The sequence below is a fragment of the Mesoplasma grammopterae ATCC 49580 genome, from assembly GCF_000701525.1.
In the GTDB taxonomy this organism is placed as follows: Bacteria; Bacillota_I; Bacilli_A; order Mycoplasmatales; family Mycoplasmataceae; genus Mesoplasma; species Mesoplasma grammopterae.
Genome location: NZ_KL370789.1, coordinates 180,482 through 236,299 on the forward strand (window position 1 = coordinate 180,482; position 55,818 = coordinate 236,299).

The 55,818-nt window shown below is 25.5% G+C and carries 51 protein-coding genes, 5 tRNA genes, 1 rRNA gene and 1 other annotated feature; of the genes, 4 read left to right on the forward strand and 53 right to left on the reverse strand.

Annotated features, from left to right (window positions below; all coding sequences use genetic code 4):
• Window positions 1-270: 270 nt before the first annotated feature.
• The 7 genes from T314_RS0103490 to T314_RS0103520 form a co-directional block, all read right to left on the reverse strand.
• Window positions 271-2,784, reverse strand: a complete 2,514-nt coding sequence (locus T314_RS0103490; RefSeq protein ID WP_029512214.1) for a hypothetical protein — start codon at window positions 2,782-2,784, stop codon at window positions 271-273.
• Window positions 2,785-2,869: 85 nt separating this feature from the next.
• Window positions 2,870-5,491: a valine--tRNA ligase gene (locus T314_RS0103495; protein ID WP_029512215.1), complete on the reverse strand. Its 2,622-nt coding sequence runs from the start codon at window positions 5,489-5,491 to the stop codon at window positions 2,870-2,872.
• A gap of 106 nt (window positions 5,492-5,597) precedes the next feature.
• Window positions 5,598-8,504: a cation-translocating P-type ATPase gene (locus tag T314_RS0103500; RefSeq protein WP_029512216.1), complete on the reverse strand. Its 2,907-nt coding sequence runs from the start codon at window positions 8,502-8,504 to the stop codon at window positions 5,598-5,600.
• Window positions 8,497-9,093, reverse strand: coding sequence for a ribosome biogenesis GTP-binding protein YihA/YsxC (gene yihA, locus T314_RS0103505; RefSeq protein WP_029512217.1), 597 nt, complete (start codon window positions 9,091-9,093; stop codon window positions 8,497-8,499). Before yihA ends, T314_RS0103500 begins: the two co-directional genes overlap by 8 nt.
• 8 nt (window positions 9,094-9,101) lie before the next feature.
• Complete coding sequence (locus tag T314_RS0103510; protein WP_029512218.1) at window positions 9,102-9,638, reverse strand: hypothetical protein; 537 nt, start codon at window positions 9,636-9,638, stop codon at window positions 9,102-9,104.
• Between the two features lies 1 nt (window position 9,639).
• Window positions 9,640-10,248, reverse strand: a complete 609-nt coding sequence (locus T314_RS0103515) for a hypothetical protein (protein ID WP_029512219.1) — start codon at window positions 10,246-10,248, stop codon at window positions 9,640-9,642.
• A 1-nt stretch (window position 10,249) separates the two neighbouring features.
• A complete protein-coding gene (locus T314_RS0103520) occupies window positions 10,250-10,921 on the reverse strand; it encodes a hypothetical protein (RefSeq protein WP_029512220.1) in 672 nt (223 codons plus the stop codon).
• A 78-nt stretch (window positions 10,922-10,999) separates the two neighbouring features.
• On the opposite strand from T314_RS0103520, the gene T314_RS0103525 reads away from it, so the two are divergent.
• Window positions 11,000-11,710 carry a hypothetical protein gene (locus tag T314_RS0103525; RefSeq protein WP_029512221.1) on the forward strand — a complete coding sequence of 237 codons (711 nt, stop codon included), beginning with the start codon at window positions 11,000-11,002 and terminating at the stop codon, window positions 11,708-11,710.
• Between the two features lie 34 nt (window positions 11,711-11,744).
• Here the strand turns inward: T314_RS0103525 and T314_RS0103530 are convergent, their stop codons facing one another.
• The 8 genes from T314_RS0103530 to holA form a co-directional block, all read right to left on the reverse strand.
• Window positions 11,745-12,353 (reverse strand): short chain dehydrogenase, encoded by a 609-nt coding sequence (locus T314_RS0103530; RefSeq protein ID WP_029512222.1) that lies wholly within the window; start codon window positions 12,351-12,353, stop codon window positions 11,745-11,747.
• A gap of 125 nt (window positions 12,354-12,478) precedes the next feature.
• Window positions 12,479-12,643 carry a 30S ribosomal protein S21 gene (gene rpsU / locus T314_RS0103535; protein WP_011183260.1) on the reverse strand — a complete coding sequence of 55 codons (165 nt, stop codon included), beginning with the start codon at window positions 12,641-12,643 and terminating at the stop codon, window positions 12,479-12,481.
• Between the two features lie 119 nt (window positions 12,644-12,762).
• Entirely contained in the window at window positions 12,763-13,641 is an 879-nt protein-coding gene (locus T314_RS0103540; protein WP_051612906.1) for an MSC_0882 family membrane protein, read from the reverse strand.
• Window positions 13,641-13,889 (reverse strand): TIGR04561 family membrane protein, encoded by a 249-nt coding sequence (locus T314_RS0103545; protein ID WP_029512224.1) that lies wholly within the window; start codon window positions 13,887-13,889, stop codon window positions 13,641-13,643. Before T314_RS0103545 ends, T314_RS0103540 begins: the two co-directional genes overlap by 1 nt.
• Window positions 13,890-13,989: 100 nt before the next feature.
• Window positions 13,990-15,723 (reverse strand): aspartate--tRNA ligase, encoded by a 1,734-nt coding sequence (gene aspS, locus T314_RS0103550; protein ID WP_029512225.1) that lies wholly within the window; start codon window positions 15,721-15,723, stop codon window positions 13,990-13,992.
• Between the two features lie 2 nt (window positions 15,724-15,725).
• The gene (hisS, locus tag T314_RS0103555) at window positions 15,726-16,973 is read right to left on the reverse strand and encodes a histidine--tRNA ligase (protein ID WP_029512226.1); all 1,248 of its coding nucleotides are present in this window, start codon (window positions 16,971-16,973) and stop codon (window positions 15,726-15,728) included.
• Between the two features lie 99 nt (window positions 16,974-17,072).
• The gene (locus T314_RS0103560) at window positions 17,073-18,512 is read right to left on the reverse strand and encodes a hypothetical protein (RefSeq protein WP_029512227.1); all 1,440 of its coding nucleotides are present in this window, start codon (window positions 18,510-18,512) and stop codon (window positions 17,073-17,075) included.
• Window positions 18,505-19,464 (reverse strand): DNA polymerase III subunit delta, encoded by a 960-nt coding sequence (gene holA / locus T314_RS0103565; protein ID WP_029512228.1) that lies wholly within the window; start codon window positions 19,462-19,464, stop codon window positions 18,505-18,507. The genes T314_RS0103560 and holA overlap by 8 nt, the downstream gene beginning before the upstream one ends.
• A gap of 137 nt (window positions 19,465-19,601) precedes the next feature.
• Between holA and rpsT the strand changes: the two genes are divergently transcribed.
• A complete protein-coding gene (gene rpsT, locus T314_RS0103570; protein ID WP_029512229.1) occupies window positions 19,602-19,847 on the forward strand; it encodes a 30S ribosomal protein S20 in 246 nt (81 codons plus the stop codon).
• Between the two features lie 42 nt (window positions 19,848-19,889).
• On the opposite strand, the gene T314_RS0103575 is transcribed toward rpsT, so the two are convergent.
• From T314_RS0103575 to T314_RS0103605, 7 genes are all read right to left on the reverse strand, one after another.
• On the reverse strand, window positions 19,890-21,749 hold the full coding sequence (locus tag T314_RS0103575) for a ComEC/Rec2 family competence protein (RefSeq protein ID WP_167321188.1): 1,860 nt from the start codon (window positions 21,747-21,749) through the stop codon (window positions 19,890-19,892).
• A gap of 136 nt (window positions 21,750-21,885) precedes the next feature.
• Complete coding sequence (locus T314_RS0103580; RefSeq protein ID WP_029512231.1) at window positions 21,886-22,380, reverse strand: hypothetical protein; 495 nt, start codon at window positions 22,378-22,380, stop codon at window positions 21,886-21,888.
• Between the two features lie 54 nt (window positions 22,381-22,434).
• A complete protein-coding gene (rbfA, locus tag T314_RS0103585; RefSeq protein WP_029512232.1) occupies window positions 22,435-22,785 on the reverse strand; it encodes a 30S ribosome-binding factor RbfA in 351 nt (116 codons plus the stop codon).
• 27 nt (window positions 22,786-22,812) lie between these two features.
• Window positions 22,813-23,463 (reverse strand): 5'-methylthioadenosine/S-adenosylhomocysteine nucleosidase, encoded by a 651-nt coding sequence (gene mtnN, locus T314_RS0103590; RefSeq protein ID WP_029512233.1) that lies wholly within the window; start codon window positions 23,461-23,463, stop codon window positions 22,813-22,815.
• On the reverse strand, window positions 23,463-24,572 hold the full coding sequence (locus T314_RS0103595) for a nicotinate-nucleotide adenylyltransferase (RefSeq protein WP_029512234.1): 1,110 nt from the start codon (window positions 24,570-24,572) through the stop codon (window positions 23,463-23,465). Before T314_RS0103595 ends, mtnN begins: the two co-directional genes overlap by 1 nt.
• Window positions 24,562-25,101 carry a tRNA (cytidine(34)-2'-O)-methyltransferase gene (locus T314_RS0103600; RefSeq protein WP_029512235.1) on the reverse strand — a complete coding sequence of 180 codons (540 nt, stop codon included), beginning with the start codon at window positions 25,099-25,101 and terminating at the stop codon, window positions 24,562-24,564. The genes T314_RS0103595 and T314_RS0103600 overlap by 11 nt, the downstream gene beginning before the upstream one ends.
• 1 nt (window position 25,102) lies before the next feature.
• Window positions 25,103-25,699 carry a non-canonical purine NTP pyrophosphatase gene (locus tag T314_RS0103605; protein ID WP_029512236.1) on the reverse strand — a complete coding sequence of 199 codons (597 nt, stop codon included), beginning with the start codon at window positions 25,697-25,699 and terminating at the stop codon, window positions 25,103-25,105.
• A 62-nt stretch (window positions 25,700-25,761) separates the two neighbouring features.
• On the opposite strand from T314_RS0103605, the gene T314_RS0103610 reads away from it, so the two are divergent.
• Window positions 25,762-26,523: a phosphotransferase family protein gene (locus T314_RS0103610; RefSeq protein WP_029512237.1), complete on the forward strand. Its 762-nt coding sequence runs from the start codon at window positions 25,762-25,764 to the stop codon at window positions 26,521-26,523.
• Window positions 26,524-26,534: 11 nt separating this feature from the next.
• Here the strand turns inward: T314_RS0103610 and T314_RS0103615 are convergent, their stop codons facing one another.
• From T314_RS0103615 to rpmG, 5 genes are all read right to left on the reverse strand, one after another.
• A complete protein-coding gene (locus T314_RS0103615) occupies window positions 26,535-27,638 on the reverse strand; it encodes a phosphatase PAP2 family protein (protein WP_029512238.1) in 1,104 nt (367 codons plus the stop codon).
• 97 nt (window positions 27,639-27,735) lie between these two features.
• Window positions 27,736-28,863: an AEC family transporter gene (locus T314_RS0103620; RefSeq protein WP_029512239.1), complete on the reverse strand. Its 1,128-nt coding sequence runs from the start codon at window positions 28,861-28,863 to the stop codon at window positions 27,736-27,738.
• Between the two features lie 36 nt (window positions 28,864-28,899).
• Window positions 28,900-29,421 carry a methylated-DNA--[protein]-cysteine S-methyltransferase gene (locus T314_RS0103625; protein WP_029512240.1) on the reverse strand — a complete coding sequence of 174 codons (522 nt, stop codon included), beginning with the start codon at window positions 29,419-29,421 and terminating at the stop codon, window positions 28,900-28,902.
• Between the two features lie 75 nt (window positions 29,422-29,496).
• On the reverse strand, window positions 29,497-30,570 hold the full coding sequence (locus T314_RS0103630) for an aminopeptidase P family protein (RefSeq protein ID WP_029512241.1): 1,074 nt from the start codon (window positions 30,568-30,570) through the stop codon (window positions 29,497-29,499).
• Between the two features lie 60 nt (window positions 30,571-30,630).
• Window positions 30,631-30,774, reverse strand: a complete 144-nt coding sequence (gene rpmG / locus T314_RS0103635; protein ID WP_011183279.1) for a 50S ribosomal protein L33 — start codon at window positions 30,772-30,774, stop codon at window positions 30,631-30,633.
• Between the two features lie 182 nt (window positions 30,775-30,956).
• On the opposite strand from rpmG, the gene T314_RS04130 reads away from it, so the two are divergent.
• Window positions 30,957-32,018 carry a lipoprotein gene (locus tag T314_RS04130; RefSeq protein ID WP_029512242.1) on the forward strand — a complete coding sequence of 354 codons (1,062 nt, stop codon included), beginning with the start codon at window positions 30,957-30,959 and terminating at the stop codon, window positions 32,016-32,018.
• Window positions 32,019-32,102: 84 nt separating this feature from the next.
• Here the strand turns inward: T314_RS04130 and T314_RS0103645 are convergent.
• The 26 genes from T314_RS0103645 to rrf all read right to left on the reverse strand — a co-directional run.
• A tRNA-Leu gene (locus T314_RS0103645) sits at window positions 32,103-32,191 on the reverse strand.
• 7 nt (window positions 32,192-32,198) lie between these two features.
• A tRNA-Lys gene (locus T314_RS0103650) sits at window positions 32,199-32,274 on the reverse strand.
• Window positions 32,275-32,279: 5 nt separating this feature from the next.
• Window positions 32,280-32,354 (reverse strand) — tRNA-Gln (locus T314_RS0103655).
• A 5-nt stretch (window positions 32,355-32,359) separates the two neighbouring features.
• Window positions 32,360-32,443 (reverse strand) — tRNA-Tyr (locus T314_RS0103660).
• Window positions 32,444-32,450: 7 nt separating this feature from the next.
• Window positions 32,451-32,526: transfer RNA gene (locus T314_RS0103665), tRNA-Thr, on the reverse strand.
• Window positions 32,527-32,641: 115 nt separating this feature from the next.
• A complete protein-coding gene (locus T314_RS0103670) occupies window positions 32,642-33,769 on the reverse strand; it encodes a lysophospholipid acyltransferase family protein (protein ID WP_084322506.1) in 1,128 nt (375 codons plus the stop codon).
• Window position 33,770: 1 nt separating this feature from the next.
• Window positions 33,771-34,256 (reverse strand): dihydrofolate reductase, encoded by a 486-nt coding sequence (locus T314_RS0103675; protein ID WP_029512244.1) that lies wholly within the window; start codon window positions 34,254-34,256, stop codon window positions 33,771-33,773.
• Window positions 34,249-34,584 carry a holo-ACP synthase gene (locus T314_RS0103680; RefSeq protein ID WP_029512245.1) on the reverse strand — a complete coding sequence of 112 codons (336 nt, stop codon included), beginning with the start codon at window positions 34,582-34,584 and terminating at the stop codon, window positions 34,249-34,251. The genes T314_RS0103675 and T314_RS0103680 overlap by 8 nt, the downstream gene beginning before the upstream one ends.
• An 82-nt stretch (window positions 34,585-34,666) precedes the next feature.
• A complete protein-coding gene (locus T314_RS0103685) occupies window positions 34,667-35,140 on the reverse strand; it encodes a deoxycytidylate deaminase (protein ID WP_029512246.1) in 474 nt (157 codons plus the stop codon).
• On the reverse strand, window positions 35,140-36,585 hold the full coding sequence (locus T314_RS0103690; protein WP_029512247.1) for a hypothetical protein: 1,446 nt from the start codon (window positions 36,583-36,585) through the stop codon (window positions 35,140-35,142). The genes T314_RS0103685 and T314_RS0103690 overlap by 1 nt, the downstream gene beginning before the upstream one ends.
• Window positions 36,566-37,501 (reverse strand): RluA family pseudouridine synthase, encoded by a 936-nt coding sequence (locus T314_RS0103695; RefSeq protein ID WP_029512248.1) that lies wholly within the window; start codon window positions 37,499-37,501, stop codon window positions 36,566-36,568. The genes T314_RS0103690 and T314_RS0103695 overlap by 20 nt, the downstream gene beginning before the upstream one ends.
• Window positions 37,485-38,108 carry a signal peptidase II gene (locus T314_RS0103700; RefSeq protein ID WP_029512249.1) on the reverse strand — a complete coding sequence of 208 codons (624 nt, stop codon included), beginning with the start codon at window positions 38,106-38,108 and terminating at the stop codon, window positions 37,485-37,487. The genes T314_RS0103695 and T314_RS0103700 overlap by 17 nt, the downstream gene beginning before the upstream one ends.
• 19 nt (window positions 38,109-38,127) lie before the next feature.
• Window positions 38,128-40,854 (reverse strand): isoleucine--tRNA ligase, encoded by a 2,727-nt coding sequence (ileS, locus tag T314_RS0103705; RefSeq protein ID WP_029512250.1) that lies wholly within the window; start codon window positions 40,852-40,854, stop codon window positions 38,128-38,130.
• Window positions 40,855-40,891: 37 nt separating this feature from the next.
• Window positions 40,892-41,106: a binding site (T-box leader), on the reverse strand.
• 26 nt (window positions 41,107-41,132) lie between these two features.
• Window positions 41,133-42,110: an alpha/beta hydrolase gene (locus T314_RS0103710; RefSeq protein ID WP_167321190.1), complete on the reverse strand. Its 978-nt coding sequence runs from the start codon at window positions 42,108-42,110 to the stop codon at window positions 41,133-41,135.
• 71 nt (window positions 42,111-42,181) lie between these two features.
• Window positions 42,182-42,580: a cell division protein SepF gene (gene sepF, locus T314_RS0103715; RefSeq protein ID WP_051612907.1), complete on the reverse strand. Its 399-nt coding sequence runs from the start codon at window positions 42,578-42,580 to the stop codon at window positions 42,182-42,184.
• Between the two features lie 13 nt (window positions 42,581-42,593).
• Window positions 42,594-43,784: a cell division protein FtsZ gene (ftsZ, locus tag T314_RS0103720; RefSeq protein WP_029512253.1), complete on the reverse strand. Its 1,191-nt coding sequence runs from the start codon at window positions 43,782-43,784 to the stop codon at window positions 42,594-42,596.
• 14 nt (window positions 43,785-43,798) lie between these two features.
• Window positions 43,799-45,106, reverse strand: coding sequence for a hypothetical protein (locus T314_RS0103725; protein ID WP_029512254.1), 1,308 nt, complete (start codon window positions 45,104-45,106; stop codon window positions 43,799-43,801).
• A 21-nt stretch (window positions 45,107-45,127) separates the two neighbouring features.
• Window positions 45,128-46,054, reverse strand: coding sequence for a 16S rRNA (cytosine(1402)-N(4))-methyltransferase RsmH (gene rsmH, locus T314_RS0103730; RefSeq protein ID WP_029512255.1), 927 nt, complete (start codon window positions 46,052-46,054; stop codon window positions 45,128-45,130).
• Window positions 46,054-46,509, reverse strand: a complete 456-nt coding sequence (gene mraZ / locus T314_RS0103735; protein ID WP_051612908.1) for a division/cell wall cluster transcriptional repressor MraZ — start codon at window positions 46,507-46,509, stop codon at window positions 46,054-46,056. Before mraZ ends, rsmH begins: the two co-directional genes overlap by 1 nt.
• 124 nt (window positions 46,510-46,633) lie before the next feature.
• A complete protein-coding gene (rpmF, locus tag T314_RS0103740) occupies window positions 46,634-46,813 on the reverse strand; it encodes a 50S ribosomal protein L32 (protein WP_011183295.1) in 180 nt (59 codons plus the stop codon).
• A gap of 20 nt (window positions 46,814-46,833) precedes the next feature.
• On the reverse strand, window positions 46,834-47,328 hold the full coding sequence (locus T314_RS0103745; RefSeq protein WP_023025822.1) for a YceD family protein: 495 nt from the start codon (window positions 47,326-47,328) through the stop codon (window positions 46,834-46,836).
• Between the two features lie 4 nt (window positions 47,329-47,332).
• Complete coding sequence (gene pheT / locus T314_RS0103750) at window positions 47,333-49,714, reverse strand: phenylalanine--tRNA ligase subunit beta (protein WP_029512257.1); 2,382 nt, start codon at window positions 49,712-49,714, stop codon at window positions 47,333-47,335.
• A 7-nt stretch (window positions 49,715-49,721) separates the two neighbouring features.
• A complete protein-coding gene (gene pheS / locus T314_RS0103755) occupies window positions 49,722-50,774 on the reverse strand; it encodes a phenylalanine--tRNA ligase subunit alpha (RefSeq protein WP_029512258.1) in 1,053 nt (350 codons plus the stop codon).
• 15 nt (window positions 50,775-50,789) lie between these two features.
• Window positions 50,790-51,410: a hypothetical protein gene (locus tag T314_RS0103760; RefSeq protein WP_029512259.1), complete on the reverse strand. Its 621-nt coding sequence runs from the start codon at window positions 51,408-51,410 to the stop codon at window positions 50,790-50,792.
• Between the two features lie 7 nt (window positions 51,411-51,417).
• The gene (locus T314_RS0103765) at window positions 51,418-55,650 is read right to left on the reverse strand and encodes an ABC transporter permease (protein ID WP_029512260.1); all 4,233 of its coding nucleotides are present in this window, start codon (window positions 55,648-55,650) and stop codon (window positions 51,418-51,420) included.
• Window positions 55,651-55,733: 83 nt separating this feature from the next.
• Window positions 55,734-55,818 (reverse strand): 5S ribosomal RNA (gene rrf / locus T314_RS04170); the annotation flags it as partial.

The window sequence follows — 55,818 nt, forward strand, 5'->3', positions numbered from 1 at the left end:
TTTGTTTATCATCACTTTTTAATTTACCTAAATCTTTTTCTAAAATTACGCTAGACAAATCAATTTTCTTATTTCTTACATTTTCACTACTACAAGAAACAGCTAAAATAACACCGTTTGTTGTTAAACTTAAAGCACATAAAAAACCTAATAATACTTTCATTTTTTCCTCGTGATTTCTATTATTTTAATTATTGCAAAAAAAAAAAAAAAACAAGTGAAATGTAAAAGTTCATTTCTCTTGTAATAAGATTTAAAAAATATTGTTTTTTATTTTATTTCAATTATTAATTCAATAGAGCTATCTATATCTCCATTTTCGCTAACTAATACTGTTTCAATTGTTTCACCTAAGTCGTTTGTTTTTTCACTCATGCCAACAACAACATATTGTGTGTTGTTATAATCTATAATTTCTCCAACTTTAGCTATATGATCAAGTTTAATTATATCTATTTGATCAACTTCATCATCAGAATGTCAATTTAAGTTATCAATTGTACCTAATTCATCATCATCCATTGATTTAAATAAGTCCAAATATTTTCCTTCAACATCATCTAGAAATTTTAAAGCATCCATTGTGGAATCGGTTTCGCTTTCTTCTAAAGTTTCATCTTTTAATGATTCATTTAGTATACTTTCATATTTTTCTTCAACATCATCTAAAAATTTTAAAGCATCCATTGTTGAACTTACTTCATTATAATTATCTAAATCAAGAGTTAGTAAACTTTCATATTTTTCTTCAACATCGTCTAAGAATTTTAAAGCATCCATTGTGCTAGTTTCTTGATCAATTCCAGATGATAGTGTAACGTTTTCAAACATTGTATCATCAACATCTAAATCTTCTGGTTCAAATTGGAATAGAGTTCTTTCTTCTTCACTAAAGATTAATTCATCAAGGTCGCTATTAACTTTTTCAGTATAACTTTCAAGATTACTAATTGTTTCTTCAATTTGTGTTAATTCTTTTTCAATTTCATGATCAAAATTTTCATCAATGTCACCATATAGAATTTTTGATTCAGATAAATGAGGCACTTCTTCATTATTAACAGTTTTAATACTTAATTCTTCTACTTCATCATACGAATCAAATTCATCGTCATCGATTATTGACATATTGTTATTTGTATCAAATTCAAAGCTATTTAAACTATCTTCTTCAGTTCCTAAAAGACTTGCTGTTGTCATTTCTTCTAATTCTTCATAATCTTCTGTTTTAATTACATCTTGATCAAAAGTAAAATCAGCTAATTCAGTTTTTTCTTCTGAAACAACATTTTTAAATGGTTTATTAACGCCTTCTTTAATATATGCTTTTTCATGTAAGAAATGAACTTTATCTTCTTCAGAATTAAATCTAATTTCTTTGTTAGGTTCTTCAATTGATAATGTTTCACCATTTAATTCATTATAATCAGCTGTTTGAATAGAACCATCATTTTGTTCGTTTAAATCAGCTGTATTTAAGAATGTATCATCATGTTTTGTATTTTCTGATTCTTCAAATATAGCTAATGTTTCTTCTTCTAATTCTTCATAATCTTCTGTTTTAATTACATCTTGATCAAAAGTAGAATCAACTAATTCAGTTTTTTCTTCTGAAACAACATTTTTAAATGGTTTATTAACGCCTTCTTTAATATATGCTTTTTCATGTAAGAAATGAACTTTATCTTCTTCAGAATTAAATCTAATTTCTTTGTTAGGTTCTTCAAATGATAATGTTTCACCATTTAATTCATTATAATCAGCTGTTTGAATAGAATCATCATTTTGTTCGTTTAAATCAGCTGTATTTAAGAATGTATCATCATGCTCAGTTTTTAAAGAATTATCTAAAACATTTAATTGTTCTTCATCATCTGAATACTCTATTTCACCAAGAATATCTATTGTTGAATAATCATCTATTTTATCATCAAATAATGATAAAGTTTTTTCATCTTCAGGTAATTTATCATAATCTTCAAAAATTAAATCTTCATTATCAGATTCATAAGAAATTGGATGTGTTGAGTCATCTAATAAAATTTGTGTTTTATCTGCTTGTAATGTTGCTGAAATGATTTCACTAATTGTTTTTTCACTATCATGAACTGTTCCACTTGTTTTTAATTCTTCAAAAGTTGATGTTAAATCTATTAATTCATCATCAAAGTTTAATTCTTCTGCTTTATCAAAATTATTACTTATTGTTCTATTAATTGAATCAATTAACGCTGAAGCATCATCAGATTCACTTTCAAAAGTTTTTGATGTGTTATCTTCTGTAATTTCTTCAACAGTTTCTTCTGTAAGTTCATTATCGATTGTTTCACTAACAATATTTGTAATTAAAATTTCACCTTCATCTGATAAAACTTCTTCAAATGCTATTTGTTTTGGTTTTTCTTCTTCTTGTCTTTTTCATAGGTTATTAGATAAAGAATTTAATCTGCTACGTTTTTGTTTATTTTGATTAATTTTGCTAAAAGGATCTTGTAAGTCTCTAATTAATTTTTCTGTTTGTTTTTCATTAACTGCTTTAACATTATTCTTAGCTTCTAAAACTTCAACTCTCGCAACATATTTTTCTCATGCATTAGTTGAATCTTTTTTATTATCATCCAATCATATTAAATACAGTGTGTACTTTTTAATATGTTCTTGAATTTGTTTATCATAATTTGAAATTTCTTTAGTTAAGATTGCTAAAGTTGCATCAGCTGAAAATTTTTGCTTTAAGATGTAATTATTTATTTTATTTATTAATTCTATTGAAACTCTTCTCATATTAACCTCTTTTATTAAATTATACTTTATTTACATATATTTTATTATTTAGAAATAACAAAAAAACGGTGTTTTTACCGTTTTTTTACATTTTATTTAGTTTATCTTGAATTAGTTCTAATTGTTGTTTGTATAATTCATATTTTTCTTTTTCTTCTTCTATTTTTGAAGGAGCTGCTTTTGATATGAAATTTTCATTACTTAACATTCTTTCAGATCTACTTATTTCATTTTCAAGTTCTTTTTTCTTAGTTGCTAATTCTTCTAACATTTTTTCTTTATCAATGAAATCATCGTTAGGAATTTCAATAAAGAAGTCAAGTACAGACAAGCTTGTTGTTTCGCTAACCAAAGATTCATTGATTGATAAATTCGCATTAACAAACTCATTTAAAAAGTTATTTATTTCTAAATTATATTTAGTTATTATTTTTAAATTACCATTAGTTGCATTTCAATTTAAAAACACATTATTCTTAATATTATTTGCTGCTCTAAATTCTCTTATTGAATTAATTAATTCAATAACAACATTAATGTAATCTGTTTCAAATATAAATTCTTTATCAAATCAACTTTCTTCTAAAATAGAGTTTTTCATGTCTAATGATTTATAAATATGTTCAGTTACAAATGGCAAGTATGGGTGCAACATAATCAATATATTTTTTAATAAATAAACAATTGTTTGTTGAGTAGCTTCTTTTGTTTTTGGATTATTTAAATTAACTTTTGCAAATTCAATATATCAACTACAGTATGTATTTCACACAAAGTCATAAAGCATTTTACCAGCAATTGCAAATTCATATTTATCTATTAAGTAATTAACTTGTTTTGAAACTTTGCTAAATTCTGTTAAAACTCATTTATCAGTTTCGTTTAGAGAATTTGAATTTAAAATTGATTGTTCGTCTCAAGGTTTAAAATCTTCTTCCAAATTCATTAAAACATATCTTGATGCATTTCATAATTTATTAATGAAATTTCAACCAGCTTTAACTTTAGAATCACTGTATCTGATATCTTGTCCAGGTGTTGAATTAGTTAATAATGAGAATCTTAATGAATCAGAACCATTGTTAGCAATTACATCCATTGGATCAATCCCATTACCTAATGATTTACTCATTTTTGTTCCATGCTCATCTCTTACTAAACCATGTATTAATACATCGTTAAAAGGTATTTGCCCAGTATATTCAATTGTTTGAAATATCATTCTTGAAACTCAAGAGAAAATAATATCATGCCCTGTTACTAAAACACCATTTGGTAAATATTCTTTAAAATATTTAGATTCAAATCCTTCTCCACGCATTAAAGTGGCAAAAGGTCATAAACCAGATGAGAATCATGTATCAAGCACGTCTTCATCTTGAATTCAATTTTCTGCATCTTTAGGAGCTTCCATACCCACATAAATTTTTGTTTTATCTGCTTTGTTATATCAAGCTGGAATCCTGTGACCTCATCATAATTGTCTTGAAATAGTTCAATCATGAATGTTTTCCATTCATTTTTTTAATACTTGATCAAAACGTTCAGGGAAAAACTTAATTTTTTCATTGCTTTCTTGAAGTTTTAAAATCATGTCAGCAAAACTATCCATTTTAACAAATCATTGATCACTTAAATAAGGTTCTACTATTGCATTACTTCTTTCACTAAATCCAACTTGATGAATCATAGGTTCTGCATTAATAAAAGTTTTTTCTTTTGTTAAATTTTCAATAATTTTATTTCTTGCTTCAAAACGGTCTAAACCTTGGTATTCTTGTCCACCCATTTCATTTATTGTTCCGTCTTCATTCATACATATTGGTTTTTCTAAATTATGACGAACAGCAATTTCAAAATCATTTAAATCATGTGCTGGAGTACATTTCATAACTCCTGTTCCAAAATGTAATTCTACATAATCATCAGCAATAATTGGAATAGCTTGGTTATTAACTGGATTAATCGCATTTTTCCCTATAAATGATGTATATCTTTCGTCTTTAGGGTTAACAACTAAACATTGATCAGCAAACATTGTTTCTGGTCTTGTTGTTGCAACATTTAAAAATTCATTAGTTCCTTGAATCATGTATTTAAAGTGATACATAAATCCTTCAACTTCTTTATAAATAACTTCAACATTTGAAATTGCAGTTTTTTGCATTGGGTCTCAGTTAACTATTCTTTTACCTTTGTATATTAATCCTTTATTATAAAAATCAACAAATATTTCTGTAACTATTTTATTAATATCCTCATCCAATGTAAATTTTTCCATACTGTAATCAAATGCTAAACCTAATTTAGATCATTGTTGTCTAATGATTGCTGCATATTCATGTTTTCATTTTCAAGCTTGTTCTAAGAATTTTTCTCTTCCTAATTCAAAACGACTAATACCTTGTTCTCTAAGTTTTGCTTCTACTTTAACTTGAGTACTGATCCCAGCATGATCCATGCCTGGTAAATAAAGTACATCAAATCCATTTAATTTTTTAAATCTAATAATGGCATCTTGCAAACTTCCATCTCACGCATGTCCAATGTGCAATTTACCTGTAACGTTTGGTGGAGGTAAAACAATTGAAAATTTTGGTTTTTTAGAATCTGGGTTAGCTTTGAAATACTCATTTTGAATTCATCATTCATATCTATTTTCTTCAACTATTTCATAACTATATTTAGCTTCTAATTCTTTTTTCATTTTTATTATCTCCATTTCAATATATTAATTTTATAATATTTACTCTTTAACAAAAAGTGAAAATAAAACATTTATGTTTAAACATAAAAAAAATGAGATAAACTCATTATTTTTTACGTTTTTTATTTTGTTCTTTAACATCTTGGTTAATCATTTCAGCAATTAATATTTGATTTTTTTGTCAATTACCAACTGATAAATGATATGAGTAAAATACAATTGCATCTATCATTAAGATTAATAAGAATGGAACAATTGAAATTGCGAATGCTACAAACATAATTCATATATTATCACTTGTTCATTTTGAAGTAGCTTTTGAATATCCTACTAATCCTAAAATACTATCATTTAATCCAGGAATTGTTATAACTCCAATTGATAAAACTAATGCTATTAATGATGCATATATTAAAGGTTTAGAAATTTGTAATTTAATTTTATTTGAAGCTTTTCAATTTGAAATTTTAATTAAATGTGCAAAGAATAAAGGTGACATAACTATTGTTATAAACATTGCTGTTCTTCCAAACACAATATATTCATCTAAAAGTTTATTTCTTTCAATAGCTGATAAACTACTATTCATAATTGCATGAATTTGATCTAATCAACTATCTGTTGCAACATTAATTATATTTTTATCTAATAATATAGTATTTCACTCACCTGTATTTGTTGCCATCATTCCAATAAAGAAAGAACCAACAGAACATAATGCTGATAATACTCCAATTTTAATTATTGGTAATATTAATCCTTTTAATAAACCATTCTTACCAACCTGTGGTTTAAGTTTCATTAAAGTATCATCTAAAGGACCCATACCAATAGCAATTGCTAAACATGACTCAACAATTAAGTTAATATATAAAATATTTGTTGCTTCTAATGGTGATATTTTAAAAATTAATGAAATTATTAAAATAGATAAAACGTTAGCCAAGTTGAATCCCATTAATAAAGTAATTGCTCGTTTAATTTTTTGATAAACGTTTCTTCCTTCATTAACTCCAGTCATAATAGTTGCAAAGTTATCATCAGTTAAAATAACATCACTGGCTTGTTTTGCCACGTCAGTACCTGTAATACCCATAGCAACCCCAATATCAGCTTTGCTTAAACTTGGTGCATCATTTACTCCATCACCAGTCATTGAGACAATATATCCCTTTTTCTGTAATGTAGCAACAATCTTAACTTTATGTTCTGGGTTAACACGAGCAAACACTCTTATGTTATCAATAACTTCTTCTAATTCTGCATCAGACATAGTATCAAGTTTATCTGATGAAATAACTTGTTTTTCATCATAAGCTAATCCTAAATCTCTAGCAATAGCTAAAGCAGTAATTGCATGATCACCTGTAATCATACAAACCTCAACTCCAGCAGCATGAGCTTCTTCAATTGCTTGAACAGCTTCTTTTCTAACTGGGTCAATCATTGCAACTGCTCCAATAAAAGTAAGACCTTTTTCTTCAAGTTTATTATTTTTAACTTCTTTATAAGCAAAAGCTAAAACTCTTAAAGCATCATCACTTAAATTAATACTTGCACGCATAATTTCATGTTTATGAGATTCAGTTAATTTAATAACTTTGTTTTCAATCATTATATGATCACAAATACTTAATAATTGGTCAATAGCACCTTTTGTAAATGCAATTGTTTTTTTATCAACAGTATTTAAAGTACTCATTAACTTTCTTTCACTATCAAAAGGTATTTCATCAATTCTTTCGAATTTCTTACGATAAACTAATTCATCAACACCCATTAATTCAGCAAAATCTACTAATGCTAATTCTGTTGGATCTCCAATTCTTTCGTTTCCCTCAGTAATACTATCATTTGGTAAAACTAAAGCTTTAAGTAATAATTCTTTTTGAATACTTTCATCTAAATCAAGATATTCATCTGAATCCATAATTCTATTATTATCAATAACTTTTTTAACAGTCATTTTATTTTGAGTTAATGTACCAGTTTTATCTGTACAAATAACATTAACTGAACCTAAAGTTTCAACACTTGCTAATTTTTTAACAATAACATTATTATTTGCCATTCTTTTTGTTGAGAAACTCAATGTAATAGAAATTACAGCAGCCAATGATTCTGGTATAACACCAATTGCTAAAGTAATTGCCACCATTAAATAACTAGCTCATGCTTCAAATCCACCAACTAAAGATAATAATAAGAAAACAAAAATTCCTATTAGACCAGCTACACAACTAATCACATATCCAAATTTACTAATTTTTTTCTCAAGTGGAGTTTCAGTTTCTTCGTTTTTATCAATAGCTTCTGAAATTTTTCCTATTTCTGTGCTTAAACCAGTTCCAATAACAATACCAACAGCTCTACCAGCTGTAGTAAATGTTGACATAAATGCTATATTAGTCTTTTCTGCTAATATAGTTGTCTCTTTTATTGCTTTATGTGTTTTTTCAACAGGAACTGATTCACCAGTTAAAATTGCTTCATCAATCATGAAATCAGCTGATTGAACAATTCTTAATTCAGCAGGAACATATTTACCTGCTTCAAGAATTACAATATCACCAACTACAAGATCAGATGCATCTATTTCCTTCTGATTATGATCTCTTAAAACTACAGCTTTTGGTTTAGAAAGTGATTTAAGTGCGTCAACACTCTTTCTAGCTTTAACTGTTTGAACTGTCTCTAAAACAGCATCAACAATAACAATAAGCATAATAACAACAAAGTCTATAAATTCATGAAAACCTAATTTTTCACCAGGAGATGAAATTAATGGAGCTACAACTGATATAACAGCAGCAAACATTAATATTAATTGTAATGGTTCAACAAACGCGTGCAAGAATGTAACTCACCAAGGAGTAACCTTTGCAGTTGGTAATTCATTTTTACCATTCTCTATAAGTCTTTTTGTTGCTTCTTCTTCTGTTAAACCTGTTTTTATATCAGTTTCTAACTTATTTTCAATTTCTTTTATGTGACTACTCTCTCAACTATCCATTTTCTACCTCTAATAATCTAATTAAAGCATCATAGCTTTCTTTAATATTTATTTTATCTAAATTTGAAACTTTAATTAACACATCATTTTGATCAAACTCTAAAGTTTCTTTTATTAATTTTTCGTTTTTTGCAATTTCATTTCTTTTTAATTTATCTAACTTTGTTCCAATCATTAATACTGGGATATCATTAGCTTTTAAAAAGTCATACATTTGAATATCATCATTTGTTGGTTTATGTCTTAGATCTACTAACATACAAACAAGTTTAAGATTTTCTCTTGTTGTTAGATAATCCTCCATCATAATACCAAACTCAAGTTTCATTGAATTAGAAATTTTAGCATAACCATATCCAGGTGCATCCACAAGTCTAAAACTACTATTATTAATATCAAAGAAATTTAATAATCTTGTTTTACCTGGTGTGTTAGCTACTTTAGCTAATTTTTTGTTATTTGCTAAAGTATTAATAAAACTTGATTTACCAACATTACTTCTTCCTACAAAACAAACTTCTGGAATATTATCTTCGATTCAACCAGACTTATTTGCTGCTGATTTAATAAATACACTTTGTTTAAACATTTTACCTCCTAAATAAATTCTGTTTTCATTTTCAACTCAATTAAAAAGTCTTTTAATTCTCAATGATATGAAACTTTTATTATGTCATATCCTTCTATTTCTTTAACTTTAAAAATTATTTTTTTACGTTTAATATCATTTTTAATTATTTCTATTTCTTCAAGACCAAAAACTTTATCTCATATAACTATTTTATTGTTCTTAACAACTACATATATTGATTTAATTTTATTTTGAATTAATATTATTCAAATAATTAGCATTATCATGTAGATTAAACAGATGATTGATTGTACTAATAACATTACGTTTGTCATTAATACTAAACAAATGATTGTAATAATAACAAATACTAAATTAAATATTATTAATGATATCAAATAACCAAGACATATATATAATAATTTTGAATTCTGAAAATATTTGCTATCTTGTTTAATCAATTTTTGGATTTGTTTGAAATATTTTCAATCTTTTATAGCAATGTAAAATGCATAGGCCATTAAAACTAAACTTATTAATAAAGGAAATACAATTAATTTCATCTTACTCATTCTCCAATCTGAATTTTGAAATGATAGATTTTAGTTTTAAATCATTAGTTACAAAATATATTTCTTCATTTTTTGTTTTCAAGTAAATGGTTTTCAAATACTCACCATTAAAATTTCAAACATAATTTTCAACTAATATAACATTATTAAATTTTATAATTTTAAATTCTATGCCATTGTCTAAAACAATTCTTTTATTGCTTATATAAGTTAGCGTTTTTTCTAATTCGTTTTGTTTTCCTTTTATTTTAAAAAGAGAATAATTTTTTTTAAGATTTTTAATGTATTGATCATATTCATCATCAAATTCTTTTTTCTTATTTTTTTTATTTTCTTTTTCATTAAAAGATACTTCTAATTCATCTACAAAATAAATATTTTCATTTTCAGAAAGCTCAAATTTTGTTTTAATCGGTTTTAATTTTTTAAGTATTTCGTCTTCTACTTTTTTGTATTCAGCAATTTCTTTTAGATATTCATCATTAATTACTTTAAAAGGTTTGTGTTTAACTGAATATACATATGACAGAATTCCAACAATTAAAAGTATTATTGCATATAAGATTATTATGCAAATTGCAATTATAAATTTTGAGTCCATTTTATTCTTCTTCAAAATCCATTTCATATTGTGATCAAATATCAATTAAATTAATTAATGATTCTGCTTTATTTAATATTTCTAAAAATTCATATTTTTTTTCATCATTTATAGCTCTATCAACTTTAAGCAAATTTATCATTAATTTACTTGCTTCTCTTAAATCATTTAAATTAGATTCTTCAAGTGCTATTTTTAAAACTTTAAGAAATTCATTTTCATTCTCATAAACATTTTTAAATTTTGAAAGTGATTCACTATAAACTTCATTAACTTTTTTAATTATTATTTCTTTGAATATTTCTAAAATATTTTCTTGATTTACAATTATTTCATTTGCTTTTGATTTAGCTTCTATTGAATCAGTAAATTTAAATAAAAATTCATTAGTTGCTAAAAATTTACTCATAGCTATAGCTATTTGTAAATCTGAAATAATTTCAAATTCTTCCTTGTGGTTTAAAGATTTAATCTCTTTTAATAAATCTTTTTCTATGTCATTAAGTTTATTTAGTAGCTTAGTTAAATCCTCTAACTCTTCAACTTCATTTAAATTATCTAAAAGACTTGTTAATTCTTTTTTATTTTTTAATTCAGCTTCAACATTTTCTAAACTTGAAATAACAATTGCTAAACCTGGTTCTAAAAAATCAACTTCGATTTCGTTATTCATCTTCTTTCTCCTTTTAAAGTATAATTATATTTAATTATACCTTATAATATAAAAAAGAATAAGAATAGAGGAGTTATAATGATTCAAATATTTAAGTTAAAAGAGTTAAATCAGGTTGAATTATCACATTTGGAAGAATTAAATTCTTGATGAGATAAACCTGTTGATAAAAAAATTGCAAAATGTAAATTATTTATTTCAAAGTTTGGACTGCAGCCAAATGATTACATTACATTTGATAGTTTAAAAGATGTTAATTTTAATGATTATATAAGGGGTGTAAATAATTATTTAAATTTTTATACACCGAAATTAAAAACAATTGTAAGCGAAAGACATGCTTTTAAAAAATTTGATAAGTCAATCATAAATTATATGCAATTAAATGGTTATACAGCATCAATAAGTACTATAGCCTCTTTTTATACAGAAGAAGTAGATCATGATTTAAATAAATTTAATAAAATTGATGCAATTAATTTTGCAAATAAAGTTTTATTAGAAAAATGAAATAAATTCAAAAGAGAAGTTTTATCAACTTTTGGTGGTAATGAAATAATTAAAGATGTTATAAAAGGGATATTTGAAAACGAAGTTATTTATGATGGTGTCTTCTTTGATTCAAGAGTCATTGTAAATACAATTGTAAAATATGCATCAAATCTTTTAAAGAAAACTGAAATTACAGAAAAACAATTTTTAAATATTATGTACTTAGCTTATCTTCAATCTAACTTTATTGAATCTTTTATTTACATCTACAAAGAATTCACAATAAATTTAAAATAAAAAACTATTAGGAATTAAACTAATAGTTTTTTTATTAATAAACTTTTATTTCTTCACCGTTAGTATCATTTTCAATAACGTTAACAAAAGCGATTGCAGCTTTCTCAACAGGAACAGGTTTTACACCTTTGAAATAATCACCATATAATTCAAGAGACTCATCAAAAACTGAAGGACTTATAGAATTTATTCTTATATTCTTTTTAATATCACAAGCAGCAGCTTTTGCAAAAGCCATAACAGCTCCATTAGTTAATGCTAACATTGTTCCTTCTTTTATAGGTTCATCTTTTGCTTTACCAGTGATTAATGTAATGCTTCCGTTTTCATTGACAAAATTCATTCCAATTAATACTATATTCACTTGACCAAGCATTTTATTATTAATTGAGAACATTATGTCTTCTTGAGTTAATTCTTCAATTGGTTTAATTGCAGCTGAACCAGCAGCTACTACAATATGATCAACATTTCCAATTTTTTTAAACATTGCTTCAATACTTTCCTTTGAAGTCATGTCTACCTGAATATCTCCAGATTTTCTTCCAGCTGTTATTATTTCATATTCTTTTTCGCTTTTATTCAATTCTTTTACTATAACAGCCCCTAATGTTCCATGACCACCTAAAATTAATAGTTTCATTTACATCTCCTTTTTAATTAAATTGATTATATAACTATTTTTAAAAACTGATTATTTTTTAGTTGATAAATTAATAAAAAAAAGATGCAAAAAGCATCTTTTTAGCAAATTAAATTGCTCTATTATTATTTGTATTTACGGTTTTGTTTTTGTTTGTAAATTCTTTTTTCTTTTTTACTTAGGTGATATTCACGTTTTCTAGCTTCAGCTTTGTTTGATGATGCTACTTTTTGAAATCGTTTAAGAGCTTTTTCGATTGATTCTCCCTCGTGTACGATAATACTTGCCATTTTTTCAACTCCAATTCAATAAACTATTAATATTTTATCTCAATTACGTTGTAAATTACAATACTTTTAATAAAAATAAAAAAATTTAACCTTTTTTGTTTTGGGTTAAATTTTATTTTCTATAAAAATCACCAAAGTTTTTTGTCAGATTTTTTTCTCATAATAAAGTAAGGTATAAATATTACGAATAAAACAATAGCTAATATTGTGAAGAAAATTAACATACAAAATTTATTAGCTGATTTTTTTAAAGCTATTTGTTCAGGAACTCCAACAATTTCATATCCATAAAATGAATCTATGTTTCCTTTTCTTGAATAATTAAATATTAAAGAAAAAATTTGAATTATTGCAGTTAATGATAAAATCACAATAAAAATCATGATTTCTGAATCTAAACTAACTTTATCTGATTTATTAACTAAGAATAAAATTAATGTTGTTAATCCTCCATATAAATAAATACCAAAACAAGTTCAGTTTAAATATATATGTCTTTTTACTATTTTTTTGTAACTTTTGATTATAAAGAATGGAATTCTTTCTTTTCCCATTAATAAGTCAGATTTATAACCTTTAACATCAATCATGATATGTCTTAAATCAATTAATGCAATTACCATAACAATAGAACTTAAAATTAAAATAGTAATCATGATAGCAGCACTTGGAATTAATTTTGGATCAATTCTTAAGAAGTTTTCTCCATCTTGTAATTTTATGTAATTTAATGCTATAAAAAATGCAGATACAATTGAACATATTATTGAAGTAAACATTAAGAATGCAATCTTATATTTTTCCATTTTAATTTCTTTTGCAATTCTTTTGTTTACTGTTACTGCCTCTAATTCTTTTTTTGAAAATTCAGGTGTAATACCTCTAAACTTATTTTCACCAAATACTGAATCACTAGAATTTACATAATTAGGATTTTTTATTTGATTTTGTTCATTTGGATTAGGCTGTTGAACCCCATTCATAATTTCATTATTCATTATTTGTTTTCCCTTTCTTTAAGTTTTGTTTCTTTTACTATTGAGTTAATTTCTTCATCTATTTTAATTTTTTCAATTTCTAGATTATTACTACTTTTATCTATTTTTACTTTTGTAACAACAAACTTTGTTAGATAAATTAGCAAAGATATCAAAAGAAGTGATGCAAAGAAAATGAAAATAAATAAAAATGGAATTGGTTTCCCAAATATAACTAGAGCATTATTTACGTCAAATATCCCCTTCATGTCATTTCCCCTTTAAATAATTTTATCATTTTTTAGTTTTATTTGTTTTTAGTTTAAATAGTCAGCACAGAATAAAAAACTAAACAATGAATGTTTAGTCTTATTTTATTGTTTTAATACTTAATTCAGTTAATTGTTGGTCTTCAACATAACTAGGTGCATCATTCATCATATCAATCCCTTTTGAATTTTTAGGGAAAGCTATAACGTCTCTAATTGATTCTGAATGAGTAAGTAACATAATTACTCTATCAATTCCAAAAGCAAAACCAGCATGATTTGGTGCTCCATATTTATATGCATTTATAAATCAACCAAAGTTTTTCTCAATAGTTTCATCATCTAATCCTACAGCTTCAAACATTCTTTGTTGAATTTCTGAGTCTGTAATACGAACTCCACCACTTCCAAGTTCAAATCCATTTAAAACTAAATCATATGAATCTGCTATTGCATCTTCTTTATTAGTTTCAAAATCATCAATCGATTTAATGTTTGGCATTGTAAAAGGGTTATGAGCAGCTACATATCTAGATTCCTTATCACTTCATTCGTATAGTGGAAAATCAATAATTCATAATAATTTATAATCATTAGGATCATTTAAGTTTAAAATTTCAGCAACTTTATTTCTAACTGCACCAAGCATATCTGATATCTTGTCGTATTTACCAACGTTTAATAGAATAGTTGCTTTTTCTTTAATATTAAATTGTTTAACTAAAGCTTCTTTTTCACTATCTGATAAACTTGAAGCAATTGAACCACTTCAAGTTCCATTTTCAAATTTAGCAAATGCTAAATTATTAAAACTCTTTTGTTTTGCAGTTTCTGTTAAAATTTCTAATTGTTTTTTGCTCAATAACTCTTCAACACAAATTCCTCTAATTGATAATTTATTTTCTTTAAAACCTTCGAATAATTTGATCTCAGTTTTATCAAATATTTCATTTAAAGTATTAATTTTTAAATCAAATCTAATATCTGGTTTGTCACTACCATATAAATCTATTGCTTCTCTAAAAGGCATTTTGATTAATTTTTCTTTAAAATCAATTCCTTTAACTTCTAAAAAGATTTTCTTAATTACCTTTTCAATTTGGTCTTGAACCTCTGCAGCAGATGCAAATGACATTTCCATATCCAATTGAGTAAATTCAGGTTGACGATCATTTCTTAAATCTTCATCTCTAAAACATCTAACAATTTGATAATATTTATCAAATCCACTAACCATTAATAATTGTTTATATAATTGAGGAGATTGAGGTAATGCATAAAAAGTATTTTTATTTAATCTTGATGGAACTAAAAAATCTCTAGCTCCTTCTGGAGTTGATTTCCCAAAGTATGGAGTTTCAACTTCAACAAAATTATCAGCTTCAAATTCTTTACGAATTATACTGTTAACTTTTGCTCTTAAAAGCATATTATTTTGTATTTTTTGACGTCTTAAATCTAAATATCTATATGACATTCTTGTTTCTTCTGAAACTTCTACATCGTTTTCAATAACAAAGGGAGTTAGTTCACTTTTATTAATTAATTCAATATTTTCAACTTCTATTTCAATTTCACCAGTAGGTATATCTGTATTTTTTGATTTACGTTCAATAACTTTACCTGTTATTGAAATTACATATTCAGGTTTTAAATTATTAATTAATTCTTGTTTGTTTTCATTAACAACAATTTGTGTAATGCCATAAAAATCTCTTAAATCAATAAATGTAATTTGTCCCATTTTACGAATTTTTTTAATTCATCCCTTTAATGTTACTTCTTGATTTACATTTGAAATGTTTAATTGATTACAATTATGTGTTCTTTTCATTTCTATTTTTCCCCTTTTAAGTATTTAACAATATCTTTAAATTTCATTTCTTTAGTTTCACCCGAATTTTGATCTTTTATTGCATAAATATCACTATTAATTGAATTTTCACCAATAATAACGATATTTTTAGATTTCATTCTTTCTGCTGATTTAAATCCAGCTTTTAAATTTTTAATATTTCAATTTGTATCAACTTTTAAGTTTGCTGTTCTAGCTTCTAATAAAAGCTTGTTTGTTAAAAATTGAGCATCATCAGACAATGGTATTATAAACAAGTCTAATTCATCTTCATCAGCAACTTTTATTTCTTGATCACTAAGAAGCATCATTATTCTTTCAATACCTATTGCAAAACCACTAGCAGGTAAATCAGGTCCGCCTAGTTCTTCAACTAAACTGTTGTATGAACCACCAGCGATAATAGCTTGATCTGTTTTAATATTTTTAAATTCAAATACTAAACCTGTGTAATAATCTAATCCTCTTACTAAGTTAAAGTTTATTTTTGCTTCAAACCCTAGTTGTTTTATTTGATCAAGTGTTTTATTCAATCTTTCTTTGTTTTCTTGACTTGCAAATAAAGTCATTTTTGGTGCTTCTGTAAATTTATTACCATCAATTTTACAATCTAATACACGTAAAACGTTTTTCTTAATTCTTATTTCACAATCTGAACATAAATCATTAAATGAATTTAAATATTTTTTAAGTTCTAATTCATATTCTTTTCTTTCATTTCCGCTTATTAAATAGTTCATTTCAACAATTACGTCTTTATTAATTTTTAATTCTCTTAAGAATGACTGACCTAAAGAAATTAATTCAACATCATGACTAATTGAATCTATACCAAATGTTTCTACACCTAATTGATTAAATTGTCTATATCTTCCAGCTTGTGGTCTTTCATATCTAAAAATAGGGCCGATATAAAATGTTTTATATGGTAGATTCTCTTGAATATATAATTTATTTTCAATTAAAGCTCTTACAGTTGGTGCTGTTCCTTCTGGTCTTAAAACATATTCGCGGCCTTTTCTATCAGTGAACTCATACATTTCTTTGCTTACAATATCGCTTGAGTCACCAACACCTCTAACAAACAATTCTTTAGATTCAAACATAGGAGTAATGATTTCACCATAATTAAAAAGATTTAGAACTTTTCTAAATTTTTCTTCTACTGCATTTCATTCTTTAGAATTATTTAAAAATAAATCTTGAGTTCCTCTAGGTTTTTGAATCATAAAATCTCCTTTTGCTTTAAATATTATAACATTTTCATTTATTAACAAATAATAAGGTTTTACAAAATAAAAAAATGATAGAAATCTATCATTTTGATATTAGCTTTGTTCTTGTTCGTCTTCATCAAATAATGAAGGATCTATTTCATAATGTTTTCCTTGCATAGCAGCCATTGTTGCATTTGTTTGTTCAGTTCTTGCTTTCATAATTTTTTGTACATCTTTTTTAGGATTAACAACAACTAACATTAATGCACCCATTAAAGTTAAAATTGAAGATACTAAAGCACAAATTGAAAGACTTGTAATTATAGATATTTGAGAACTGTATGTTGATGATAGTGTTTCTATAAATTTAGAAAAGTCATTATCAATAAATACATCTTTTGAAGGGCTAATTTTTAGATATTGATAAGAATCTCATTTATTCATAATTAAATCTTTTGAAATTGAACCAGAAACCTCAAATAATAAGAAGAAGATAAATATCGCTACTATTAGTAATGTGAATCCACTTACTCTATATTTTAATCTTGATGAATCTTGTTTTTTTCAGAATGTATAACCCATATACCCAAATCAAAGTAAATAGAATATTGCAAATATTATTGAACCAACGTTTGTTGATGATTTTGCAAATATATCTAAATTAGTAGAAATCTTACCATAGTTTTGAGAAACTTTTCCATCAACTACAAATCAGTAGTCAAAACTAGAATTTCATCCATCAAAAGTTGGAAATAAAACTTTAATTAATGAATCATCGTTTTTATAACTTAAATCAACTCTTACAGTTCCTATATAAACAACTAACGCAACATAAAATATTATGGTTGCAAGCATAAGTACTGTAAATAGTTTTTTAATAAGTGGCATATATTTTGGTTTTGTCTTAAAAGGATAGAATTTAGGATTCATAAAGATATTTGGTGGTACATTTCCACCCATATTTCCACCCATATTTCCACCAAAAAAGTTTTGTTGTTGATTAAAGTTTTCCTGATTCATGTTTTCAGTACTTGAATTAGTTTTCTTTTTGTCAGAGTTTGCTTTTTCTTTTTCAGCATTTTCTTTTGCTTCTTTTTCAGCTTTTTCTTTTGCTTCTTCATCTAATTTTTCATCCATTTTTTTAACATAATCTGAAGATAGTTTAGCATTTGATTCAATGTCCTCAATTGTAAATATTTCCTCTTCATTTGTTAATGTTTTTCTCATTACTTTATAATTTTCATTAATAAAAGTAACAACACGTGAATACTCAGCATAAATTTCTTCGCTATTGATATCATCATCTGCTGCTTCAAATCTATTTGAAACTTTAGTTATTTTTACATAAGCCTTTGCAAATTCTGCCGCAACTTTTTTACGGTTATATCTACACTTGAATTTATCGCTTTCTAAAAGCAATAATAAGTCAATTAACTTAATAACTTCTTTTCTAAAAGCTTCTTCTTTTCTTAGAAAATATTTTAATTTATCATTTTTATTAATATTAAACAGTAAATGTGAAATACTAATATAAATTTTTTTATTATCCATTTTTATCCTCCATGTTTTTAATAAATCTATATTCAACTATATTGTCTTTATCCATAGTGTTATTTAAAACACCTTGTTGAATATAATATAATAATTTAATTTTATCATTTAATTCTCTAATGTTAAGTTTATTTGAAATAGCTATCTTAACTCTATAAGGGTGTGCTTTTGTTATTTGAACAATTTCTTCATTTCTAATTCCTTGTTGTTTCATAACATTTACATCTCTAAAGAAAACAACAGTTGAGCTTAATAATGCTATTAATTTCGAAATATCATCATTCATAAGTAAATAATCTTTATAAAGTTTTAAAAATGTTTTTGTTTGATTATTAACAAAAGCATTTGATAATTCGAAGATGTCGTTATCAATATATTTAGATAAATTATTTTTTATATCATCAAGTGTTATAACATCTGATTCTATGTGAGAAAGTTTAGTTAATTCATTTGTTAAAGTTTGCATATCTTTTGGAATAGATTGCAATATAAATGCTGCATCATGATCTGTTATTGATTTTTCATTTCTAGTGAAAAAAGCTTTAATATAATTTAAAACTTCATTTTCTTGCATAGTTTTAACATTAGTTACTTCTAGATTCTCTTCTATATATTTAGCTATTTTTAGTCTTTTAGAAATTCTTTCGTTATTTAATGTAAAAATTACAACATTATCGGTTTTACTTTCAAGAATTTTGTAAAGTGCTTCTTCTGAATAGTTTCTATGCAAACTTATTTTTTCTTCTGTTGCAAATCATGCATCACTTATTATTAAAATTTTAGGTTCTCCAAATAAGGAGAACGTATTTAATGAAGTATACATTTCGGATATATCATTATAAATTAAGGAATAATTTTCAACTTCATATTCTTTTTCAGTCAATAAGTTCTTAACTAATTTATTAACTGTTTTAGTTAGTAAAAAATGATCCTCTGAATAAATAAAATACATACTTACCTCCACAAATGTTATTCTTATTTTATATCAATGTTTAGATAAAAATGTTTAAAGAATAAAAATGTTTAATTTTATCTACTTATTTGTTATAATCTAAATTGTACTAAAAATTATATAAAGGAGTTGAAATTATGCCAAATATTAAATCACAAAAAAAACGTGTTTTAACTAATGAAAAATCAAGAGCTTCAAATAAAGCAATTAAATCAGAAATTAGAACAGCGATTAAAAAAGCTTTAACTGCTAAAAAAGATGAAGCTACTGATGCAACAGATTTAATTAATCACGCAGTTAGTTTAGTTGACAAAGGTGTTAAAAAAGGTATCTTAAAACCTAATAAAGCTGCAAGAGAAAAATCACGTTTAATGCAAGCGTAATTCTCAACTAAAAAGAAATAATGTAAGGCAACAATTGTTGCCTTATTTTTTTATTATCTTATAGCTTTTAAATAAAACAAAGACATTGTCTAAACCATTTGTGATGTAATATTGTATTTTTAATTTTTTGAGTGTGTCAATTGTTTCTTTATGAGGAAACTTTTTATTTCCACCTTCATTTTCACCACTTATTAAAGCAATTTTAGGTTTTATTAAATTAATGAACTCAAAACTTGAACTTGTCTTACTCCCATGGTGACCTATTTGTAAGATATCTACTTTCTTAAGATTTAAGATATAAATAAAATCAATTCTATTCATTAAGTACATTTCTGTTTCTTTTTCAGCATCTCCCATAAATAAACTTCTTATATTTCCAATATCTACTATTAAAACTAAACTCTTATTATTTTCAGAATTAGCATAAGGATTTATAAAAATATTAATAATAATGTTCTTTATTTTTACAGTATTTAATATGTCTTCATTTAAAATAATTTGCTTTATTTTAAAATTTTCTTTTAAACTGAATAAATTATTATAATGGTCTTCATGTGTATGAGAAATAAAAATTAAATCTATTTTATTGATACCTTGATACTTTAAAAAATTACTTACGAGTTCTGGACTTCTTTGCTTTCCAACTCCAGCATCAAAAATTATAGTTATATTATTTCACTTGTTATGATAAACAAAACTATTACCGTTACCTACATTAAGCATTGTCAAATATTCTGAGGGCTTAAATAAAAAATTTAAAAGTAAAAATAAAGTAAATGCAATTATTGAATATATCTTTATTTTTATTGATACTAAATCACAAACAAAGTTTATTATTGTTAAATAACCAAATAATATAAAAATAATATTGAAGTAACCAACATTTAATATAAGACTTATTCTTTTAAGCAAAATAAGTACAGTTAGTAATACATCATATAAATTAATTAATAACTCTTTGTTAATTAAATACATTAATGGCGAAATTCAATAATATACACTTATTATTGGTGATAATAAAAAAGCATAAAACATTGAAGTACCATTTATTTGATAAGTGAAATATACATTCAATAAATTTAATAGCATAAAGAAGAAAATGAAATTAAAAAACTTTTTTTCTTTATTAACTAAAGATCAAAAGAGAATAATTAAAACAATGTATCAAAAACCAGAACTAAAAGCAAAGTTAGGAAAAATTAAAATGATAACGACCATTGAAACAAGATTTTTTAAATATCTATCACTTTTTAAAATTTTAAATATATCTAAAATTTGATTAAACATTATCCTTGTAAACATAATAGGTCAACAAGTTAAATAGCTTCATACAAACAATATAAAAGTTGAAATGTATTTAAATTTTCTAAGAGTTAATTTATTAAATAGTTTAAACATTAAAAACATATTTATAAAATTAAAATTAATTAAATATTTTAAACCCAATTGATTTAATTCAGAAACCATTAAATCACTAGAATCATACTTATTTAAGAAAATCACATTAATTAATAAAGGAGCATTATTTAAATTAAAATGTTTATAGATTAAAACTCTTATATTGAAGTTATTTAATATTTCTAAATTTGATGCTTTAATTTGGTATCTAATATTATCCTTACTAAGATATTCTTTAAAATCAAATTCGTAGTAATTAGAAATGCTATTTATTTGATTTACTTTTCCTTTTATGTTTAGTTTCATACCTACGACATAATTATTTTTGTTAGCTTGTATATAAAATTTTGTATTATTAATTTTAACTATTATGTAATTAGTCTTACATTTTAATATTTTTGCTTTTCCGACTATTTCTTGTTCTTCTTCAAAACTATTTGAATTTCAGTATTGATATATCAATAACATTATTATTGCAATAACTATTCAAGCAATTACAAACAATATTTTTCTTTTGTTTTCTAATCAGGTAAATATTAAAAGTATCAAAAGGCTTATAAACAAATAAATTATTTCTTGTGTATAAAAGAAATGATACATAGATACGAGTGAAATTAAAAAAATAAAATATAAAATAGGCTTAAAATGTAATAAGTTTTGAAAGTCCTTTTTCAAATAAGAATTGTTCATTTTTAGATTCACAAAATGCTTTCACCTCACTTTCAATAACAGAAGAAGGCTTTGCTTGATCAATAATTAAGAATAGCTCAATAGAGTCAGATGAGCTTAAGTTAAATAGCAATATATCACTCATTTTTATATCCAGATAATTTATTTTTTGAATATATTGATCTTTGATGTCTAAAACTATTTTATCTTGTTTTAAATTCACTTTAATTGGCTCAAACCAACTCAAATTACTGTCAACTTTTTGAAATTCATATCAATAATTTTTATAATTATTTTTAGGCAATTTTTTAGGGTATGTAAAATTTTCAATATTTGTTATTAATTCATATCTAATTTGAAAAATAAATTCTTCTTTATTGCTAAAATTATCAATACTAAAAAAACTTGTTACAAAAACAAGAATTAAAATGATAGTAAAGGCTATTAAATATTGAAACTTTTTCATATTAGTTATTAAGGTAAAAAATAAAAAAATCTACCTAAGTAGATTTAATTTTAATTATTTGTTAACTTTATTTAAAATTTCTTCAATTCTATTAGCATTTTCTAAACTAGTATCATATTCAAAGAATAAATCTGGTACTGTTCTTGTATTTAATTTATGTGCTAATTTCATACGAATTGTTTTTTTATTTTCTTCAAGTTCACTTACTATTAATTCTTTTGTTATTTCTTTATTTAACGGTAAGAATGATCAATAAATTTTAGCTATTTCACTATCATTTGTTAATCTTACTTCAGCAATTGAAAGTGCTCTTAAAACATCGTTTTTCATTTCTCTTTCAATAATAATTGTAAGTTCTCTTAAAATTGTAGCTTCTTTTCTACCTTTAATTTTGTGATTTGCCATAAATCCACCTCGAGTTCTATACTATTATTATAATATTTTTTTCAAGATTTCCAAAATTTCTTTTCCAGCTATCTTAATAAAATCGTTAAATTGAACATTGTTTGTGTTTTTTTCTCCAATTACATCACTAACAATTTTTATTACACTAAACTCTTTTTCAAACAAATAGGCTGTTTGAGCATATGCAAAACATTCCATATCTAAAACACTAATATTATCTTCAATTTTATTAATAAAATTTTCAACTTGTTCAGTTGAGTGGATAAATATATCTGATGAAGCAATATTTTTTATTTTTGCTTTACTGATAGTCTTAATAATATCTTTATTACTTGTTTTATAATATTTTGGCATTCTTGGTACTTGACCATAAGCATAACCAAATGCAGTCGCATCAGCAACACTGTTATAGACTTTATCAATAATTAAAATATCACCTTGTTTCAATTCTTTATCACAACTACCGCTTGTTCCAATATTAATTATTGAATCTATATCGTATTTACTTAAAATATATGACAATTGAGCAGCTGCATTAACTAAACCAATTCCAGTTATACAAAACATAATTTCTTCATTTTTATAAATTGTAAATTTTTCATTTTCAACTTTATTTAAATTGTAAAAAGCAATTGAATCTTGCAATTCTTCATGCATAGCTCCTATAATTAATTTCATTATTTTTCTCCTTTTACATAAAAGTTATAAGTTTTTAAAAGTTTATCACCAATAGAATCTATTCCATGAGTTTTAATTGCAACTTCATATTGGTTTATTAGTAATTTAATAAAACCATTTTTTAAATTTTTAAAACATTCTTCTCGATAATATTCAACATTTTCATAATCTCGTTCTGAACTTATTTTATCTGCACAAAAAACAATCATATCTAATGTTGACATATTTTCACAACCAACAGTGTGATTGTAAACTGCATTAATTATTTCTTCATCTCTAATTAATCAATCATATTTTAAATGAAACGCACCTGTATATGAGTGTCAAACAGGTTTTGGTTCAACTATTAATTCTTTTTCATACTTATTAATGTATAAAGTTTGCTTTTCATCTGTTCATCTTTTAGTGATATCATGCAATGTACCAGCAACTTTTGCTTGTTGAGGATCTAAATTATTAATTTCAGCTAGTTTAGCTGCCATTTCTCCAACATTCAAGCAATGTTGATATCTTTCTTCATCCATAAATGGTTTCATTCTTGTTTGAAGATATAACAAGTGATAATTTATATAATGATTTACTTTAGGTGTTAATAAATTCAATTCTTCAAGATTTCTTATTTTTGTTGAACTTAAGAAATTGTTATCAAAATGATAAATAGGTAAACTATATTTTATTGCAACATCTTTTTTATATTCATGACTTCTTTCAAACACAATAAAATTAACTAAATTAATTAGTTCGTCAAAATTATTTCATTCTTCTAATCTATCTAAATTATCTGAACCAATAACAAAAGAAAAATCATATTCTGGATACATTTTTTTGAAATGTGAAACTGTTTCAAAAGTTGTTGTAACTCTTTGATTGTTCATTTCAAATTGATTAATTTTAATATAATTTTCATCTTCAAAAATAAGATTAAGTAAATTTAATCTTTCTTCATTTGAAGTTTTTGTAGAAGATTTAAAAGGATTTAAAAATGTAGGTATTATTCAAACTTCTTCATAACCAAGTTTGTCATGACAAGTTTTTGCCATATTAAAATGATCAGTATGTACAGGGTCAAAACTTCCACCAAAAAGTGCTATTTTTTTATTATTTTTCATCTTTTCATCTTTCACTCATAATATAGTCTTTACCTTTTTGTACTTCTGTTTTACTTAATGTTGGATAATCTCATTGTCTTAATATTTCATAAGCCACTATTCCTACTGTATTAGCAACATTAATGCTTCTAGTTTGAGGTGACATTGGAAGTCTAAAAGTATTTTCGTAGTTATCTTTAATAATTTGTTTTGGTATACCTGTAGATTCTTTACCAAACATTACAAAAACAGGCTTTTGATATGAATTAAAATCAAAATCACTATGTGGTTTTTCACCATATCTTGAAATACAAAATAAATCGATGCTTGGATTTTTTTCACAAAAATCTTCTCAGTCATCATATAGTTGGTATTCAACTAAATCAAAAGTACCAGCACTAGCTCTGTTCATTTCTTCTTTTTTAAATATAAAACCTAGAGGCTCTATAATATGTAACTTAGCATTTGTAGCAACACAAGTTCTAATTATTGCTGCTACGTTTTGAGCTATTTCTGGTTCATATAAAACTATATTAACTTGTCTTTTCATTTTATTTAATTTCCTTTTCAATTATTTTTTTAATATCATTCAATGCATAAGCTCTAGCTGAACAATTAATTTTATCTTCCTCAGTTAAATCAGCACAATAAACATTAAATGGTTCAGGTTTAAAAATATAATCATATCCAAAAGTATGATTTGATACTTTTAATTCCTCGCCCATTAAACCTTTTGTGATTCCTAAAGCTTCAAAACTTTGATTTTCTTCATAATTGCAAATTACAATAGCAGTTTGCATGCTCATGTTTTTATTATCTGAATCTTTAGTTTTTTCCATTATCATTTTACATATCTCTTTAAAATCAGTTACAGGGTATGCTCATCTTCTTGAATAAACACCTGGAAATCCATCTAGTGCATCAAAAAAATATCCAGTGTCATCACCAATGGCTCAACCTTTAATGTATTTTGATAATGCTTCAGCTTTAATCTCTGCATTTTCTAATAATGTTGCGCCATCTTCTTCTGGTTCTACATATTCTGGTAAATCTTTAACACTTTTTATTTCATAATCAGGTAATAATAATTTAAATTCTTTGATTTTACCCTCATTATTGGTAGCTATTCATAATTCTTTTTTATTCATGACTGCCTTTCTGAGATAATTTGATAATATATATTATATATTTTAGAGGTTTAGGTATAAAAATGAAAGCAGTTAGTGGTTTAAGTAATAAAATAATTGTAAAAGAAAAAGTTTTAGTTAAAGAATCTTATTCATATGTTGATAAATACCTTGACAGAGACAATGAAATAAAAATTTATGAGCAATTAAGTCATTTAAAAAATGATTTTATGATAATACCTTTTGAATGAAAAATAAATAAAACACAAATGGTATCTAAAACTGAATTTTTTGATAATGCCATAACTCTTCACGAAACAGATATCTGTGTTAATAAAATGAAATCAATAATTAAAATAATTAGTAAAATACATAATTTAGAATTGATTGATATAAAGGTATTTAATCCTAAAGAATTTTTAAACTTCTTTATTAAAAATACAAAAAAATGTTTATTTGATTTAGACTTTATTAAAGATCAAGTTAATTTAATATTAGTTAATTATTGAAGTGATAATTCTAAACCAGTCTTTTCTCACAACGACTTAGTAAAAGGGAATTTTATTAATTATAAAAAAGGGTGAAAAATAATTGATTTTGAATATGGTATGTATAACCACTATTTATTTGATTATGCTAGCTTTATAAGTGAATCTTTAAATAAAAAAAGATGGAATGTATTTTTAAATTTATTAAATTTATCTCAAGCAGAATTAAACAAAATAACTGATCTGATCTTATATCAAAATTACTTATGGATTTATTGAGCCAGTTATATGTTTGAACAAACTAATGATCAAATTTTTAAAGACATAGCCAAAGAAAAATTTGAAAATATAAAATAAAATCTTAGCTTTTAACTAAGATTTTTTTTGTTTACTATTTTATTAACTATAACTATAGATAAATAAGAACAAATGATAATTCACATTCAAGTAAATGTTGTATCAGTAAGTCAATGACTTCCGTTAATTAAAAATGATATAACTAAAAATAACTGATGTACAAAGAATAAATAAATAGCAGCTATTTTTCCTTTTGATAAATTGTTAGGATTTTTAAAATCAATTATGAAAATGAATGCAAATCCACACATACCCATTTGAGCCATGTGCCCTGATGGAAAAGCATTAGCATCAAATAATTTTTCAATTGATCAGTCTATTTTACCTGGGTTACCAATTAAACCGTTAAATATTCATCATGGTTGAAAGACATCGGGTGATTTAACTCAATTTGGATTAAAAATTATAGCTATTCCATATTTCTCTTTAAACATGTTTACTCTTTCTTTTAAAACAACTTCCATTAAGTTATAGTAATCTCTTCCCATTAATATTTTTAATGTTCCAACTAAACCATATGCTAAAAAGAAGAAAACGATTATTTGTATACATTTAATTCAATATTTATTTTCATAAAAAAATGGTTTTTTAAATCAAACTAATTTTGCATATAATAATATACCCAATAATATTCCAAATTGTAAAACAGTTATAAAAACTAGCAATATTCTAAAATCTTTTGCACTAATAAATTTTTTAATATCAAATTCTAGTATATTTCCATCAATAGTTTCAACTGTTTTGTTAAATTTTCATGAACTATCAACTTTTAAAAACATAAAAATAAATCAAACAATTAGTATCACTGCAAAAAAGATTCAAGATCAAAAATCTTTATCTAACCCCTTTTTCTTATTTAGGTTTATTAAAATATATTCTATTATGATAAACGCTATTAATGCAAAAACAATATATAAATCTGTATACCCTGATTGTAAATAATAAATTGAAAGATATTTTATGAAGTCAATTTTTAATAACTGTGCAAATATTTCCATTATTTCATAATCATAAAATGAAGAAAATATAAAAAAGAATAAGTTTAATAAAAAAATACCTATCAAAGGATAAATTATGAATTTATTTATTTTATTGTTTTCTTTTAAAAATTGCATTCTTTATTTATAACTCCTCAAGACCATCTTAAGTTTTATTGTAGACAAAAAAAAAAAAAAAAACACTTTTTTGTCTAAAAAAAGTGATTTTGAGCTTCTATGAGAATAAACCTGTAGCACCAATAGCTGATGAAACAAGTATTCAAAATGGTATTGTAATAATACTTGTTAAGATTGTTAAAGTACCTACATGAGATGCAATTTTTGGTTCTTTATTATAAATAATTGCATAACCTACAATTGTGTTTGCTGTTGGTGAAGCTATGATTGCAACACATAATACAAATGCTAGTGAAGTTATACCTTTTCCAGTAACCGCTTTAAGTAATAAACTAAATATTATGAATAATACAACACATATTAATGGTGTAATTATATTTTTTACAAATGTAGCTCATCAAACTAATCATGATTGGAAAGATTCTTTAATTTGACTTTTTGCTAAAACAGCTCCCATTGAGAATCATGCAAGTGGACTAGCTAATGGAGCTAATATACCTAGAACTTGACTTAATCCTGGAATAAATTTATCGATTCTACTTATCGAATAATATGTGTTATCTATGTGTATTACTTTAATACCTGGAATTAATTGAAATAATCATAAAAATATCCCAATTAATGTAGCTATAATAACAGGGTTTTTAAACACCTTAAGCATACTTATAAATGAAGTCTTTTGCTTTTCTTGTAATAAACTATTTTGTACTTCATTTTCATTATATCTTTTCTTTTTCATTATATTATCAGCTGCTGAATACATAAAAATTCAAAAACCAATTAAAAATAATGATGAATATAAATCTATTGATTGTTGTTGATCAGGTGTGATTGCTTTGATGATCATTACACCAAAATAAACTGCTGATGAAAAAGCAACACTCATTCCTAAAGTATCTTGTAATGATTTTGTTTTACCTATGAAAAAATATTTAGATCCAAAAGTTAAACTTGTATAAAATATCAAACCTATAACTGCTATGAAAATAGATTCTCAAATATAATCAGTATTTATATCTATTAAAAAGCTTTTAAGCGCTAATGCAGGTAATGCTGCATATAAAATTATCTTAACAACAACTTTTTCTCAATCAGCAAAAATAAGCGTTTTTCTTTGAAATATGAAACCTATAAAAATAATAAACGAGGCAGCTATTAGAATACTTCAAAAATTAAAATTTGATAATACATCTACCATAGCTTTCATTGAACTACTATAAAACATTTTTTTCTCCAAAACTATATTTATATTAATTATAAACTATTTTATTTTTTGATTTTCCAGAGTTAATAATTTTCGCTTTCTTTCAATTCCGCAGTTATAGCCTCCCAAACTGTTATTTGAATTTATTATTCTATGACAAGGAATTAATATAAGCATTAAATTTTTCCCAATTGCATTTGCTACTGCCCTTGATGATTTATGATTGCCTATTCTTATAGCTAATTGTTTATATGAAATTGTTTTTCCATACGGAACTTTTAACAGTTCATTTAACACAAGTTTTTGAAATTCAGTTCCCCTAATTAAAAATGGAGTTTTAAACTTTTCTAATTTACCTTTAAAATACAATTTTATTTCATTATTTAGTTTTTCATAAATTACAGTATTATTTTCTTCAATGTCAGAATCAAACTCTTTTTTTAAATCCAATATTTCTTTTTCTAAATCATTTTTATCAGCAAATTCAAGTAAATACAATTTTTCATTGTCAAAAATAGCAATCATTCTCCCTATTTCAGTATCAATGTATTTTTTAAATAATTTTATCTTTTGTCTCATAACTCTTTTCCTTAAAACAATTATATTATTTATTATTTAAAAATCAAAAAATGAACCCAATTAGGTTCATTTAAATTAAAATTTTAGTTTTACTAATTCTCTTGTTGCTGAAGTTAGCATTCTATAACCATCTTTTAAAACTAAGATATCATCTTCAATTCTAACTCCACCTAAACCTGGGATATAAATACCTGGTTCAATTGTTAAAGTCATGTTTTCTTTTAAAATAGTATTTCCTGCAGCTGATGCATATGGTTCTTCATGAATTTCAACTCCATAACCATGACCTAAACCATGAGTAAAGTATCCACCATATCCTCTTTTTTCAATGAAATCATAAACTTGTTTATGTATTTCACCAGCATTAACACCTTCTGAAACTAAACTTATTCCTAAAGATTGCGCTTCATAAACTGCATTATAAATATCTTCTAATTTTGCATCTATTTCACCAATTGCTATAGTTCTAGTTTGATCTGAGCAATATCCATTGTAATAACATCCCATATCAATAGTTACAAGATCTCCAATTCCAATTTTTTTGTCAGTTGGAACAGCATGAGGCATACTTCCATTAACACCAGATGCAATGATTGTGTCAAATGATATTTTTTCAGCACCTTTTACTAAAAATTCATTATCAACGAATCTTTGTAATTCTTTTTCAGTCATTCCTGGTTTTACATATTCAAGAATAGCTTCAAAAACTTCATTAGTTATATCACAAGCTTTTTGTAGTTGTTCAATTTCTCATTCATCCTTAACAATTCTAATTTCTGAACAATTAATTGGTACTAAAGTTTGTTCTGTAAAAATAGATGCATATTTTTCAAATTCTGCATAATGAACTCAATCAGATTCAAATCCTAATTTTTTAACATTATGTTCTTTTAGTATTTCTTTCATTTGAACAAATAAATTGTTTGAAAATTCTCTTATTTCAATATCTTTTGGAATATTATTAGAATTTCTTGCAGCTGTTATATATCTTCCATCAACTAATAAATAACTTTTTGTTTTTGTTATCAATAAGTAACCTAATGAAGACTTAAATCTTGAAAATCAATATCTATTTTCAGGTGAATAAAATAAAATAGCTTCAGCTGAATTTGATTCTAATAATTTATTTACTATTTCTTGTTTTTTCATACTTACTCCTTGTTTGTTATATATTATTTTGCCACTAAATAAAAAAATAAAATAGTAAAACTATTTTTTTTGTTTATGTAATTCGTGTTTGTTGCAGTTACTGCAGAATTTTTTAACTTCTATTTTTTCTTTTTTCTTATCGTTTTTACCAATGTAATTTTCATTTTTACATTCTGTACAACGTAGAATATATTTTTCACGCATAAACGTCACCTCACTAAACTTTTCTTGTATAGATACAATATCTATTTAATATTATCAACCTTTCCACTTTTTTACAAGTTAGATAGTCAATAAATTTATTATTAAAGATTAATTTGGTTATTTTAGATGATTTATAGTAAAATATTATTAATGATTTTAATCATTCATCTTAAGGAGGAATTATGAAGAAATTGATAGCCCTTTTAGGAGCCGTTACTTTGACTGCTTCATCAGCATCACTTGTAGTAGCTTGTGGAAATACAACTGTACCAGCTTATGATAATTTTGCAAAACTTGCTAATGCAACTAGACCAACATTAAATGAAGATGGTGGGATTGAGCAAAAAGGTTCAACTTTGGTTTACTACATTGGAGCAGAAGATAATCTTTCTTCATTATCATTTGAATATGCATTAAAAAAATCAGTTGGACTTGAAGAAAGTGCTTCATTAGATGATACATTTGATAAATTGAATGAATCCAATAGCTCAACCAATGGTTTTGCAGGAGCATTTAAAGGTATAGGTGATGTTCTTGGTTCTAGTGATACTAATGGGAAAGACGGAAACCAATTAGAAGAAACAAATGTTACATATAATAAGAAAAAAGATTTATGATATTTTGAGAATAAAACAAATTTGATGACTTTTAGTTATGAAGCAACAGGTACTGAAATTGAAATGCATGGAACAACAGTTGATACTGTTGGAGATCTTTGAACAGATAAAGCAACTAAGAAAATATTAAATGATTGAATTAAACCCTCAATCGCTAGAATGGTTTATGCTAATATAGATAAAGATTCATGAGACAAAACAAATGATAAAGATCAAATCAAAAAAGTTAATGAAGAAATAAATTCAAGAACTGAAGCTATTAAAAATTCAAAAGGTCCTTTATTCTTAATTATTAGAAATGGTGAATTCATAGGTTACTTAGAAGGATTTGAAGCTTATAATGAAGTTACGAAAAGTGGAGATAACCCAGATTTAGGAAAAAGCAATTATAATACTAATGATTTAATAGTAAATTTCACAAAAGATATGCAAGATGTTATTGATAATAAAGACATTGTAATGGATACATATATTTCTACAAATACTAATTATAATTTAAACTCTAAAGCAAAAACAAATGGATGAAAATGAAAACATTGAGATAATTGAGTTATCAGAGATTCTAAAACATCATCTGAATCTGAATCAGAAACTGGAAGTTATTCATATAATTTAAATAAATACTAAAATAGGTTTTATCCTATTTTTTATTTTGTTTTTTTAAAATTAGCAAATAAAAAATCAACTCGAAAGTTGATTGTATTTTTTAAATGGTCCCCAAGGCCAGACTTGAACTGGCACGGGAGATAAAGCCCGGTGGATTTTAAGTCCACTGCGTCTACCGATTCCGCCACTTGGGGATGTATATGGTGACTCGCCGGAGGCTCGAACTCCGGACCCACTGGTTAAAAGCCAGTTGCTCTACCGACTGAGCTAGCGAGTCAAAGTTGGTTGGGCTAGCAGGATTCGAACCGGCGCATGAGGGAGTCAAAGTCCCTTGCCTTACCGCTTGGCTATAGCCCAATAAATGGTGGAGGGGGAGGGATTCGAACCCCCGAACCGAAAGGAAGTGGGTTACAGCCACCCGCGTTTGACCGCTTCGCTACCCCTCCATTTAAATGGTGCTGACTAAAGGACTTGAACCTTCGACCTATTGATTACTAGTCAATTGCTCTACCAACTGAGCTAAGTCAGCGATGCCTTTTTTTGCTATCCTCTTTTAACAAGGACATTATTTATTTTATATTATTAATTTTAAATAAACAAGCAAAATTTTAAAAAAAATGCTTTTTTTAAAATAAAAAAAGTTGTTAGTCAACAACTTTAAATATATCTTTAAGTTTTTTCTTTTCTTTAGATTTTTTAGGTTTAGAATTTCCTGTTTTTTGGAAGTCTTCTCTATTTTTTAAATTAATTTTATTTATTGTTTTATGATCTAATAAAATTTCTTTATCAACTCATTTTTCCATGTTTTCAATAATAGCTTTTCTTGTGTTTTTTGTTAGATCTTCTGTTTTTAATGAAATATGTTTTAAAGGCATTATTGGTTTCCCAAAAACAACTTTTATTTCAATATGTTTTGGTCTTTCTTTGCTAAATACTTGGTATGAGTTAATTATTGTAACTGGAACAACAGGGGCATTAGCCATTTGAGCTACTTTTAATGCTGCTGGTTGAAATTCTCCTACTTGTTGTGAATGACTTCTAGTTCCTTCTGGGAATATAGCTAATGAACGTCTAAAGTCTACAACTAATTGTTTTCCTTCTTTGAAAGCTTCTAATGCACTTCTTGGGTTTTTTCTATCAAGTGGGATACAATCCATTAAACGAACAAATCTACCAAATTTTTTATCTTCTCATAATTCTTTTTTAGCAATAAACGCTAAAGGTTGTTGAAGATAAAAATTATTTAATGCTACAAGTGCAACTGGATCAAAGTTTGATTGATGGTTAGGTGCTAATATAACTCCACGGTCTAATCAATTTTCAATTCCTTCACATTTAACAGTTATATCAGAAACATATAAAATTCTTTTCGCTGCTTTTTTAACAAAGTTATAGCAATATTCTTCTGAAAAATATCCTGGACTTTTTAAATTTTTTTTACTTATTTTTTTAGCTTTACGCATCATGTTTCACATTGGGAATCACATGTATGTCATTTTTCAAAAATTAAGTTTTAATTTTTCCTTTTTTTTCTTTTCTGTTTTTGATTTAGTTGTTTTTGCTGAACTAACAGTTGTTATTTCAGTAGTTTCAACAACTTTAACTTCTTCAACTTTAACTTCTTCAACTTTTTTAGCTGGTTGTTTTTTAGTAACTGGTTTTGTTTCAGTTGTATTTTTAGCTGTTGATTTTGGTGCAGCTGGTTTTTTAGTTGCTGATTTTGGTGCAGTTTTTTTAGCTACTGGTTTTTTAACTTCTTTTTCTTTTGTCATTTTATTTTCTCCTATTCATGTATTCAACATAAAAGTGTTCTTTTTCCACTATATTTATTTTATCAAAATTATCATAGTTAAAGTTTTTGATATGTACATTTCCTTCAAAATCATCTTTTATTATGCTTCTAATAATTTCATCACAATCATCAAAGAATAATTCATATATTTGACTTCCACCAATAATGTAAATGTCTTTTGATGTATTCCCTTTAAATTCTTTTAAAATAAAATCTTTATTATTAATAAAATTTATATTTTCTGACATGTATTCTTTGTACTTTTTAGTATCTCTTGTAAGCACATAATTGATACGATTTGGTAAACCTTTAAAGTTCATTGACTCAAAAGTTTTACCACCCATTAAAACATTTTGATTTAACGTTGTTGTTCTAAAATGTTGCATTTCTTCTTTTATAGATCAAGGAAGTGAATTATCTTTACCAATTACTCCTTTGCTTGTTTGTGCTCAAATCATTTTAATCATTTTTCTTCACCGCCATACCAACTGAATATTTTTTTTCATGAGAAATTGAAATCAATATATTAGTTAATTCTTTATTTAAAATAACTGGTGTTTTTTCTAAGTAACCTATATTAATTTTACTCATTGGCAATACTTCATTATTTTTTAAAGTTTTAATAATAGATTCTTTTACAGCTCATCTTCCAGCTACAAACTCAATCTTCGCTTTTTTTGAAGATAGTGTTAATAATTTTTCTAACTCATCTTTAGTTAAAACTTTATTTAAAAAATTTTGTCTTAAATTAACTCTTTTGTTTTCAACAATATCAATTCCAATATTTTCAATCATAATGTATCCTTTTATTTTATTTAATTTTATCAATTAATAGCCTATAAAAAAACCTCACAGTCTAATCTTGTGAGGTTTTTTGTTAATCTATTGATATTTTTACATTAAAATTATTAATTTGCTTATATTCAATCTTAGCTGAGTCTAACATTCTCTTTGAAGCTTTAACTTCATTTGAATCTTTATATTTATCTTCAAGGTAATATACATTTTTAATTCCTGCTTGAATGATGATTTTTGTACATTCGTTGCATGGAAACAAAGTAACATAAACATCTGAGTCAGTTAAGTTTGTTCTCGCACTTACAATAGCGTTTAATTCAGCATGAGCTACATAAGGGTATTTAGTATCGATTCATTCCCCTTCTCTTGTTCAAGGGAATTCATCATCATTAACACCTCTAGGAAATCCATTATAACCTGTTGATATAATTTGGTTTAAATTATTAACAAGAATAGCTCCAACCTGAGTTGATGGGTCTTTACTTCTCATTGCGCAAACTTTAGCAACAGTCATAAAGAATTGTTCCCAGTTTAAAAAATTCTCTCTTTTCATTATAGTTTGATTCCTAACTTAATGTTTGTAATAACATCAGCAGTTGAAGCTAAATTAATTGTTGCTACAGTTGAAGGTTTTGGATATAGATTTTCATTTCATGCTCCATCTTGAAATCTACCTAATCATCCGATTTTTTCAAATACTTGATTATAATGATCAAAATCTCCACCTATTTTATTTTTTGCATAGAATTGTAATGCTGTAATAACACTATAGTTATATGCTGGTGCTTTTTTAAGAGTAACAACAAAAACTATTGCTACAACTATAAATATTAATAAGAATAATATTAAAATGTTTTCTCTTCATGTTCAGTCTTTTAGTGGTTTTTTTACTAAACCTGCAAAAATTGATCCAAAGATAATTCCTGACATCAATACTGAGAATGAACTTAATTGGTCTTGGCTATTGAAAATAGCAAGAATAATTAAAACTATTGGTCAAATAACTTTTACTTTTCCAAATTTTGCTATTGGTGATGTTTCTCCAGAAACATTCATAGCCAATATACCAACCATAATTCCAATAATTGGAAGAGAACCTGAAGTAATAGTGTATGGTAATGTTGCTGAAACAACAAAACCAAGTGTTATATACGCTAAAACAAAAGAAATAGCTAATTTTCATACATTACCGATAATAATTTCAGTAATTTTACTTATTGAGAATAATGAAGTTGTTAATAAGAAAATCATTAAAGCACTAAATACTATCCCATTTCCTGAGTCCATAGCACTAAAACCATAAGTGAAAATTCTTCATCATTGACCACCTGCAATTGTTAATGTTTGGTTTGTACCACCAAATATTATCATTGGTGCTTGTCATGCTCTTGCTGATCATTTAACTATTTGACCAGCATCATTGTATGACATACCTTCTAGAATGCTTAAGTTCATGAATAAACCAATAATAGTAAATGAAACGGGCATTATTATGAAAAAGAATAAAATGATTCATGTAAAACTAATGTTATTATTTTTAATTTTATTTAAAGCTATTTTAAAATTATTAATTTTAATTTCATCATTTAAATCTTCGTCTTGAATTATGTTTTCTTCTTTATTTTGAGTTGTTTGTTTATTATTTTTAAACTTTGAAATTAATGGTAAAAATTTTACTAAATTATTTTGAAGTTCTTCTGGAGTTGTAATAACTAGAATTTCAGTTTCATCTTCTGTTAATTTATTTTCATATTCACTAATAACAATTTTTAATTTCTTAACTTTCTCATTCATAAAGTTTTTTTGAGCAGTCATTTCAATGTTTGATCAATTTTCTGTTGAACCTTCTATTTGAAGTTCTATTATTACATACTGATTAGAATTATTAATAAATATTGCACGTGACTCTTTTATTTTTTTATCAACGTTTTTGTACTTATATTCTTTTTTCAAAAACTTAACCAATGCTTGATAAGTGTTAGATTGTTTTTCAGTCATTTTCAACCCCGCCTTCCTGAAGAATTTTATCAGTAAATTCTTTTGGTAATTCTGCTTTTAATTTTACCATTTCTTTTGTGATTGGGTGTAAAAATTCTAATTTATACGCATGTAGCATTTGACCAAAATCAGTTTGTTTCTCTGCTAACTTACCATATGAAGGGTCATTTACAATTGGATGTTTAATGAAATTGAAGTGAACTCTAATTTGATGTGTTCTTCCAGTTTCAATAGCACACTTAACTAAAGTTGTTTTGTCTAAACGTTTAATAACATCAAAATTAGTTACTGCATATTTAGAATTTTTAGAGGTAACCATCATTTTTTTTCTATCATTTTGGTGTCTACCTATCGGTGCATCGATAATTCCTTTATCTTCTTTTATTTCACCTCAAACTAAAGCTACATATTCTTTGTATATTTCATGGTTCTTCAACATTTCTGTTAATACTTGGTGAGATTTATCATTCTTAGCAACAATTAATAGACCAGTTGTTTGTTTATCTATTCTATGAACAATTCCAGGTCTCTCAATACCACCAATTGTACTTAAGAATTCAGCATCTCTTCCCAATAAAGCATTAACCATTGTTCCTTCTGTGTTTCCAGCTCCAGGGTGAACAACCATGTTATTTGGTTTATTAACAACCAAAATATCATCATCTTCATAAACAATATCTAAATCAATTTTTTCTGGATTTATTGTTGATGCTTTTACTTCAGGAATATTAATTTCTATTTCAATATCTCCAATTAAATTAAAATTTTGTTTTGTTTCAACATTACCATTAATTATTACATTTCCATCTTTGATTAAAGTTTGAATGTAACTTCTTGAATATTCAGTAGATTCAGCTAAAGCATCTACTAAGTATTTGTCTAACCTTACTTTTTCAACATTAGCTTTTAATTTCATTTTTATCTACCTCTTTATTTATTTCTTTTTCTTTTTTTGGTTTAAATATGTTGATCATTTCTATAATGAAACACACTGCTCCAATTCCAATTCCAATATTGACTCACATGTCAGCTAAATTAAATATATAGCCTGAAGAGCCTAAGAAGTCAAAACCTCACACAAACATATCTACTACTCCACCATAAATTTCTTGGCCATCTCTTATAGTAGCTGGAGCTCAAGCTCTTGCTAATAAGTTTGCAAAACCACCAGCCAGTAATATTGAACAAGTGATAATTCATTTTTTATCATTTAAAAATATAAATACAATGATTAGTAATGTAACAAATAATGTGGCTAAAGTTACTGTTTTAGCTAAACCATCTGCATAATCACCACGACCATAAGCAGAACCTAAATTTATTTTGTATTGAAGATTTAAAAATCCATTTATAAATGTTTTTGAGTCATTTTCTTTCATTGTTGCAACAACAACTCATTTAATTATTCAATCTGAAAGTATCAAAAAGCTCATTATAGGGGTTGCTACAATAAGTTTAAATTTTCATTTAAAATCATATGATTTTAATCCAAAAATTAAATTAGATATTTGATTTTTAAACATAACTATCACCCCTTAATGCTTATAATGATTCTACTACTGAATTACATCTTTCACAAATTTCATCATTTATTAGTGTGTCAAATATTCCTCAACATCTTTCACATTTTGCTCCATTTTTAAGTTTTACACCAACAGATGCAATTTTTTGTTCAGATAATCCAGAACAATCATTTGTGAAACTTAAAGAATTAACAATAAAGATTTTTTCTAATTCAGTTGTCGATTCAATATTTTTAAATTCATCTTTTAAGCAAACTTTAACTGTTGCTTCAAAACCCTTATTAATTATTTTTTCTTCTCTTGCTATTTCTAAAGCTTTGTTTACATCATCTCTTAAAATCATAATGTTATTTCATTTTGTTACGAATTCATTTGATTCAATAAAGTCTTGTTTCTTATTATCTAATAAGTGAATTGAATCAGTTTTATTTAAATTAACCATTGCTTGGTAAACTTCTTCGATTGTATGAATTAATATTGGTCTTAATAAATCTATTAGCATTCAAAGTTGTTCATATAAAACTGTTTGAACTTGTCTTCTTCTAATTGAGTCTTTTTTCTCAATATATAAAATGTCTTTAATAAAGTCTAAGTAAAATGAAGATAAATCTTTAGTTACATAATTAACAACCAAATTATAAACTTGGTTATATGATAAATTATCATAAGCTTCACTAGCTTTATTTTTAACAACACTTAAATTATTAAGTGCATATCTATCTACTTCAGTTAAATTTATTTGATAATCCTTACTTGGATCAAAATCAAATAAATTAGCTAAAATAAATCTCATAGTATTTCTTATTTTTCTATAAGATTCTCCAATTTGTTTAATAATTTCAGGTCCAATTTTTTGATCATCAGTATAATCTGTTGAAGCAACTCATAATCTTAAAATATCTGCACCTTGTGTATTAGCAAACTCAATAGGATCGATTCCATTGCCTAATGATTTAGACATTTTATTTCCTTTTTCATCAACAGTCATTCCGTGAGAAATTAGTTTTTTATAAGGTGACTTACCTGAGTAGATAGTTGAGTTAATCATTGATGCATTAAATCATCCACGATACTGATCATTTCCTTCTAAATATAAATCATATGGTAATGGTAAATTTTTAAATCTTTCGCTTAGTGCAATTGCACTTGAACCTGAATCAAATCAAACATCTAAAATATCTTTTTCTTTTCTTAGGTTTTTATTTCTATAAGCTTCTGGTAAGAATGTATCTGCTGGTTTATCGAATCAAGCATTAGTTCCTAATTCAGCTATCTTATCAATCGCAAATGCTAATATTTCATTATTAAGAACTAACTTATCATTTTGATCGTAAAATGCAACGATTGGTACTCCTCATAGTCTTTGACGTGAAATAGTTCAATCTGTTCTATCTTCTAATACTTGATATAGACGTTTTTTTGCTCATTCAGGTTTTGTTGTTATTTCATCAACATTTGCTAAAATTTGATTTTTAGCTCTTTCTAAACCAATGAATCATTGTGATGTACAACGGTAAATAACAGGTTTTTTAGTTCTTCAGTCATGTGGATATGAGTGAGAAACAAATTTTAATTTTAATAATCTTTGTTTTGCTTCTAAATCCATACCAACAAGTTTATTAGCATCTTCGTAGAATACTCCAACAAGTTTTTCATCAAATTCAGCAATTTCATTTGTGAATTTACCTTGATCATCAATTGGAGCAAATGGTTCTATACCATGTTGTTTAACAATTATGTAGTCATCTTCCCCAAATCCACCAGCGGTATGAACAATACCAGTTCCAGCTTCATCAGTAACATGATGTCCAATTACAACTTGATTAATTTTTTGTTCATATAATGGGTGAGCATATTTAACACCAACAATTTCAGGTCCTTTTAAAGTATCTAAAATTTCAAATGTTTCTCAACCAATTTGTTCTGCAACTTTATTAACTAATGAAGATGCTAAAATAAATTTTCTATCATTAGCTTTAACAATGTTATATTCAATGTTTTCTCCAACAGCAGCCATTTGGTTTGAAGGAATAGTTCAAGGTGTTGTTGTTCAAATAACAATTTCAGTATCAGTATCAATTTTTGCATTACCTTCAACAATTTTCATAGCTACAAAAATAGTTGGTGATTTAACATCTTTATATTCAATTTCAGATTCAGCTAAAGCAGATTCACTTGAAGGAGATCAGTAAATTGGTTTTAATGCTTTGTAAACCATTTCTTTTTCATACATTTTTTGGAATAGTCTTAATTCACTAACTTCAAAATCATGAGTTAATGTAACATATTTAACATCGCTATTAGAAAAAATACCTAAACGTTTAAATTGATTAGCTTGATTTGCAACTTGTTTTAAAGCGTAGTCTTTACACATGTCTCTAAACTCAACTGCTGGAGTTTGTTTACGATCAATCCCCATTTTTGTTACAGCTGTTTCAATAGGCAAACCATGAGTATCTCAACCCATAATGAAAGGAGCTAAATAACCATTAGCATTTTTTCATCTAATTATCATATCTTTCAAGGTTTTATTTAAGGCATGACCAATGTGTAAATCACCATTTGCATATGGTGGACCATCATGTAACATAAATAAAGGTTTTCCTTCATTTAGTTTTTGTTTTTGATCATAAATTTTCTTAGCATCTCACATTTCTTGAATAACAGGTTCTTTATCTTTTAAACCTGCTCTCATATCAAAATCTGTTTGACCAATTAATAATGTATCTTTATAAATGTTTTTCATTTTCTAATCTCCTTTAAAAATAAAAATCGCCCCTTGTATAAGGAGCGATTAACCGCGGTACCATCCTAATTAATAAATTAAAGCTTAATTTATCATCTTCAAGGTTTTAACGGTGCCACCGCAGAATTCTACTCAATTTAATTTTTCTTTTCTGTTGAAAAAAGGTGATATCTTTTAAATATTATTACTAGTTTACACCAACCACTAGCTCTCTTTGAATAATTAATTTAAAAAACTTGTCCTTTAGTTTTTATAATAATATTTTATATTATTTTTAATTAAATTTGATGTTTTTTAACAAAATCTGTTGTTCTTAAAATGTAATCTTCAGTAAACTTAATAATTGATTTAGTATGATTAATTCCTGTATCATAAATAATTAATTCATTCACTTTAGATTCTTCTATATTGTTTTTAACATCTTGCATTTTAAAACTATCTAAAAAGTTTGTTACTCTATCAAATCTGTTATGAATATACATAATAGGTATATACTTATGTTTTGTCTCAATTAAATTAATAAAATCAAGTTCAACTAGATTAACTCCATATTCATTTTTATATATTTTTAACATGTCTTCTAAAACCAAGTTAACATAATTCTCAAATATTTTTGGAGCATTATTTGCAACCATTCTTCTTAGAAGTTTTGAAACTGACATATAAGCTGAATCTGATATTGCTCATTTGATATTATTTTCCGTAACAAATTTTTCTTCTGTTAAAGCTAGGTAGTTAACTGTAAATCCACCCATGCTTGTTCCAACAAGACCAATTTCTTCTGGTTTATAATTTTGTGTTACTCATGAAATAATTGTCATTAAGTCTCACTTTTCTTTATAACCTCAAGTTACAACATCAGTATCACTTGATCCATGATTTCTAAAATCAAAAGTTATTATGTTGTACCCTAATGAACGATAGTGTCAAGTTAAATATAAAACATTGAATCTTCCTGAATTGAATCCATGAACACCGATTACTCATTTATTGCTTGGCTTTGGGTTTAATCATACACTAGCAACAATTTTTACGCCATCTTTTGAAAGCGTCGTGAAGTTAGCTGTTGGGCTTTTATATTCTTTTATTTTTAATTTTTTATTTGAATTTCTATTAGTTGAATTAAAGTTATTAATTGTTTTAACAAAATTAATTTTTAAACTAGCTGCTTCTTCACGTTGTTTAATTGTTTTGGAAAAACTTGAATTTCACATTTGAATCATTTTATGAGCTAAAGTTGAATATTCTGACATAATAACCTCTTTTCTATTATTTATATTTTACTATAAACATACAAATAAAAATGAAATAAAAAAATAAGCATTGCTTATTTTCTAATTAATATTTTGTAAATGTTACCTTCAATTTTTTTGTAGATACCATCATTAATGTAAATAACACCTGATATGAAATCTATAATTCTTCTTTTTTCTGCTTTTTCTAATCCTGAAAGATCAACTAAAACAATTTTATTAATTTTTAATTCATCTGCAATTTTAGCTGCATCAGAAAATGAAGTAGGTTTAATAATTTCAGTTCTTTTAGAAGGAATATCTTGATTGATTGTGTTTAATTCACTTTCATTTGAATATTCAACTTCTTCTTTAGTTGTTGAATCTTCTTCATCATACATACTGTATCCATTTACATCGTTTAAAGCTTGATCTATTTCCCCTGATTCAAGTTTTTTAGTTTTTATTTTATCTAGTAGTTCTTTAATTTTCATTTTCATTCTCCTACTACTTCAAGAATGTTGGGAAATCATCTTCAGTATCATCTGAATATGTTGATGCACCGCTATTTACAGAATGCATAGTTTGGTGAGCATGTAGAACATCTTCTTCAAATGAAGTAGACGCTTTTTGTTCTTCTTCGACATGAGTTGACTTGTATAAACTTGAAGTTCTTAAATTTGCAAATGTTGAAGTTGCGTTTGATTTTGTTCCTAAGCTTGCTGATGATTTAATCATTTCTTCATCAAAACCAGTAGCAATAACAGTTACAACTAATTCATCTTTTTCAGTTAATTCTTTATTAATAGCTACTCCAAAAACAATGTTTACTTCTGGATTATCAATTGCTTGGTTAACAACATCAACAACATCATAAGCATCATTTAATGAGATACCTTCTCCACCAGTAACGTTAACAATAACATCTTTTGCACCAACGATTGCTGCTTCAAGTAAAGTTGATGATATAGCATCATTAGCTGCTAAGTTTGCTTTATCTGGACCTGTTCCTAAACCAATTCCAAATAATGCATTACCTTTTTTAGACATAACTGTTTTAACGTCAGCAAAGTCTAAGTTAATTAAAGCAGGAACTGCAATTAAGTCTGTAATTGTTTGAACACCTTGTTTTAATATTGCGTCAGCTTCAGCAAAAGCTTCTTGAATAGGTTTAGCACCAATGAATTCTAATAAGCGATCATTTGAGATAACAATTGTTGAATCAACGTATTTTTTTAATTCAATGATTCCTTCTTCTGCAAAAGTGTTTCTGTATTTACCTTCAAATCTGAATGGTTTAGTTACAATAGCAACAACTAAAGCTCCTGTTTCTTGAGCAATTCTTGCGATAACTGGAGCAGCACCTGTTCCAGTTCCTCCACCCATTCCAGCAGTTACAAAAATTAAATCAGCACCTTCTAAAGCAGCTCTTAAATCGTTTTCAGATTCTAAAGCAGCTGTTTTACCTACTTCAGGGTTTGCTCCAGCACCTAAACCTTTTGTTGATTTTTCTCCTAAAATAATTTTATTAGGAACGTTTGATCCTGCTAAAACTTGAGCATCAGTATTTGCAATATAGAAATCAACACCGTGAGCACCTTGCTCAAACATTCTTGAAACGGCATTGTTTCCACCACCACCAACTCCAATAACTTTGATCTTGGCTTTTTGGCTAAATTCTTGTGTATTATTATTCATTTTGTTTTCTCCTTTTATGCTTCTACTTTATCTATTAGTATACCATCATTTTTCAAATATAATTGTCCGCTTGCTTGATTTTGACCGCCAAAATCATCAAAAAACGCAAATTGCATATTAATAACATCATTTTTAATTTTTTGTTTTTTAGCTTTAAATTCGTCAAATATAAATTTGCTTGTAATTTTGCTTATTAATCCATAACTTTCAAAGTGTTCATTGTTTTTTAGAGCACCAATAACCTTTACTTGATTTACATAGTCTGAAGATACTTTTGCTTCAGAAATTAAAGAAACACCATTTGGAATTTCTTGGATTAAACCAAAGTTAAATATTGGTGTTACATAGAAATCAATTTTTTCTTTTACAACGAATGATTCTTTAATTTCTTTGTATGCATTTTTAACTGCTTTTTTCACTATTAATTGAATTTGTTCACCTGATAATGTTTTTGAAACTAAAGAATTCTTAAATTTTAGAAGTACTGTTTTTAAAATATTTTTTGAATCGAAGTTAATGTTGTTATATAAATAATGTTGACTCATTTCATCACTAAGTCCAAATTCATCTGATATTTTTTTAATTATGCTATTCATACCATCGTTTGTTGATGCATATTCAACAAATGCACCTTTTTTAAATAATCCAGCTTCAATATGATCTTCTTTTCAATCAACAACTATAATATCGCTTTCATCTTTTGAAGGTCTTTGAATTGAGTTATATAAAGCTTCAAGGTTTGTCATGTATGAATCTTTACCTTCTTCAACTTTTTCAATAACATTTTTGTGTGATTCATAAACTTTTTTGTAAATTGATTTAATTGAAATTATTAGTTCGATTTCTTTACCTTGAACATTTAATTTATTAACTTCTTGTTTGTTTCCATCAATTTTTACTTGAACTAGTTCAATATCTAAGTGATATGCGTTATTTGATTGTTGTTCTCTTTTAACTATCTTTTTAAAACAATCATTTACGTATTCTTCTGTCATTAATACTGGTGTTTCACTTGAAATTGTTTTTTTCTTTGTTGTAAAACTATAAGTTGAACTTGGAACAACCATAAAAATTTTATTATCTTTTAATTCTGATTGTTCTTTAACAATTGATTTAATCATTGCAGATATATCTTTTTTTAATAAAGTTGAAATAGAATCTCTAACAACTCCATTTTCATTTAAAAAAGTAGAGTTATTTTTAGCTTCGATTTCATTTTCAAAAATTGAAATAATATTGCTTTTTAATACTCTATAAGCATTAATTTTAACTACACTTCTTCTTATTTCTACTGTTGTAAATGTTTTATTATTTTTTAACATAACTCTATCCTCTTTTTTTCTTTATTTTTTCTCAATTACTCAAAGCTTTGCGCTATGACTTCTATTATTATTTTCTACTTCTGTATTTGTGGGTTTTAATGGCTTTTTAAACAACAGTTTAAAGTCTTTTGATGATTCAATTTCATATGGTAAATTACTTAAGTAAAATTGTTGTTCATCAAGTGTATATTTCTTAAATATGTTTTTAACAACTTTTTCTTCTAATGAATGGAAAGTTATAACAACAACCCTTCCTTTTGGTTTTAATAAATTTAAACTTTGTTCTAACGAACTTTCTAAAGTTTCCATTTCATTGTTAACTCTTATTCTTAGAGCTTGAAATGTTTTTTTAGCAGGATGTTTTTGCTGTTTTAATATTTTTGATGGTAAAGATTTTTTGATTACACTAACTAATTCAAATGTTGTATTTATAGGTCTTGAAAGAATAATATTTTTTGCAATTGATCTTGCAAATTTTTCATCACCATAATTTCATAAAATTTGTTCTAGTTCTTCTTGTGTATATTCGTTCACTATTTTGTGAGCAGTTAGAGAATTATTAGCTCTATCCATTCTCATATCAAGCGGACCATCAAATCTATAACTGAAACCTCTTTCTGCCACATCAAATTGTGGCGAAGAAACTCCTAAATCATAAAGAATACCATCAACCTCGAAAATGCCTTGCATTGCCAACATTGCTGAAATGTTAACGAAGTTTCCTTCTAGTATTTTGAAATCGTTACTAATTTTTGTAAGTTTTTCAGTTCCTTCTAAAATTGCTGTTTCATCTTGATCAATTGAAAATAATTTACCATCTTTTAATTTTTTTAGAATTTCGCTTGAATGTCCAGCTCTACCAAGAGTACAGTCAACATAAATTCCATTATCTTTAATATTTAGATACTCTATTGATTCATTCAATAATACTGGTATATGTTTTTCCATTATTTATTTAAACCTTGATAAATTGTTTCAGCAATTTCTTCCATTCTGTCGCTGTTATCATTTTGATAATTGTCATATGCTTTTTGATCTCATATTTCAACTCTGTCACCCATACCAAGTATGTAAACGCTTTTTTCAATGTTAGCCAGCTTCAATAAGTTATTAGGAATTTTAATTCTTCCTATCTTATCGATTTCAATTTCATGTGTATTGGCTATAATCTCACGAGTTATCATCCTTGTTTCTTTATTAAAAGAAGAAAGATTTAATATTTGAGAACTTCACTTTTCAAATTCTTCTTCAGTTCTCATTTCTAAACTTCCCTCGAAGCCCTTAGAAACATAAACTGTTGAGTTTAAAATCTTGTTTCTCATTTTTGAAGGGATGGTAAGTCTTTGCTTATCATCCAGATTATGATCATATGTTCCAAAGAATAACATACCACTTTCCCCCATTTCTTCCCACTTTATAAATATATATTACTATATTTATTTAATTTTGTTAATAAAATGAGTTAAAAAAGTTAAAAAAACACAAAAAAAGATGAGGCTAACCTCATCGTTTTATTATTAAGAGAAATTAATCTTGAACAGATTTAACTTCTTTTCCTTTATAGAATCCACATTCTCTACAAACTCTGTGTGGTTTAATCATTGACCCACAGTTTTCGCATGAAACTAAATTAGAAGCTACTAAAGCTAAATGACTTCTTCTTTTATTTTTAGCAGATTTACTTGTCTTTCTAAATGGTACAGCCATCTTAAAACCCCCTTAACATTTTATTTTTTCTTGAACTCATTTAATTTATCTCATCTATGATCTACTTTATTTTGTTCATTTTGATGAAATTCTTCCTCGGACATAATTGTCCAACCAAATCCAGTCTTTTTTATTATATCACTATTATTTGACAAATTAAAAGGTAAATTTATATTTATTTGTTCTATTACATAATTTTGTACATCAAATTCTTCACCAACTATAATGTTAGCTTGATCGTTTATAGAATCAGAAAAAGAATATTCATCATTTCAATCAATTGAATCAGAGTATTCAAACTCCTCTCCAGTTCTTGAATCAATAGCATCAAGTGTAAAATTGATAATACCATTAACTGCAACAGTTTCAATTGAACTTATTCAATCAACATCAATATCATAATCTAAATACTTAACTTTTTTCACTAAAATGTTATTAAGTTTTATTGATTCCAAATCATTTATTATTTCTGTTAATTCTGTATGTACTTGTTTTTCAAAATATTGTTTATTCATAGTACTATCTAACTTTAACTTTTAATTCTTTTAAATTATTTAATATTTTTTCAAAATCATCGTTAATTTCTTTTTCAGTTAGCTGGTGATCTAAACTGTTAAATGATAATTTAACAGTTAATGATGAAATATTTTCTTTATCCATTTCTTCATCTGAATATTTGTCTATTACTTTGTAATTTGTTAAATAGTTTAGATCTTTTAACATTGCTTTAACGATTGTTTCAAAATTCACATCATTACTTAATTCAAAAGAAATATCTCTTGTTGATTTTTGGAATTTAGAAATTTCACTAGTAACATGTACTTTGTCAGCAATCTCAAGTAATAAGTTTAAATTTACTTCACAAATGAATGTAGGGTAAATTTTATTAGCCTGTTCAAATGCAGGATTTAATTTATATATAAATCCAATTTTTTTATTTTTATATTTTACAGTTGCATTAATATAAGGATGAATTTCATCAATAGCTTTATCGTTGACTTCAAATGTAACATTTGTTATATCAACTTTATATAAATCTAAAACACTCATTAAAACTGAACTTATATAAGCATAATTTGATCTAATGTGTACTTGACTTAATGAATCAGTAATTGCTTCTCCTGAAACACCAAAACATAAATTTGATTGTCTAAATCCATTTAATGCAAAGATATCAGCCATTTCAAAAAACTTAACTGATTTGTTTCCATTATTAGCATTAAAAATAATTGTATCTATCATAGATTTTGATAAATTATTTCTAAATGTTTCACGTTGAATTGATAAAGGACTCATTAAAACAACAGGATCTTTAACTTTAAATAAGTTTCAAGTTTTATTAGATTCTATATCAGTTAAAGAATATGTTTTAATATTGTTAAAACCTGCACCAACTAAATAATCACTTAATTTATCTTTAAGTTTTTTATCTAAGTTTTTAGTTTTTTTGAAACTTACATATTCTAAAGGTTGTTCTATAATATTGTCATAACCATATAATCTAGCTATCTCTTCGCATAAATCATTCTTACCATATAAATCAGTTCTATTTTTATCAACAGTAAATGTTAATTCAGATTTTTTAACAGATATTTCAATATCTAATGTTCTAAATAAACTTATTATTTCTTCGACAGTTATTTCTATACCTAGAATATCTTGAACTTTTTCTAATGTAATTGAATATACATTATCATAATTTTGTTTTTGAACTGTTGTTACAACTTTTTGAACATCTTCTAACATTCTATATTCATCTAATATTGAAACTAATTCATCTATTCCTTGATCGTAAAGATTCGGATTTAATGGTTTAGCATATCTTTGAGTATCAACTGTGCTAACATTTAAGTTTCTTTGTTGTTTACGCATTGATATTTGGTCTAAATTCAACATTACAACAAGCATTGTAACTGTATCTTCAGTAACTTTAAATTTATCTTCAGTTTTTAGTCCTAAAATATTAACAATTGAGTTACCTGATTTTAAAACAATTAATTCTTTTTCTTCTATTGTTTGTTTTGTTAAAGTTAATTCTCAATTAACTTTATCAGCATCAATTAAAATAAATGGTTGACCTGAAATTAAAGTAGCCATATTAGCTATATTTTCAAATTTGTTTTGAGTTGATTTAACATTTGAATGTTTTAATCATACGTCATGAGATGAATCAAAAGGTGTGTTAGTATTTTTTAAACCAATAAAAGTGTGTGAAACAGTATTTACTTCATCTTCAACTTTTTTATTTAAATCAATAATGATTGATTCAGTTGGTTTTTCAAATTTAACTTTATGTTCATTGTTATTAATTTTTAAATCAAAATAGTTAGCTATTTCTTTTACTAATTGCTTTGCTGCTAAAGCATCACTTCTGTTTAAAGTTAAATCTACTTCAAAAGTGTAATCATCAAAATTTAAAACTTCACTAATTTCTCTTCCAACCATTTCATCCATGTTTTTATAGATTGAATCAATGTAGTATACATCTTGTTGTTCATCTTCTGTTAAAACTGAATTAGGTAATCCAATCTCATTAAAACCACAAAACATTCCTTCTGAAAGTATTCCCAAAATTTCTCTATTTTCTAATTCTAAACCATTAGCTAATTTACCCCCAGGTAAAGCAACTATTGCAAATTTATCTTCTTCAATGTTTCTTGATGTTGACAAAATTGTTGCATATTTGTTTTCACCAATACGAGTTTTAGTTTTCTTAAGTTTTGTTCCTTCAATTGGATCAGACTCTTCGATGTGTCCTATAACTAATTTTGTATTCAATTTTGAATAATCCATTTCTTGTTCAACTTCAAATCCTAAAGAGTTTAAGCAAACTGAAATTTGTTCATTTGTAATATTAGAAAGATCTAAGTATTTTTCTAATCATTTTCTTGTAATAATCATGTTCTACCTACTCTCCATAAAATTTAAATTGTTCTAAAAATTGAACATTATTTTCATATAAGTTTCTAATGTTTGAAATTCCAAATTTAAGCATTGCTATTCTTTCAATACCTGCACCAAAAGCTAATGCAGTATTTTTTTCTGGATCCATTCCATTTAATAACATAACTTGTTCATTAATAATTCCTGATCCTAATATTTCAATTCAACCTGAATATTTACAAATTGAACAACCTTTACCAGAACATTTAAAACAACTTACATCAACTTCTACGCTTGGTTCAGTAAATGGGAATAGACTTGGTCTTAATCTAATATTAACTTCTTCACCAAATAATCTTTTTGACATGTATTTTAAAACTCATTTCAAATTAGCAAAAGTAATTTTTTTACCAATACATAATAAATCTAATTGCATGAACTGGTGTGAATGAGTTGCATCATCGTCATCTCTTCGATAAACATTACCAATAGCAACACAGGCATAGTTACCTTCAAAGTTTTCGTCTTTAGCCATTTGTGTTAAAACTCTAGCTGTCATATGTGTACAGTGAGTACTTAAAACAGTTTCTTCATCTATATAGAAAGTGTCTTGCATATCTCTAGCAGGGTGCCCCACTGGTAAGTTTAATTTTTGGAAACAGTATTCATCACTTTCAACATCATTTCCATTTAATACATCAAAACCAATTTCTGTAAAGATTTGTGTAATCTCTTCAACAACAATATTAAGAGGGTGTTTAGTTCCAAAACTTGCTAATGTACCTGTTAGTGAAACATCAATTTTTTCACTAGCTAATTTTGCATCAAGTGCTTCTTTTTTAATTCTTGCTACAAATTCATCAATTGTTGCTGCTATAAATGTTCTTAACTCATGACTAGCAATTCCAATAGCTTGTTTGTCATTAATAGCAGAATCTTTTAAAGATTTCAAAATTTCACTTAATTCTGATTCTTTACCTAATAAAGACTTTTTCAATTTTTCAGCTTCTTCAATTGTTTTTACTTTATTTAAGTCAGATATAAATTGATCTTTAATCTTATTAATTTTTTTTAACATAAAAAACTCCTTTTGCTACTTTATTAAAGCTTCTTGTTTTAAAACAATTAACTTCATTTCATTTTCTTTTAAATTTTCTTCATATGCTTGAATAACTATACTAATAACAGAGTTATTTGGTTCTTCTTTTTGTAAGATCTTTAATTTTTTAAATATAAAGTTTTGAAAACTCTTTTTATATTTTTCTAACTCATATTTAAAATACAAATCAACATCATAATTTTTATTATTCAGTGTTTTAATTTCAATACCTTCATTTCAAAAGATAATTTGTTCAATCAAAACATCATTAATAAAAGCTTTTGTTGAACTATATATAAAAGCTAAAAATTCTTCATATATATTGTAAATAATTTTATCATTATTAGTTTGAATTAGGTAGTCTCAAATTGTTTGTTCCACTTCTTTATTGAAATTTCTTAAATAATCGATTGTTTCATTGAAATTAATCACAGTTTTTTTAATAAATTCTTTCTTATATTTCATATTTAAGTACTTCAAAAATATTGGTTTTGAAATAATATCAAATAGATTTGTATACTCTCATGTGAAATTTATTTCAAAAATTTTTACAGTTTGATCTTTTTTAATTCTTACTTCTTGAAAGTGATTAATAATAGATTGTTTTACTTCCATATTTCTCCTACGCTAAACTTGTTATTTGAGTTAAAGGGTTTCTTTTTACTTGTTTATTTGATGCATATCAACCAAATAGTAAAACTACTGACATAACTGATAAAGTTACTAAAATAGTTTTTAAATCAACTGTCATAAAAATATAAACACTAAACTTATTTGCTATTCATGTTAATAATATTTTTCAGAATATAACAGACGCAATATATGCAGCTATAAAAGATATTAAAGCCCCAATAGCATAACTACCCATTACAACTCAATTTATTTCTTTATCTTGATAACCTAAAGCTTGTAGAGTTAATATAATTATTTTAGCTTCTTCAACTATGATACCAATAATTACAACTAGAATTATTGCAAGAAGAACAGTTGTTAATAATACAAATATTAACATAACTCTATCAACTATTTCAGTCGCTTTATTTATAACTAAATTATTTATGATAAAAGAAACTGTTGATGTTCTAGAAGAAAAGTTTAATAAGTATGGATTAACAACAGATTTTAAGTTTGTAGTTACATTAGGACTCAAAGAATTAGTATATTTGAAAACTGGTCTTAAAATATCTAACATTATTGGTGTATCTTCATTAATTAAAATTGATGAATTTTTTTCAATAATTTTAATTGAATAAAATAATTCGACAAAATCACTAGTTTTTGTATTAACTGAAATCATTTCATTCTTTGAATATAAACTTGAAAATCTTACTAGAAGGCTTTTATCATAAAATTTAGATTTAAAATCTTCTGAGTTAACTCAAATGTTATCTGTGCCTAATTTTATAGTTTCTGCTTTATTAATTCCTACAACTCTAAGTTGAACTGGCTGAGGTTCTAATGTTTTAGTTTTAAGGTCTATAATGTCGTTAATCTTTATATTTTGATTTCTAGCCATACTATATGGAATTATTGCATTGACAATATTTGAATTTGCATTCTCTTGAGCTGAATTTTTAAATCTTTCAATTTCAGAAGTTGATACATCTTCAAAATTAAACATATTTTCAAAATTTCCATATTGATTAGACTGAGTATTTACTAATCTTGCATAAACATCAACATCATTATATTGGCCGCTTTGTGATAAACCAATTCAGTCAAATAAGACTTCATTTTCTTTATCATACATAACATTATTAATATTTAACATGTAATCATTTTCATCATAATTATCAAAATCTGTTAATTGTGTTGTTTGAAATACATTTGTTGCAACCGAGTTCATATTTGTAAAATTAGTTCTAACTAAAAGCGGTATATACTGTTTTAAATCATTAGAAAATATCTCATCAATTTGACTTAATAATCAATTGTCTAATAAGTTTCTTTGTTTTGTGTCATAGATATTAACTTTATTAATTAACTTGTTTGTATATAATTTTTGATACGCATTATCAATATATTCATTTGTTGTTATTGCTCCAACTAGATCGTTTATCTCAATTATTTGATTAGACTTACCTATAATTTCTTGTAATGCAGAAATTGTTAAATCAATTTGAGCTATTTTTACTGCATAAATGTAAGATAAATCCTTACTGAAAATATGTTTTACAATATCAGATTGCATAGATGCAATTGATAAAGAATTACTTTCATTTGTCTTTTCATTTAAATCTAATATTTGAGAAGTTGTTCCAGTTAATTTAATTTCCTTAACACCTTTTATAAAAGCAGAATTTTGAGAATTTAAATTATATGACATAATTGTTTTTATAAAACTATTACTACTACTTTTTTCTGACCCTAAATCATTTGTTTTAATGTTCAACATATTGTTTAAAATGAAATACATTTCACTTCTTGGTAATAAGAAATCAACTTTATCAGATGAATTTAATGTCATAAAATAGTTATTAGTCATTTGAATCACTGCATCTATTCTAAATCTATATTCTTCTGAAGATGTTTTGTTTAAATATTCATTTGTATTTTTATATTCAGAATAATCATTATACTCAGGAGATGTTTTATTTCATTCATATTTGTAATTAAATTTAGTTTGTCCATCAGTAATATCTAATGTTGGATTAGAATTTCATCAATTATAGTAATGATCTGTTCTTTCATTATAAACTGCAAACGATTGATTTAACATTTTTGTCATTAAACTTTGGGCACCAAATAATAATATATAAGTAAATGATGCACATGCAAATAATGTTTGAACAGTATAAAACTTCCCTTTTGAAGTTCTAACAAAAGCTCTTCTCAATCTTCAATTGAAAAACTTTTCTCCTGCGAATATTTTTTTAAATAATATTCCTTGTTTTATATTAGCTTTTGTTTTTCTACTATTAGACATTAACGATAAAACAGGCTCTTTTATATATAAGATAGTTGTTATGTAACTTATTAGAATAAAAAGTAATGGAATAAAGATGAATAGAGAAAACAAGAATAGTGGGCTTACATAAATATTACTAAAGCTAATTGAAACAGTATTTTCAAATGCCTTTGCAGCAAAAGTTTGTATAGGAATAGAAATTATGAATCCAAAGATTAAACTAATAAAAAACAAAATACCGGTTTTTATTGAAAATATTCAACTTAATTCACTAGTTTTATAACCAAATGATTTAAATATTCCTAATTGTTTTCTTGTTTCATTCATTTCTTTTTTAAGTTGGAAATTAATGAATAAGAAAGCTAACACTAAAATTATAGTTCCTAAAACAACATTTATAATTATTCTAATTTGTAGATTTTCTAACGCTTTAGCAACTTTTGTTTCGCTTCAAGGAATAAAATTATTTTCTAAATTTGATAGTATTTTAACGCGGTCAGCGTCATTTGTTTTAAATAATTCAAAAGGTATTTCATTTGTTGAGTTTACATTTTTTATTTTTAATTCTAAATTATATGAAGCTTCGTTGCTTAATAGGTTTCAAGAGTAATCTCTAAATTTATTAATGAATTTTTGATTTAAATAAATAAAACCATAAGTTTCCATGCTTTGTGAAAATGCTGAAAAGTTATTACCAGGAACAAAGTCATCAAAAGTTTGTCCAATTCCAACAACTTTAACAGTTGTTGATTGATTTGCAAAAAAACTTTCTGTTGGTAATATACTTTGAACTATTTTGTTTGATAGTATCGCATTAAATATTAAATTATTTGAATTAGCTATAGGCATTTTTATTTCATCGCCTATTTTAATATTATTTGCACTTGCAAAAGCTGATGAAATAATAATTTCAGGTTGTTTGTTTAAATTTCAACTTTCAGTTTTTCTTGATTTTTTATTGCCTTTATCAAAAATAATATTATTAAATTCATTAGTTGAATCTGTTCTTATTTCAAAAGTTTGAGAACTAGTTAAAACCCCTGTTTCACTTTTTTTAAAAACAAAATTTTTATTAACATCTATTTTGTAATTAGATTCGTCATTATCTTTATTTAAAATCTCATTAAAAAGCAGTATCCTATCATCATGTTGATATTTTTCATCTGCTAAAATTTTTGAATACTCAGAATTAAAAACTGTATAACTTGAAATTTTAATTGTTTCAGGATTTCAGTTAGCTAATAAATTTTTAATATCATCAAGATTAGTTATTGACGAAATTGAATTTATATCTTTAAAAACACCATTCACATAAGCAAAATTAAATATTCTATATAATGTTGAAAATCCTATACTTGCAACTGATGAATAAATATTAGTTTCATCATCGTTTTGTAAAAAATTTTCTAGATCATATAAACCTAACTCTAATGATTTTTGAACATGATATTCAAAAATTTCTTGAGGCGTAGGTAATTCAAATTTTGAATCAAAGCTTGTTGAATCTTTGTAAGATAATTCAAATGCTGTAGAATTAGCTGATAATCTATATCTTCTTAAAGATGAATTGACTTGTAATGTCATTCTTTCTTTTTCTTCAGAATTAAAATTATTTCAATTTAAATAATAATCTTTGTCTTTTTTATTTGTTGAATCAGCTCATAATTTTGCATTTAAAAAATCTATAAATTTAGGATCTAAATAATCTTTTGCATACTTAGTTATAAATTCTTCACTGTAAAGCATATCTTCACTAGCAGAAGAAAAATTTGAATTATAAGCTACATTTTGTTTTTGAGCTGAATTCATTTTTGAATATATTTGTAAAGGTGTTGCTAACATCCCAATGACTGATGCAGCTAATGTAACAATAAAAATTATCATAAATAAAGTTGATAATCAGTTTTTAAAAAAAGTTTTTAGATAACTTTTCATTATTTTATTCATTAAAATCACCAAAAAACCCTTCTTATTTTAAATATATTTTAACATTTATAACTAAAAAAAGAATCCTTACGGATTCTTTCATAAACTGGCAGCGTTCTATTTTCTCACAATGCAATATCGTCGACGCTGTAGAGCTTAACTTCTGTGTTCGGTATGGGAACAGGTGTG